The organism is Lentzea sp. NPDC051838 (assembly GCF_040681245.1).
Taxonomy (GTDB): Bacteria; Actinomycetota; Actinomycetes; order Mycobacteriales; family Pseudonocardiaceae; genus Lentzea.
On sequence record NZ_JBFAYI010000042.1, the window covers coordinates 1 to 56,260 of the forward strand.

51 protein-coding genes and 5 tRNA genes are annotated in these 56,260 nt (G+C 68.0%); 35 read left to right on the forward strand and 21 right to left on the reverse strand.

All coding sequences use genetic code 11. The annotated features are described in order from the left end of the window. The first annotated feature begins 383 nt into the window (after nt 1–383). Nucleotides 384–923 (forward strand): FKBP-type peptidyl-prolyl cis-trans isomerase, encoded by a 540-nt coding sequence (locus tag AB0M24_RS43610; RefSeq protein ID WP_363780320.1) that lies wholly within the window; start codon nt 384–386, stop codon nt 921–923. 66 nt (nt 924–989) lie between these two features. Here AB0M24_RS43610 and AB0M24_RS43615 read toward each other — a convergent pair whose 3' ends face one another. Continuing rightward, entirely contained in the window at nt 990–1,931 is a 942-nt protein-coding gene (locus AB0M24_RS43615) for a quinone oxidoreductase (RefSeq protein ID WP_363780322.1), read from the reverse strand. Between the two features lie 94 nt (nt 1,932–2,025). Continuing rightward, nucleotides 2,026–3,612 (reverse strand): DUF885 domain-containing protein, encoded by a 1,587-nt coding sequence (locus AB0M24_RS43620; RefSeq protein WP_363780324.1) that lies wholly within the window; start codon nt 3,610–3,612, stop codon nt 2,026–2,028. Between the two features lie 36 nt (nt 3,613–3,648). Between AB0M24_RS43620 and AB0M24_RS43625 the strand changes: the two genes are divergently transcribed. From AB0M24_RS43625 to AB0M24_RS43635, 3 genes are all read left to right on the forward strand, one after another. After that, nucleotides 3,649–3,936: a hypothetical protein gene (locus AB0M24_RS43625; protein WP_363780325.1), complete on the forward strand. Its 288-nt coding sequence runs from the start codon at nt 3,649–3,651 to the stop codon at nt 3,934–3,936. Further along, nucleotides 3,933–4,778, forward strand: a complete 846-nt coding sequence (locus tag AB0M24_RS43630; RefSeq protein ID WP_363780327.1) for a hypothetical protein — start codon at nt 3,933–3,935, stop codon at nt 4,776–4,778. Before AB0M24_RS43625 ends, AB0M24_RS43630 begins: the two co-directional genes overlap by 4 nt. A 76-nt stretch (nt 4,779–4,854) precedes the next feature. Continuing rightward, nucleotides 4,855–5,262, forward strand: coding sequence for a hypothetical protein (locus AB0M24_RS43635; protein WP_363780329.1), 408 nt, complete (start codon nt 4,855–4,857; stop codon nt 5,260–5,262). Here AB0M24_RS43635 and AB0M24_RS43640 read toward each other — a convergent pair. Beyond that, on the reverse strand, nt 5,259–6,671 hold the full coding sequence (locus tag AB0M24_RS43640; protein WP_363780331.1) for a PLP-dependent aminotransferase family protein: 1,413 nt from the start codon (nt 6,669–6,671) through the stop codon (nt 5,259–5,261). The two genes, AB0M24_RS43635 and AB0M24_RS43640, sit on opposite strands and share 4 nt — an antisense overlap. A gap of 58 nt (nt 6,672–6,729) precedes the next feature. Here AB0M24_RS43640 and AB0M24_RS43645 point away from each other — a divergent pair, with 58 nt between their 5' ends. After that, nucleotides 6,730–7,515 carry an alpha/beta hydrolase gene (locus AB0M24_RS43645; protein WP_363780333.1) on the forward strand — a complete coding sequence of 262 codons (786 nt, stop codon included), beginning with the start codon at nt 6,730–6,732 and terminating at the stop codon, nt 7,513–7,515. Here AB0M24_RS43645 and AB0M24_RS43650 read toward each other — a convergent pair. After that, nucleotides 7,501–9,078: a cation acetate symporter gene (locus AB0M24_RS43650; protein ID WP_363780335.1), complete on the reverse strand. Its 1,578-nt coding sequence runs from the start codon at nt 9,076–9,078 to the stop codon at nt 7,501–7,503. The two genes, AB0M24_RS43645 and AB0M24_RS43650, sit on opposite strands and share 15 nt — an antisense overlap. Further along, nucleotides 9,075–9,485: a DUF485 domain-containing protein gene (locus tag AB0M24_RS43655; protein WP_363780337.1), complete on the reverse strand. Its 411-nt coding sequence runs from the start codon at nt 9,483–9,485 to the stop codon at nt 9,075–9,077. The genes AB0M24_RS43650 and AB0M24_RS43655 overlap by 4 nt, the downstream gene beginning before the upstream one ends. Before the next feature lie 333 nt (nt 9,486–9,818). On the opposite strand from AB0M24_RS43655, the gene AB0M24_RS43660 reads away from it, so the two are divergent. From AB0M24_RS43660 to AB0M24_RS43685, 6 genes are all read left to right on the forward strand, one after another. Continuing rightward, a complete protein-coding gene (locus AB0M24_RS43660; RefSeq protein WP_363780339.1) occupies nt 9,819–12,428 on the forward strand; it encodes a nitrate- and nitrite sensing domain-containing protein in 2,610 nt (869 codons plus the stop codon). Then, nucleotides 12,425–12,844 (forward strand): roadblock/LC7 domain-containing protein, encoded by a 420-nt coding sequence (locus tag AB0M24_RS43665; protein ID WP_045313784.1) that lies wholly within the window; start codon nt 12,425–12,427, stop codon nt 12,842–12,844. The genes AB0M24_RS43660 and AB0M24_RS43665 overlap by 4 nt, the downstream gene beginning before the upstream one ends. Nucleotides 12,845–12,846: 2 nt before the next feature. After that, on the forward strand, nt 12,847–13,395 hold the full coding sequence (locus tag AB0M24_RS43670; protein ID WP_363780341.1) for a DUF742 domain-containing protein: 549 nt from the start codon (nt 12,847–12,849) through the stop codon (nt 13,393–13,395). Continuing rightward, nucleotides 13,376–13,993, forward strand: coding sequence for an ATP-binding protein (locus AB0M24_RS43675; RefSeq protein ID WP_363780343.1), 618 nt, complete (start codon nt 13,376–13,378; stop codon nt 13,991–13,993). The genes AB0M24_RS43670 and AB0M24_RS43675 overlap by 20 nt, the downstream gene beginning before the upstream one ends. An 88-nt stretch (nt 13,994–14,081) precedes the next feature. Then, nucleotides 14,082–14,918 (forward strand): helix-turn-helix transcriptional regulator, encoded by an 837-nt coding sequence (locus AB0M24_RS43680; RefSeq protein WP_363780345.1) that lies wholly within the window; start codon nt 14,082–14,084, stop codon nt 14,916–14,918. Beyond that, entirely contained in the window at nt 14,915–15,073 is a 159-nt protein-coding gene (locus AB0M24_RS43685; protein ID WP_363780347.1) for a DUF397 domain-containing protein, read from the forward strand. Before AB0M24_RS43680 ends, AB0M24_RS43685 begins: the two co-directional genes overlap by 4 nt. Nucleotides 15,074–15,247: 174 nt before the next feature. Here AB0M24_RS43685 and AB0M24_RS43690 read toward each other — a convergent pair whose 3' ends face one another. From AB0M24_RS43690 to AB0M24_RS43700, 3 genes are read right to left on the reverse strand one after another with little or no spacing between them, the layout of a single operon-like run. After that, complete coding sequence (locus AB0M24_RS43690) at nt 15,248–15,787, reverse strand: hypothetical protein (RefSeq protein ID WP_363780349.1); 540 nt, start codon at nt 15,785–15,787, stop codon at nt 15,248–15,250. 53 nt (nt 15,788–15,840) lie between these two features. Then, nucleotides 15,841–17,397: a CBM35 domain-containing protein gene (locus AB0M24_RS43695; RefSeq protein WP_363780351.1), complete on the reverse strand. Its 1,557-nt coding sequence runs from the start codon at nt 17,395–17,397 to the stop codon at nt 15,841–15,843. 4 nt (nt 17,398–17,401) lie between these two features. Beyond that, the gene (locus AB0M24_RS43700; protein ID WP_363780353.1) at nt 17,402–18,901 is read right to left on the reverse strand and encodes a glycoside hydrolase family 88 protein; all 1,500 of its coding nucleotides are present in this window, start codon (nt 18,899–18,901) and stop codon (nt 17,402–17,404) included. Nucleotides 18,902–19,028: 127 nt separating this feature from the next. On the opposite strand from AB0M24_RS43700, the gene AB0M24_RS43705 reads away from it, so the two are divergent. Then, nucleotides 19,029–19,493 carry a transcriptional regulator gene (locus AB0M24_RS43705; RefSeq protein WP_363780355.1) on the forward strand — a complete coding sequence of 155 codons (465 nt, stop codon included), beginning with the start codon at nt 19,029–19,031 and terminating at the stop codon, nt 19,491–19,493. Between the two features lie 9 nt (nt 19,494–19,502). Continuing rightward, nucleotides 19,503–20,606: an ankyrin repeat domain-containing protein gene (locus tag AB0M24_RS43710; RefSeq protein ID WP_363780357.1), complete on the forward strand. Its 1,104-nt coding sequence runs from the start codon at nt 19,503–19,505 to the stop codon at nt 20,604–20,606. Here AB0M24_RS43710 and AB0M24_RS43715 read toward each other — a convergent pair. Genes AB0M24_RS43715 through AB0M24_RS43725 form a run of 3 tightly spaced genes read right to left on the reverse strand, consistent with a single transcriptional unit; the run spans nt 20,585 to nt 23,203 of the window. Then, nucleotides 20,585–21,499: a COX15/CtaA family protein gene (locus AB0M24_RS43715; RefSeq protein ID WP_363780359.1), complete on the reverse strand. Its 915-nt coding sequence runs from the start codon at nt 21,497–21,499 to the stop codon at nt 20,585–20,587. The genes AB0M24_RS43710 and AB0M24_RS43715 overlap by 22 nt on opposite strands. A 19-nt stretch (nt 21,500–21,518) precedes the next feature. Beyond that, nucleotides 21,519–22,277, reverse strand: a complete 759-nt coding sequence (locus AB0M24_RS43720) for an ABC transporter permease (protein WP_363780361.1) — start codon at nt 22,275–22,277, stop codon at nt 21,519–21,521. Continuing rightward, nucleotides 22,274–23,203, reverse strand: a complete 930-nt coding sequence (locus AB0M24_RS43725; protein WP_363780363.1) for an ABC transporter ATP-binding protein — start codon at nt 23,201–23,203, stop codon at nt 22,274–22,276. The genes AB0M24_RS43720 and AB0M24_RS43725 overlap by 4 nt, the downstream gene beginning before the upstream one ends. Before the next feature lie 210 nt (nt 23,204–23,413). On the opposite strand from AB0M24_RS43725, the gene AB0M24_RS43730 reads away from it, so the two are divergent. Beyond that, complete coding sequence (locus tag AB0M24_RS43730; protein WP_363780415.1) at nt 23,414–23,956, forward strand: DUF998 domain-containing protein; 543 nt, start codon at nt 23,414–23,416, stop codon at nt 23,954–23,956. Continuing rightward, nucleotides 23,953–25,938, forward strand: a complete 1,986-nt coding sequence (locus AB0M24_RS43735; protein ID WP_363780365.1) for a glycosyltransferase — start codon at nt 23,953–23,955, stop codon at nt 25,936–25,938. Before AB0M24_RS43730 ends, AB0M24_RS43735 begins: the two co-directional genes overlap by 4 nt. Here the strand turns inward: AB0M24_RS43735 and AB0M24_RS43740 are convergent. The 3 genes from AB0M24_RS43740 to mptB all read right to left on the reverse strand — a co-directional run bounded on the left by AB0M24_RS43740 (nt 25,919) and on the right by mptB (nt 33,211). Continuing rightward, complete coding sequence (locus AB0M24_RS43740; protein ID WP_363780367.1) at nt 25,919–29,599, reverse strand: patatin-like protein; 3,681 nt, start codon at nt 29,597–29,599, stop codon at nt 25,919–25,921. The genes AB0M24_RS43735 and AB0M24_RS43740 overlap by 20 nt on opposite strands. Nucleotides 29,600–30,111: 512 nt before the next feature. Further along, the gene (locus AB0M24_RS43745) at nt 30,112–31,341 is read right to left on the reverse strand and encodes a DUF222 domain-containing protein (RefSeq protein WP_363780369.1); all 1,230 of its coding nucleotides are present in this window, start codon (nt 31,339–31,341) and stop codon (nt 30,112–30,114) included. A 334-nt stretch (nt 31,342–31,675) separates the two neighbouring features. Then, complete coding sequence (gene mptB / locus AB0M24_RS43750) at nt 31,676–33,211, reverse strand: polyprenol phosphomannose-dependent alpha 1,6 mannosyltransferase MptB (RefSeq protein WP_363780371.1); 1,536 nt, start codon at nt 33,209–33,211, stop codon at nt 31,676–31,678. A gap of 94 nt (nt 33,212–33,305) precedes the next feature. On the opposite strand from mptB, the gene AB0M24_RS43755 reads away from it, so the two are divergent. From AB0M24_RS43755 to AB0M24_RS43820, 14 genes are all read left to right on the forward strand, one after another. After that, nucleotides 33,306–34,007, forward strand: coding sequence for a metalloregulator ArsR/SmtB family transcription factor (locus tag AB0M24_RS43755; protein WP_363780373.1), 702 nt, complete (start codon nt 33,306–33,308; stop codon nt 34,005–34,007). After that, nucleotides 34,004–35,458 (forward strand): Fe-S cluster assembly protein SufB, encoded by a 1,455-nt coding sequence (gene sufB, locus AB0M24_RS43760; RefSeq protein ID WP_363780375.1) that lies wholly within the window; start codon nt 34,004–34,006, stop codon nt 35,456–35,458. The genes AB0M24_RS43755 and sufB overlap by 4 nt, the downstream gene beginning before the upstream one ends. 1 nt (nt 35,459) lies before the next feature. Then, entirely contained in the window at nt 35,460–36,617 is a 1,158-nt protein-coding gene (gene sufD, locus AB0M24_RS43765) for a Fe-S cluster assembly protein SufD (protein ID WP_363780377.1), read from the forward strand. 5 nt (nt 36,618–36,622) lie between these two features. Next, nucleotides 36,623–36,928 carry a non-heme iron oxygenase ferredoxin subunit gene (locus AB0M24_RS43770; protein WP_363780379.1) on the forward strand — a complete coding sequence of 102 codons (306 nt, stop codon included), beginning with the start codon at nt 36,623–36,625 and terminating at the stop codon, nt 36,926–36,928. Nucleotides 36,929–36,975: 47 nt separating this feature from the next. Then, a complete protein-coding gene (sufC, locus tag AB0M24_RS43775; protein WP_363780381.1) occupies nt 36,976–37,749 on the forward strand; it encodes a Fe-S cluster assembly ATPase SufC in 774 nt (257 codons plus the stop codon). Between the two features lie 26 nt (nt 37,750–37,775). Then, nucleotides 37,776–39,053: a cysteine desulfurase gene (locus AB0M24_RS43780; protein ID WP_363780383.1), complete on the forward strand. Its 1,278-nt coding sequence runs from the start codon at nt 37,776–37,778 to the stop codon at nt 39,051–39,053. After that, nucleotides 39,053–39,493: a Fe-S cluster assembly sulfur transfer protein SufU gene (gene sufU / locus AB0M24_RS43785; RefSeq protein ID WP_363780385.1), complete on the forward strand. Its 441-nt coding sequence runs from the start codon at nt 39,053–39,055 to the stop codon at nt 39,491–39,493. Before AB0M24_RS43780 ends, sufU begins: the two co-directional genes overlap by 1 nt. Continuing rightward, nucleotides 39,490–39,876, forward strand: a complete 387-nt coding sequence (locus tag AB0M24_RS43790; RefSeq protein ID WP_363780387.1) for a metal-sulfur cluster assembly factor — start codon at nt 39,490–39,492, stop codon at nt 39,874–39,876. Before sufU ends, AB0M24_RS43790 begins: the two co-directional genes overlap by 4 nt. 69 nt (nt 39,877–39,945) lie before the next feature. Continuing rightward, nucleotides 39,946–40,536: a hypothetical protein gene (locus AB0M24_RS43795; protein ID WP_363780389.1), complete on the forward strand. Its 591-nt coding sequence runs from the start codon at nt 39,946–39,948 to the stop codon at nt 40,534–40,536. Between the two features lie 347 nt (nt 40,537–40,883). Continuing rightward, nucleotides 40,884–40,956, forward strand: a tRNA-Gly gene (locus tag AB0M24_RS43800). Nucleotides 40,957–40,965: 9 nt separating this feature from the next. Further along, nucleotides 40,966–41,039, forward strand: a tRNA-Leu gene (locus tag AB0M24_RS43805). Between the two features lies 1 nt (nt 41,040). Further along, nucleotides 41,041–41,113, forward strand: a tRNA-Leu gene (locus tag AB0M24_RS43810). A gap of 94 nt (nt 41,114–41,207) precedes the next feature. Continuing rightward, nucleotides 41,208–41,285: transfer RNA gene (locus tag AB0M24_RS43815), tRNA-Ile, on the forward strand. 3 nt (nt 41,286–41,288) lie between these two features. Beyond that, nucleotides 41,289–41,363: transfer RNA gene (locus AB0M24_RS43820), tRNA-Val, on the forward strand. Here the strand turns inward: AB0M24_RS43820 and AB0M24_RS43825 are convergent. Continuing rightward, nucleotides 41,320–44,343 (reverse strand): BTAD domain-containing putative transcriptional regulator, encoded by a 3,024-nt coding sequence (locus AB0M24_RS43825; RefSeq protein ID WP_363780417.1) that lies wholly within the window; start codon nt 44,341–44,343, stop codon nt 41,320–41,322. The genes AB0M24_RS43820 and AB0M24_RS43825 overlap by 44 nt on opposite strands. 187 nt (nt 44,344–44,530) lie before the next feature. Here AB0M24_RS43825 and AB0M24_RS43830 point away from each other — a divergent pair, with 187 nt between their 5' ends. Further along, on the forward strand, nt 44,531–45,715 hold the full coding sequence (locus tag AB0M24_RS43830) for a helix-turn-helix domain-containing protein (protein WP_363780391.1): 1,185 nt from the start codon (nt 44,531–44,533) through the stop codon (nt 45,713–45,715). 36 nt (nt 45,716–45,751) lie between these two features. Here AB0M24_RS43830 and AB0M24_RS43835 read toward each other — a convergent pair whose 3' ends face one another. Continuing rightward, the gene (locus AB0M24_RS43835; protein WP_363780393.1) at nt 45,752–46,393 is read right to left on the reverse strand and encodes a hypothetical protein; all 642 of its coding nucleotides are present in this window, start codon (nt 46,391–46,393) and stop codon (nt 45,752–45,754) included. A gap of 133 nt (nt 46,394–46,526) precedes the next feature. Here AB0M24_RS43835 and AB0M24_RS43840 point away from each other — a divergent pair, with 133 nt between their 5' ends. Next, the gene (locus AB0M24_RS43840; RefSeq protein ID WP_363780395.1) at nt 46,527–46,970 is read left to right on the forward strand and encodes an NUDIX hydrolase; all 444 of its coding nucleotides are present in this window, start codon (nt 46,527–46,529) and stop codon (nt 46,968–46,970) included. Here the strand turns inward: AB0M24_RS43840 and AB0M24_RS43845 are convergent. Next, entirely contained in the window at nt 46,961–47,371 is a 411-nt protein-coding gene (locus AB0M24_RS43845; RefSeq protein ID WP_363780397.1) for a CBS domain-containing protein, read from the reverse strand. The two genes, AB0M24_RS43840 and AB0M24_RS43845, sit on opposite strands and share 10 nt — an antisense overlap. 136 nt (nt 47,372–47,507) lie before the next feature. On the opposite strand from AB0M24_RS43845, the gene AB0M24_RS43850 reads away from it, so the two are divergent. Genes AB0M24_RS43850 through AB0M24_RS43860 form a run of 3 tightly spaced genes read left to right on the forward strand, consistent with a single transcriptional unit; the run spans nt 47,508 to nt 50,673 of the window. Next, nucleotides 47,508–48,779 carry a prenyltransferase/squalene oxidase repeat-containing protein gene (locus AB0M24_RS43850; protein ID WP_363780399.1) on the forward strand — a complete coding sequence of 424 codons (1,272 nt, stop codon included), beginning with the start codon at nt 47,508–47,510 and terminating at the stop codon, nt 48,777–48,779. After that, nucleotides 48,776–49,855: a cytochrome P450 gene (locus AB0M24_RS43855; RefSeq protein WP_363780401.1), complete on the forward strand. Its 1,080-nt coding sequence runs from the start codon at nt 48,776–48,778 to the stop codon at nt 49,853–49,855. Before AB0M24_RS43850 ends, AB0M24_RS43855 begins: the two co-directional genes overlap by 4 nt. Further along, nucleotides 49,843–50,673 carry a UbiA family prenyltransferase gene (locus tag AB0M24_RS43860; protein ID WP_363780403.1) on the forward strand — a complete coding sequence of 277 codons (831 nt, stop codon included), beginning with the start codon at nt 49,843–49,845 and terminating at the stop codon, nt 50,671–50,673. The genes AB0M24_RS43855 and AB0M24_RS43860 overlap by 13 nt, the downstream gene beginning before the upstream one ends. Here AB0M24_RS43860 and AB0M24_RS43865 read toward each other — a convergent pair. The 4 genes from AB0M24_RS43865 to AB0M24_RS43880 all read right to left on the reverse strand — a co-directional run bounded on the left by AB0M24_RS43865 (nt 50,670) and on the right by AB0M24_RS43880 (nt 55,554). After that, entirely contained in the window at nt 50,670–51,470 is an 801-nt protein-coding gene (locus AB0M24_RS43865; RefSeq protein WP_363780405.1) for an SAM-dependent methyltransferase, read from the reverse strand. The two genes, AB0M24_RS43860 and AB0M24_RS43865, sit on opposite strands and share 4 nt — an antisense overlap. An 86-nt stretch (nt 51,471–51,556) precedes the next feature. Continuing rightward, on the reverse strand, nt 51,557–52,645 hold the full coding sequence (locus tag AB0M24_RS43870; RefSeq protein ID WP_363780407.1) for a glutamate--cysteine ligase: 1,089 nt from the start codon (nt 52,643–52,645) through the stop codon (nt 51,557–51,559). 131 nt (nt 52,646–52,776) lie between these two features. Then, nucleotides 52,777–54,453, reverse strand: a complete 1,677-nt coding sequence (locus tag AB0M24_RS43875; RefSeq protein WP_363780409.1) for a GGDEF domain-containing protein — start codon at nt 54,451–54,453, stop codon at nt 52,777–52,779. A 108-nt stretch (nt 54,454–54,561) separates the two neighbouring features. Then, nucleotides 54,562–55,554, reverse strand: a complete 993-nt coding sequence (locus AB0M24_RS43880; protein WP_363780411.1) for a lycopene cyclase family protein — start codon at nt 55,552–55,554, stop codon at nt 54,562–54,564. A 6-nt stretch (nt 55,555–55,560) separates the two neighbouring features. Here AB0M24_RS43880 and AB0M24_RS43885 point away from each other — a divergent pair, with 6 nt between their 5' ends. After that, nucleotides 55,561–56,004 carry a nitroreductase/quinone reductase family protein gene (locus AB0M24_RS43885; protein WP_363780413.1) on the forward strand — a complete coding sequence of 148 codons (444 nt, stop codon included), beginning with the start codon at nt 55,561–55,563 and terminating at the stop codon, nt 56,002–56,004. The last annotated feature ends 256 nt before the right edge of the window (nt 56,005–56,260 follow it).

A 56,260-nucleotide genomic window follows, 5' to 3' on the forward strand; every position in this document is an offset into this window, starting at 1 on the left:
ACCCTTTTCGGATCGGGCGGGTGCGGAGCATCCGACCTTTTCCGCCCGACACAGCGCCTCGCAAGGGACCCGAAGTCAAGCCCCAATCGCAATCGTCGCGAAGCGGCGATGACGAAACCAAAGCCCGTAAGGCTGCCCGCGCGCCCACGCTGGAATCGCAACCAAACCACAAAACGCGACCAACCCCGCTGGAACCGCAGCCAACCACAAACAGCACCACAGCCCGCCCGAAACCGGCCACCCGCCGACGCAAGCTAACCCCGCCCGAAACCGGCCAGCCCAAGCAAGCCAACCTCGCCCGGAACCAGCCACCCGCCCCCAGAACCGCCCAGCGACCAACCTGCTACACCCTGCTCACACGCCCCCGAATACCCTCACCCACCATGCGCAACGTCCTGCTCATCGCGTCCCTGGCGCTCGCAGCGGCCACCGGCCTCGCGGGCTGCGGCAGCTCGGCCCAGCCCTCGACCGGTTCGACCGGCACGAACAACGCCGCTGCCCCGACCACCCCCTGCAAGGCCGACGACTTCAAGGTCACGGGTGAGTTCGGCAAGGCTCCCAAGGTCGAGATTCCCGCCTGCAAGCCCACCGGCGAGCTCATCATCAAGGACCTGGTGCAGGGCACCGGCGCCGAGGTGAAGACGGGCACGACGGCCACGGTCAACTACCAGCTCACGACGTTCTCCAACAAGAAGGTGCTCGACAGCTCCTTCGAGCGCGGTGAGCCGTTCGACGTCGAGAACGTCGGCAAGGCGCGGGTCATCGACGGCTGGAACGAAGGGATCGTCGGGCTCAAGGAGAAGGGGCGGCGGCTGCTGGTCGTTCCGCCGGCCAAGGGCTACGGCGAGGGTGGCAACGGCATCGCGCCGAACGAGACCCTCGTGTTCGTGATCGACGGCGTGAAGGTCACTCCCGCCGCCTGACCCAAAGCAAACAACGGCCCCCGACCAGCACGACAGGTCGGGGGCCGTCCTAATACGTCAGGGCACTCAGGGCAGGAGCAGCAGCTTGCCGGTGGTCCGGCGCGACTGCAGGTCCGTGTGCGCCTGGGCCGCCTCCTCCAGCTTGTAGCGCCCGCCGATCCGCACGTTCAGCGTCCCGTCCACGATCGCGCCGAACAGGTCCGCGGCCCGCCACTCGTACTCGGCGCGGTCCAGCAGGTAGGCACCGGTCGACGGCCTCGTCAGGAACACCGAGCCTGCGGCGTTCAGGCGCTGCGGGTCCACCGGCGGCACCGGACCGGACGACGCGCCGAAAAGTGCCAGCAGACCGCGCGGCTTCAAAGACGCCAGCGACTGGTCGAACGTGTCGCGGCCCACGCCGTCGTACACGACGTCGACCTTCTCGATCTGCGACGCGAAGTCGCCGTACCGCAGCACCTCGTCCGCACCGGCCTCGCGGGCCAGCGCCTCCTTCTCGTCGGTCGACACCGTCGCCACCACGTACGCGCCGCGCGCCTTGGACCACTGCGTCAGCAGCAACCCGACGCCACCGGCAGCGGCGTGCACCAGCACCCGGTCGCCCTCGGAAACCACGTGCGTCGAATGCGTCAGGTAGTGCGCGGTGATCCCCTGCAACAGAGCCGCCGCCGCGAGCTCCACGTCCAACCCGTCCGGCACCCGCACGGCAGACGCGGCCGGCACCACGACCTCGGACGCGTAGCTGCCCAGCACGGTCATCCACGCCACGCGGTCACCCACGGCAAAACCAGAGGAGTTCGAGGCGATGACCTCGCCCGCACCCTCGAGCCCCAGAGCGGTGGGCAACGGCACCGGGTACTGGCCGCTGCGCTGGTACGTGTCGATGTAGTTGACGCCCGCGGCGCCCACGCGCACCAGCAGCTCGCCGTCACCGGGCACGGGCGACGGCACGTCGGTGTACTCCAGCACCTCCGGGCCACCGGCCGAACGCACCACCACTGCCTTGGGCATCTGTCCTCCTTGATCGACTCAACCCGGTCAACCCGCGTCGCGACGACGTTGTTCCCGCTCCCACGACCTGGGAACCGTCAGGCTGATCCTGCGGTCAGTCCTCGCCGAGCGCCACGCGCCGCGCGAGCCCCAACGGCAAAGCGCCTGATCCCGCGATCCGGTCGTGGAACGAGCGCAACGAACCCAGACCAGCAGCCAGGTACTCCTCGCGGATCAGGTCGATCTCCAGCGCGCCGGTCAGGTACGACGGCGCCTGCGTCGGCCACGCGCAGTACCGCTTCACCTCACCCGCCGCGGTTCCCGGGGTCAGCGCCGTGCGCTCCACCATGAACGACTCGGCCTCGGCCGGTGTCATGTCACCGCAGTGCAGCGCGGTGTCGACGACCATCCGTGCCGCGCGGAACAAACGAGCCTCGACGTGGCCCATCAGCGATGCGCGAGTCGTGTAGTAGCCGACCGAGCGCAGCAGCTTCTCCGAGTACAGCGCCCAGCCCTCGGAGAAGTACGAGGTGCGGAACACCTTTCGCAGCGGGTGCGTGGAACCCTGCGCAGCCACCCACGCCGAGTGCCAGTGGTGGCCGGGGTAGGCCTCGTGCACGGAGATCGTCGGCAGCTGCGGGCGCGCGTTGGTGCGCAGCCGGTGCGTGACCTGTTCCGAAGTGGCGCCATCGGGCGTGAACGGCACGAAGAAGTAGCCGGCCCGGCGCGACGTCAGCGGGGGCGGGCCCAGGTAGCTCGCCACGGACATGATCGCGCGGTGGAACGGCGGTGACGGCACCACGCGGCACTCCTCGCCTTCGGGCATCGTCACGAGAGAGTGCTCGATCAACGCGGCGCGCGCCCGAGACGTCTCCGCCTCGTATTCGAGACGCATCGCCTCCAACGTCGGCGGGTGGTCGTCCTGCAGCGAGCTCATGACCGTGCGCCAGTCCGACGAACCGGCGAGCTCGATCAGTTCGGCTTCCAAAGAGGCATAAGCGTCCTGGCCGCGCTGGTGCAGCTCCGGAGCGCCGTAACCGAGCAACTCCTTGTCCTGCAACATCGTCGAGTAGAGCTTCTCGCCCATTCGCCAGTCGCCGCTCGCCCGCACGGCGAAGTCCTCCAGGAACGCCGCGTGCCGGTCGAACGCCTCGGCCGCGGGACCGGCGGCCTCCACCAACTGTGCGCGCAGGTCGAGCGAGGACACCTCCAGCGGCAGTGAGTCCAGCACGAACGAACGACCCGTCCGCACCTGCTCCATCGCCCGCCGCACCACGAGCGGCGACGCCAGGGACGCGTCGAGGTTCGCTTCCGCGGCGGCGAACACCGACGGCACCTCGCGCAGCTTCGCGACGGCGGACGCGACCAGTTCGGCCTCGGGCAGCAGCTTGTGCAGGAACGGCGAGAGCAGTCCGAAGAAGACCATCCCCGAGTACTCGTGCGGGTCGCGCCGCCACGATGGCCACGTTTCCATGGCGGACGAGCCGCGCAGCACCGACAGCGCCAGATCACGGTCCACCGAGCGGGGCAACGGCTCCAGCCGCGCCAGCCACTCGTCGGATTCCCGGGCGCGCTGCTCGAAAGCCGAAGCCGTGAAGTCCCCGAACGTCGAGTAGTGCGGAAGCGAGCCGACCTGTGCTGCGTGCGCGGGATGGTGGTCGAAGTACCACGAGAGGAACGACGTGAGCGTGTCGGTGGTCACCCGACCGAACCTACTCGCTGGTTTTACAGTGTGGGGGTGTCTGATCAAACCAAGAAGCGCATCGCCGAGTTCGTGAAGGCCCACGGCAAGCCGGGCACCGCGGTCAGGGCCGTCGTGGAGCCGATCGGCCGCTCCGGCGCGCGGATCGTGCTGGTCGGCGCCGATGGTGCCATGGGCGACGTGATGGCCAAGGACGTCGAGGCCGCGACCAAGGCAGTCGAGGCCGTCGAAGGCGTCGAACAGGCCGAATGGGACCGCGAGACCACCGCGGCCACCAAGATCGGTCCCGCGCACCGCCGCAAGATGGCCACGATGTCCTCATGAAGGTCGTGCTCGCGTCCTGCGCCGCGTTGCCCGAGGGCGACGGCGACGAGGACGCGCTGATCGACGTGCTCAAGCGCGACGGCGTCGACGTGCGGTGGCAGCCCTGGGGCTCGCCGGTCGAGGCCGATCTCGTCGTGTTGCGCGCCACCTGGGACTACACCGAGCGCCTCGACGACTTCCTGGCGTGGTGCGACACCGTGCCCGCGCTGGCGAACCCGGTGTCGGTCGTGCGCTGGAACACCGACAAGTCCTACCTGGTCGAACTGGCCGCGCGCGGACTGGCCGTCGTGCCCACCGCGGTCGTCGAACCGGGGGAGGAGCCGGAGCTCCCTGTCGGCGAGTTCGTCGTGAAGCCGGCGATCGGAGCGGGTTCCCGTGGAGCAGCGCGGTTCACCGACCACGCTGCCGCTCGTGCGCACTTCGAGGCTCTCGGCGTGAAGACGCTGATCCAGCCGTATCAGTCCAGTGTGGACGCTCATGGCGAGACCGCGCTGGTGTTCTTCGCGGGTGAGTACTCCCACTCGTTCCACAAAGGACCGATGCTGGCGCAGGGTCTGGCCGAGTCGGAGTCCGGCCTGTACGTCGAGGAGAAGCTGCGCGGCATCGAGCCGGCTCAAGAGCAGCGTGACCTCGCCGACCAGGTGCTCGACGTGGCGGCCGAGCTGCTTTCGTTGGACCGCAAGGACTTCCTCTACGCCCGCGTGGACGTCGTCTCCGGTACCGATGGCGAACCGCTGCTGCTGGAGCTGGAACTGACGGAGCCCACGCTCGGCTTCAAGTTCACCAGCGAAGACGCCGCATCTCGTATGAGTACGGCGATCCGGCGAACCGCGTCTCGATAACGCCGTCGTCCTGGATTCGGGGCTAGCTTCGGGAAAGCGTTTTCCCGCAAGCTTCCCCCGAGTTCCAGGAGGACCAGTGCTGTCAGCGCTCACCGGCGTCGCCCTCGCGATGGCGAGCCTCGCCGCGCCCCCGTACGCGGGCAACCTCGGCACCGCCACCTACCAGGGCTTCGCCACGTTCACCGACGACTACAAGCCGGATTTCAACGTCGTCGCGTGCCCGAAGAGCGAGCACCTGCCGAAATTGCCCAAGCAGTTCGTCACCGGCCTCAACCGCCCGCAGTTCGGCAAGGGCGACAAGAGCCCGAACTGCGGCGTCACCGTCGAGGTCACCGGCCCCAGGGGCAAGGTCAAGGTGCTGATCGTCGACGTCGCAGAAGGCCCGAAGTCCGGTGATCTCAACCTCGACCGCGCCGGGTTCGCCAAGATCGCGAACGTCGACGACGGCCGCGTGAAGATCAGCTGGAAGGTCGCCGCCCCTTAGAGATCCGGGCTGTCGCGGGCGATGCGGGCCAGCACGTCGAGCGCCGCACGCAGGCGTTCGGGCGGGGGAGAGGCCAGCGCGAGCCGCACCGCGTTCGGCGCCGCCCCGACCGCGAACGCCGCCGCCGGAGTCACCGCGATGCCCTCGCGCGCCGCCGCCGCGACGAACGTGTCGGCGCGCCACGGCGGCGGCAGCTCCCACCAGCAGTGGTAGGAGCGTGGATCGGCGTGGACGGCGAACCCGGCCAGCCGCTGCGCCGCGATCTCCTGCCGTGCCGCCGCATCCGCCCGCTTGGCCAGCTGAACGGCCGCCGCGGTGCCGTCGGCGATGTGGTGCGCGGCCACGTCGACGGCGAACCGCGGCGCCGTCCAGCCACCACCCCTGATGGCTGCGGCGATCCGGTCGGTCAACGGGGCGGGCGGCACGACGAAACCCAGCGTCAGGCCCGGCGCGATCCGCTTGGACAGGCTGTCGGCGACCACCACCCGTTCCGGCGCGAGGGCGGCCAGCGGTGGGTCGTCGCACAGGAACGTGTAGACGCAGTCCTCGATCACCGGGAGGTCCAGTTCGTCCAGCACGGCAACGAGTTCCGCACGGCGCGTGGCCGGCATCGTGACGCCGAGCGGGTTGTGCAGGTTCGGCTGGAGGTAGACCGCGCGCACCGCCGTCGCGCGCAAGGCGTCCGGAACGACGCCGTGGTCGTCCATCTCCAGCGGTACCAGCGTGATCCCGAGCCGGGCGGCGATCGTCCGCACCACCGGGTAGGTGAGCGCCTCGACCCCGAGCCGCCCGCCGACCGGAACCAGCGCGGCGATGGTCGCCGCCAGCGACTGCTTCCCGTTACCGGTGAACAGAATCTGGTCCGGTTCGGGTCGCCAGCCGTTGCGCGCCAACAGATCCGCCGCTGCAGTTCGGGCTTGAAAGGTGCCGGTGACGCCGCCCGCCCGCAACGCGTCCGCGAGCACGTCCGGGCGCAGCATCCTGGCCAGGCTGGTCGCGAGGAGCGCGGACTGCTCCGGCAGCACAGGGAAGTTCAGCTGCAGGTCCACGAGGGTCTCGACCGGGTCGGAGAGCGCGGGTTCGGCTGCTCCGGCGCGGACGAACGTGCCGCGGCCGACCTCCCCGGTGACGAGGCCGCGCCGGGTCAGCTCGGTGTAGACCCGTGCCGCGGTGGAGTTCGCGATGCGGTGGCGCCGGGCGAACTGCCGCTGGGGAGGGAGTTGCTCGCCGGGGCGGAGGCGGCCGGACGCGATGTCGGAAGCAACGGCGTCCGCGATCTCGGCGAAGGTGCGTTGCGGCGCGGCGGTTCGGCGTGGCCGACGCGTGGTCTCGGCGGTGCTGAGCGGTGGGTCGTCAGGGCGTGGTCGTCGGGCTGCGGGCTGGCGGCGGTTCTCCACATCGTCCCCCATTGCACCGAGAGCAATGTTTTCATTGTACCGAGCACGAGCCCTGGCTAGCGTCGAACCCATGAGCACCGCGCAGGTCAACGGCATCACCATCGGATACGACGACGAAGGCACCGGCGACGACGTCCTGGTCCTCGTGCACGGCCACCCGTTCGACCGCTCGATGTGGCGGCCGCAGGTCGAGCACTTCAGCGCAAGAGGATGGCGGGTGATCGCCGCCGATCTGCGCGGCTACGGCGAGAGCACCGTCGTGCCCGGTGTCACGCCGCTACCGGTGTTCGCCGCGGACATCGCCGCGTTGCTCACCCACCTCGGCGTCGAGAGGTTCGTGCTCGGCGGGCTGTCGATGGGCGGGCAGATCGTCCTGGAGTTCGCCCGTGAGTTCCCCGATCGGCTCAGGGGGCTGATCCTCGCCGACACGTTCGCGCAGGGGGAGGCCGAGGACGGACGGCGCAAGCGGCACGAGATGGCGGACCGGCTGCTGCGCGAGGGCATGGCCGGGTACGCCGACGAGGTGCTCTGGAAGATGGTGGCGCCGCACAACACCGAGGCCGCCGCACACGTCGCGAAGATGATGCACAACGCACCGCCACAGGGAGCCGCGGCGGCGTTGCGCGGGCGGGCGAACCGCAGGGACCACACCGAGACGCTCGGCATGATCACCGTGCCGACGCTCGTGGTGGTCGGCAGCGACGACGAGTACACGCCCGTCGAGGACGCCGAATACATGCACGAACGCGTTCCGGGTTCGACGCTCAAAGTGGTCGACGGTGCCGCCCACATGCCGAACCTGGAACGCGTCGAGGTCTTCAACAAAGCGGTCGAGGAGCTCCTAGCGCAGGCCTGACCCGATGCCGGTGAGCCCGCGGACCTCCATCTCGCTCTGCTTGGCGGGATCCGCGGGTTCCTTGCTCAGGATCGTGCCCAGGAACCCGGCCAGGAACGACAGCGGGATCGACACGATGCCGGGGTTCGACAACGGGAAGAACGAGAAGTCGGCGTCCGGGAACACGGACGACTTCGAACCCGAGATCGCGGGCGAGAACACGATGAGCAGCACGCACGACGTGAGACCGCCGTAGATGCTCCACAACGTGCCGCGCGTGTTGAACCGCTTCCAGAACATGGAGTAGAGCAACGTCGGCAGGTTCGCGGACGCGGCCAGAGCGAAGGCCAAAGCGACCAAGAAGGCAACGTTCTGCCCGTTCGCCGCGATACCGCCGACAATCGCGAGCACACCCACGCACACAGCGGTGAGACGAGCGACCCGGACCTCGTCGCGCGGGTCGGCCTCGCCGTGCTTGATGACGTTCGCGTAGACGTCGTGGGCGAACGAAGCGGACGCCGTCAGCGTCAGTCCGGCGACGACCGCGAGGATCGTGGCGAACGCCACCGCGCAGACGATGCCGAGCAGCACTGTGCCGCCGACCTGGAACGCGAGCAGCGGGGCCGCGGAGTTCTCACCGCCGGGAGCGCCCGTGATCTTGTCGGTGCCGACCAGTGCCATCGCGCCGAAGCCGATGACCAGCGTGCACGAGTAGAAGATCGCCATCATCCAGGTGGCCCAGACGACGGACTTCCTGGCTTCCTGGGCGTTCGGCACGGTGTAGAAGCGCATCAGCACGTGCGGCAGCGACGCGGTGCCGAGCACCAACGCCAACGCCAAAGACAAGAAGTCGAGCTTCGTCAGTTCAGAGGCGCCGTACTTCACGCCGGGGGAGAGGACGGCCTCGCCCAGCGGGGACTTCTGCGTCGCGCGGTCGAGCATCGCGGAGAAGTCGAAGCCGAACTTGCCGATCAGGAAGATCGTCAGCAACGACACCGAGAGCAGCAGCAGAACGGCCTTGATGATCTGCACCCACGTGGTGCCCTTCATGCCGCCGACCAGCACGTACAGCACCATGACGATGCCGACGACGGCGATGATGATGGCCTGGCCGATGGAGCTGTGCACGTCCAGCAGCAGCGCCATCAGGCCGCCGGCGCCCGCCATCTGCGCGATCATGTAGAAGAGCGAGATGACCAGCGTCGCGTTCGCCGCGGCCGCGCGCACAGGGCGCTGGCGCATGCGGAACGCCATGACGTCGCCCATCGTGAAGCGGCCGGTGTTGCGCAGCCGTTCCGAGATGAGCATCAGGCCGATCAGCCAGGCGACGACCCACCCGATCGAGTACATGAAGCCGTCGTAGCCGTTCACCGCGATCGCGCCGGAGATACCGAGGAACGAGGCCGCGGAGAGGAAGTCACCCGAGAGTGCGATGCCGTTCTGGGTGCCGGTGAAGCTGCTGCCCGCCGCGTAGTAGTCGGAGGCACTCACGTTCCGCGTCGACGCGCGGTACACGATGTACAGCGTCAGCAGGACGAAGATGCCGAAAACGGACAGGTTGATCGCAGTGTTCGCCCCGGTCACGCCAGCTCCTCATCGGTTTCCGCGAGTGCGCGCACCTTTTCGACCTGCGGGTCGAGCCTCTTCTTGGAGTAACGGGCGTAGGCCATCGTGATGATGATGGTCGTGACGATCTGGAGGAATCCCATCGTCAGCCCGACGTTCACCGTTCCGAACAGGGGCGTGCTCATGAAGTCCGCCGCGTAAGCGGAAAGCAATACGAACGTGACGTACCAAGCGAGGAACAGCACCGTTGCGGGGAGAATAAATCGCGTCACCCGCCGCTTCAGCGCAAGAAAATCCTCACTCGTTTGGATGGCACCGAAATCAGGCTCACCGTCACCATCGATCAGCAATGAGTGATGATGCTCTTCAAAGGTCGCGAAACCGGGCTGCGCCGGGCGTGACACGGAGGGCAGCGCCTTCGTCATCAACCGCTCGCATTCGTTACGGGGAGTACCCGGTGAGCGCCTGAACACAGGCTGCAACCGGACCGGGGGTGGAGGGCGCAAGCGTAACCACGCGTGGCGGGGAGTCAATCCCCTGAACCTGCAGGACCACCCCATGAGGTGGGCTGTCACACTGGGTGACGGATCGTACACGCCCCAGGTCGTTGTCGCGTCACGCTCTCTGGCCTAGTATCCGCTCACACCCGATTGAGCCGATCTCGAAATCGAGCTCCGGGTGTCTCAAGTCGCGGGGATTCACCAGGCCAGGAGGTAGCCGATAGTGGGGCACTTCGAGCGCGCCTTGGGGATCATTTCGTGAATGTCGAGTGGAGAAAGATCAGCGACTGGCGCAACTGGCGCCTGCCGGTCAAGCTCGGCGTCGTGCTGCTGGTGCCGGTCGCCGTGGCGATCGGTGCGGGCGCACTGCAGATCTCCGGTTACGTCGACCGGTCGAACAACTACGTGCAGATGCAGGGCCTGGTTCGTCTACGGGCAGATCTCGCGCCATTGATCTCCAGCGTCCAGCAGGAACGCACGCTCGCCGCGCAGAGCTCGACGAGCGGCTCCGGTGTCGGCGCCTACCAGAACCAGATCAGCGCGACTGACAACTCTGCCGCGACCGTCCGCCGCCGCGTCGACCGCACCACGGGCCTGAGCGAGGTCGCCCGCAACCGCTTCACCGAGCTCGGCGGTCAGCTGGAGACGCTCAAGAACCTGCGGGAGAAGGTGACGCAGGGCGGCGACGGCGGCGACCCGAACGGCGGCACCATCGGCTACACCACCGTCGTGAAGTCGTTGCTGGACTTCGAGCAGGCGCTCGTCAGCCAGTTCGGCGACGAGGCCATCTCCGGCACCGCGGCGGCGCTGCACCACCTCGTGATCGCGCAGGAGCAGATCTCCCAGCAGCACGCGATCGTGTTAGCCGGGATCGGCCGCGGCAAGCTCCTCGGAGCCGAGACCCGCGCGCTGGAGCAGTCCGACATCCGCCTGCAGGACCGCATCAACGACTTCCAGGCCATCGGCACGACCGAGCAGCGCCGCAACTACGAGCAGACCGTGACCGGTGTCGCCGTCGCGAGCCGGACCGTCCTCGTTGAGCGCGCGCTCACCCAGCCCGACGGCGTCCAGGTGACGACGCGCCCCGGCCAGCCGAAGCCGCCGCCCTCGTTCGGCATCGCCGTCGACGAGTGGAACAAGGCGTCCGGTACCACCGCGCGACTCATGGACCAGGTCACCCGCCAGCTGCAGGACGACCTCGCGAACTCGGCCGCCGCGCTGCAGGACGACACGTCCAACAAGGCCGGCGCCGCCGCGGTGATCCTGCTCGCGATGCTCCTCGTCGCCGGCACGCTCGGCTTCGTCATCGGCCGCTACCTGCTGCGCTCGCTGTCCGAGCTGCGCCGGTCCGCGCTCGACGTGGCGCACCACCACCTCCCCGAGGTCGTCGCGGCCATCCGCGCCGACCGCAAGCCGGACACCGAGATCGAACCGGTGCCCGTGCACACCATCGAGGAGTTCGGCCAGCTGGCGCGCGCGTTCGACGCCGTGCACGAGCAGGCCATCCGGTCCGCGGTCGAGCAGTCGTCGCTGCGGTCGGGCATGAAGAACATCTTCGTCAACCTGTCGCGCCGCTCGCAGGGCCTCGTCGAGCGCCAGCTCAAGCTCATGGAGGAGCTGGAGCGCCACGAGGAGAACCCCGAGCAGCTCGCCAACCTCTTCAAGCTCGACCATCTCGCGACGCGCATGCGCCGCAACAACGAGAACCTGATGGTGCTGTCCGGCACCGACGTCGCCCGCCGCTTCCACCAGCCCGTGCCGCTGGCGGACGTGCTGCGCGCCGCCGCGTCGGAGATCGAGCACTACCAGCGCGTCGTGGTGAAGTCGACACCGTCGGTGGAGATCGTCGGCTACGCGGCCAGCGACCTCGTGCGCCTCGTCGCGGAGCTGCTGGACAACGCCACCGCGTTCTCCGCGCCCACCACGCAGGTCATGATCGGCTCGCGGATCGACCAGCAGGGCTCGGTGCTCGTCGAGGTCGCGGACCAGGGCATCGGGATGGGCCCCGCCGAGCTCACCGAGGCGAACGAGCGGCTGTCGTCCGGTACGGAAGACGACGTGCCGGTGTCGCGCCAGATGGGTCTGTTCGTCGTCGGCCGTCTCGCGGCACGGCACGGCATCACCGTCCGGCTGCGTGGAGCGGGCGAGGGTCGTGAGGGCCTGCGCGCGTTCGTCCTCGTGCCGTCGGAGCTCGTGCGTGCCCAGGCCGAGCCGGAGGCGCCCGCAGCGCCCCGCCACGCCGCGCTGCCCCAGCCGAAGCCGGCGCTGACGGCCAAGCAGCCGCACGTCGTCGTGAAGACCCCGAACCTGGCGCCGCCGCCCGCGCCCGCTCCGGCGATCGAGCACCCGCGCGAGTCGGCCGAGTGGACGTCGTTCCGCGGTGCCGCGATCGACGAACCGCCACTGCCCCAGCGGCAGCCGCGGACCAACGGGTCGCCAACTGAGACGCGACCCACTCCAATTGAGACGACGTCTTCCTGGTTCGCCGGCAGCGGTGTATCGGACGAAGCGGTCAACGGTGATCATTCGCCGGCAACGCCAGGACCTGGGCCGTCACCCTCGGTAGCGGCTACCTGGTTCGGCAAGAAGTCCACGGGCGGTGTGTGGGAACAGTCGGGAGATCCCGCCACGGACGCCGGTGAGACCGATGCCGGGTTGCCGAAACGGGCTCCGCGTAAGAATCTGCTCCCCGACCTCGCGGAACGTCCCGAGAACGGCGCGCGCCCGGCGGCGAAGCCGAAGCGCGATCCGGAGCGAGCACGAGGCTTCCTCGCCAGCTACCAGACAGGCATCCGCCAGATGCCGCTGGGCAGCAACGGGAACGGAAACGGCCAGGCGAACGGCCAGGGGAACGGGGAAAAGGCATGAGCACGCCTCAGTCGCGCCAGGTGGACCAGTTCGGCTGGCTCATCACCAACTTCGTCGATCGCGTGGCCGGGGTCGCCCACGCGATCGTGATCTCGGTCGACGGTCTTCTGCTCACCAAGTCGACAGGTCTTCCGCCGGACCGCGCCGAACAGCTGGCCGCCATCGCCTCGGGCGTCACGGCGCTCACGCTGAGTGCGTCACGTTGCTTCGAAGGTGGCGGAGTGTTGCGCACCGTGATCGAGATGGACTACGGGATCATGCTCCTCATGTCCATTCGAGACGGGTCTTGTTTGGCGGTTCTCGCCGCGCCCGACAGCGACGTCGGCCAGGTGGCCTACGAGATGACCGTGGTCGTCGACCAGGTAGGCCAGATCCTCACTCCCGAACTGCGAGCGCAGCTGCACAGCGTGAGGTGATCATGAGTTCGGCCGCTGACGCGCACCGACGACGCAGGCGGGTGGAGTCACCCGCCGAGCAGACGTTCGCCGACCTGATGAACGGGTTTTCCCTGGACTCGGGCCGCAAGCGATCGCGCACGTCGGATCCGGTGCCCGCGCGGGATGCAGCAACTCCCGTTGCACCGCAAGAAGAAGCACCGGCTCTGGACTTCTCCGCCCCGGAGCCGCCGGATGCCTCGATCGTGCGTGCGTATGCCTGGACGGGTGGGCGCACACGGTCCAACATCCACCTCGAGATCGAGACACTTGTCTCCGCCAATGATCAGAGTCGGCAGTCTGCGGGTATCTTGCAGGCTGAGCACCAACGCGTTGTCGAGCTGTGCCACTCACCGCGATCCGTCGCGGAGGTGGCCGCACTGATGCGCCTCCCCCTCGGAGTCGTGAAGGTGTTGCTCGGCGACATGGCGGAACGAGGTCTGGTGGACGTGCACCAGACCGCTTCCGCGGGCGGTGACACGCCGGACCTCGGGTTGATGGAGAGAGTGCTTAGTGGACTACGTCGGCTCTAGATTTCCCGACTTCGGGCCCCCCGGGCCGCCTGGACGGGAGCTGACTTCGGCCAAAGTCGTCGTCGCCGGTGGCTTCGGTGTCGGCAAGAGCACCTTCATCAGGTCGATCGTGGAGAACGACCTGCTGACCATGACAGCGCTCCCACCGGAGCGCGCGGGTCTGGTCACGGAACTCGTGCGCATACAGTTCGGCCGCGTGTGGCTCGACCCGGGCCTCGCTCTGCACCTGTTCGTGGCCCCGCAGTGGCAGGACCCGCGCGCGGGCTGGAACGACGTGGTGCGCGGCGCCGTGGGTGCCGTGGTGCTGTTCGACGTGATGCGCCCCGCGGACTCCGTGGACGCGATGCGGTACTTCGAGGACCACCACATCCCGTACGTGCTGGCGTTGAACAACGTGCACGCCTCGGTGCGGTCGGACGTGAAGGCGATCATCCACGGGATGGGCATCTCGCCCGAGGTGCCCGTGGTGAACTGCGACCCTCGGGTGCGCCTGTCGGTGCGCGAGACGCTGATCTCGCTGGCCGAGCACGCGAAGCTGGACCGGTGGCGTCGTCGCCCGGGGCCTGACGAAACGACCCCGCTCGCGCCTGTCTGCTGACTTGGAGTTTTTCCAAGCAGCCCTCTTTCAGGGCTTTTTGAGCTGAAACGATGGAGCTGGGAGGCTGCCGCCTCCTAGCTTTTTCGTCATGCCCAAAAGAGAGTCGAACGTCGTGGGCCGCGAGTTCGGCAACGCCCTGCGCGCCGCGATCGCCCAGACCGGCCTGACGCAACGCAAGCTCGCCGACGAGCTGGACTGGGACGAGGCGAAGATCTCGGAAGCGGTCAACGGCAAACCCGGCCTCAGCGAGCACGAGGTCGACGTGCTGCTCGCCTACTGCCGGGTTCCGCTGGACGAGCGGCGCCGCTTGAAGAACCGGTACCTGGAAGCGGGGGACAAAGGCTTCATCCTCTTTCCCGAGGACGGTGTGCCGGACCAGTTGCGGACGCTCATCAGCCACGAGAAGGAAGCCACGGAGATCGTCGCGTGGTCGATGATCCTCGTGCCAGGTCTGCTTCAGACGCCTGACTACGCGCGCTCTGTCGCCGAGGAAGGGCCTCACGAGGCGGAGGACGTGCCGAAGGTCGTCGCCGCCAGGGTCGCGCGAGCGGAGATCCTGCGGCCAGGCCGGACGTTCACCTTCTACGTGCACGAGCAGGCCCTCTGGCTGCCGGTCGGCGGCGAGGAGGTCTGGCGTGAGCAGCTGGCCCAGCTGATGCGGATGTCGGTGCGCCAGTACATCAACCTCCACGTCGTCCCCAGGTCGATCGGCGCGCACGCTGGTGTGTCCGGCGACTTCCGCGTGATGAGGTTCCCGAAGTACGTGCCACTCGTCTTTCTGGACACGCTGAACTGCGGGTTGTTCTTCGACGACAAAGAGACCGTCGCGCTCTACGAGGAGAGGGTGAAGCGTCTCGCCGCTGTCGCACTGGGTCGTGAACAATCGAGGGCGGTGATCGACAACATCTTGGAGGGCCTCCAATGACCGCGTGGCGCAAGAGCAGCTACAGCAGCACCGCCGACAACTGTGTCGAGGTGGGCCGAGGCGTCGGCGTCCGCGACAGCAAGGCGCCGTCTACGCATGTGCCAGTGTCGGCGGACTCGTGGTCAGCATTCCTCGCGACCGTGAAGTGTCGCTGACCTGGAATTTCTAAAGCTGCCTCAAGCCTTGGTTAAAAGAAGTGTGCTGCAGGTCACACGCAACTTACCTTGGGTACATGAGGCTTTTGGTGTGGTTCGGACTGGTGTGCATGTGCGCGCTCAGCGGTGACCACCTGCTCGCCGTCACGACGGGCATGGTGCTCGTCGGGTGCGCTACCGATCGCGTTCGCCGCTGACCGCGCCGAACAAGGCCCACAGCACGCCGACTCCGGCGTAGGCGATGAGGCCGAAGATCCGGTAGCCCCCGAAACCGTCGGACGTCTCCAGGGGGATCAGCGTGAGTGCGGTCGCGCAGCAGTAAGCGGCGGCGAGGGCGATCAGCACTGTTCTCGCCGCGCCGCGCAGGGGAGTCGTGGCCGCCACGATGACGCTGGCCGGCGCGAGCAGGAAGAGGTCGAACGGCGGGCCGATCGCGCGGAAGGGGACGTTCATGGCCGCGAAGAGCACCATCACGACGCACATGACGACGAGTCCCGGCCGCGCACCGGCGATGAGGCCGCGCAGACGCCACAGGCCCGCGCTGATGAGCAGGTAGGGGACCGTGCCCATCAGGAAGCCCCAGTCGTGCATGTCCCAGCCAAGGATCTCGTGCTCGATGTTGATCGACGTCGGGCCGTGCGTGAGCGTGAACGGCACGTAGGTGCCGGCCATGACGACCCCGCCGACGATCAGAGCGGCGCGAGACAGCTCCATGCCCGGATGTCGCCGCGGGGCGGGCGCGAGTTACCGCGCCCGCCCCCCAGGGCTTACCCGACGTCCAGGTAGTCGAGGTTCGGCGCGCCGTTCGCGGTCGTCGCCGTCACCCGGATCTTGTTCTCGCCGGCCTGCAACGTCACCGGGATCTGGACCGCCAGGTAGTTGGTCCAGGCACCGGTTCCGGCGAACGCCAGCTCATCGCGTGCCAGCGTCCCGTTCACCGACACGTCCAGCGGCCGCGAGACCGTGGTCCCGTTGGCATAGCCGAACGACAACGTCGCCGCGCCACCGGAAGCCGAGTTGATCGTCCACTCCACGTACGGGCCGACGGCGTTGTCCGTGTTGACGAACCCGGTCCCGGAGAACCCGACGTGGTTCGACTCCACGACACCGGCGGAGATCAGCGCGGACTCTGCCTCGTAGCGAGTCATCGATCCGTTGCGCGTCACCCGGTACAGCACCGTCCCGTGCGCCGGAACCGAAGCGCTGATCGTGCTCGCCACCGTACGCACCTGCTTCGACCACAGGTCCTTCAACGTGTACGACGACCCGCCGCCGAGTCCGATCGCCGACGCCGTCGTCGAGATGGTCTGAGTCGACGTGGTCTCGTTGGACAACGCGACAGCCCGGTCACCGTTGGCCAGCACCTTCGAGTAGACGACGCGACCTGAAGACGACGACACCACGGTTCCCTGACGCCCCAACGGGTCCTGGTCCACAGCGATCACGTCCCGGTTCTCCAGGATCGTGAACGTGTCCTCGTTGACCTTGCGCAGGTCCGAGCCGATCAGCAGCGGCGCGGCCATGATCGCCCACAACGAGAAGTGCGTGCGGTACTCCGTCGCCGTCATGCCGCCGTTGCCGACCTCCAGCATGTCCGGGTCGTTCCAGTGCCCAGGCCCGGCGTACTGGGCCAGCACCCGGTTCGCCTGTGCCTTGCCGATCATCGATCCCCAGTTGTCGGAGATGTCACCGGTGGTGCGCCACAGGTTTCCTACAGGCGCGCCCCACGTCCACACCTTCGGATCGGTGCGGCCCCACTCGCAGATCGAGTACACGATCGGACGGCCGGTGCGCGCCAACGCGTCGCGCATCGCCTTGTACCGCTGCTGCGCGTCGACGCCCTGGTTGTTGCAGTTGTCGTACTTCAGGTAGTCGATTCCCCACGACGCGAACAGGTTCGCGTCCTGCTGCTCGTGGCCGAGACCGCCGGGGAAGCCCGCCGTGTTGCACGTCTTGGTGCCGGCGGAGGTGTAGATGCCGATCTTCAGGCCTTTGGAGTGGATGTAGTCCGCGAGTGCCTTGATGCCGTTGGGGAAGCGCACCGGGTCGGGCACGAGGTTGCCGGACGAGTCGCGGGACGTCTTGGCCCAGCAGTCGTCCAGGTTCACGTACTGGTAGCCCGCGTCCTTGAGGCCGCGCGAGACGAAGATGTCCGCGATGCCCTTCACCATGGCCTCGTTGAAGTCGGCGCGGCAGCCGGTGGAGTTCCAGTTGTTGAAGCCCATCGGGGGAGTGCGCGCCAGGCCGTTCTCCAACGCCAGCGCGGGAGTGGCGGGTGTCAGGGCGACGACGAGTGCTGCTGCTAACAACGCTGTACGCAACATTGGATCAGCCAACCTTCTGCAGCTGTTCGTTCATGATCAGGAACGCACCGAGGCCGTGGAAGTCGTTGGTGGCTCGGTCACGTGCGATGTAGTAGGCGTAGTCGCCCACGTTCGTGCCGATGGAGATGTCCCGGATCTCCGTGCGGCCACTGGAGTTCACGGACGTCTTCGCCAGCACGCCCGCGTAGCCCTTGGCTGCCGCGTCCCGGAACGACGGGTCGAGGTAACCCCGCTCGACGCCCTTCGAGAAGACGTAGGTGAACATCATCGAGCAGGACGTCTCGGTCCAGTTGTCGGAGCGGGATCCCTTGTCCACCACCTGGAACCAGCGTCCGCTCGAATCCTGGAACGACCGCACTCCCGCCGCGTACTCGCGCAGATCGGTGATCATCTGAGCGCGTCGCGGGTGGTTCAAGGGCAGCTTCTCCAGCACGTCGATCGACGCCATGCCCCACCAGCCCATGGCGCGGCACCAGTACTCCGGTGCGAGCCCCGTGGTCTTGTTCGCCCACGGCTGGGACTTCGACTCGTCCCAGGCGTGCTTGAGAATTCCGTTGGGCTGCTGGAGATGCGACGCGTAGACGTTGATCTGCTTCGCCGCTTCCTCGTTGGCGTAGGAGGAATCGCCGAACTCCGCGCCGAACTCGACGAGGAACGGGTTCAGCATGAACACCCCGTCCGCCCACAGCTGGTTGTGCCGCGACTCGGACGTCGAATGCCAGAACCCGCCGTCGGACGTGCGCGGATACGTGTTCAACCGCGTCCGGATCTTGCGCGCGGCCTTCTCGTACTTCGCCTGCCCCGTCTCGTGGTGCAGGATCACCAGCAACCGCCCCGAAAGCATGCTGTCGAGGTTGTTGAAGCTCTGCGCGATGTTGCCGGACGAGTCGACGAACCGGTCGACCCACGCCTTGATGTATGCGAGGTACCGGGGATCGTGCGTGCGCTGGTAGACGAGGTACTGCCCGTACAGGTAGAGCCCGGTCTGATAACCCCAGCCACCTAGCTGTGCGGGCGTTTTGGCGGCCACCGTCGACTCGACCACGGCCACCGACCAGTCGAACCCGCTCGATCCGACGGTCAGCGAGTCGAGGTTGGGCCCGCCGTTCGCAGTGGTGGCAGTGGCCTTGACCTTCGCGCCAGCGGCCACGGTGACCGAAACCTGCTGCGTGCGCCACGAAGTCCACGCGCCGGTGCCGGGGAACGACACCGTGACGGGAGCGCCGCCGTCGACCGAGATGGCCAGCGGGCGGTCTGCCGACGTGCCGTTGGCGTAGCGGAAGGACAGCGGCCCGTCCGCGCTGACCGTGAACTCGACGGAGGAACCAGCGACGTTGTCATAGTTGACAAACCCGGACCCGGTGAACCCGGCGTGGTTCGACTCGACCACGCCGCGGGAGATCACCGCCGACTCTGCTTCGTACTGCGAGACGGCCGCCTGCGCGGTCGCCGGCACCAGGCCTGCGACCAACACCAGGGCGACCACGGATCTGAGAACGCGCACGCGCACACCAGCCCTTCAGTCCGGGCGGCGGCGCACCAAGTGTCAACTCGTTGACTCCCAATGACAAGGAAATCGTTGACAAGATCGCTACGATAGTTTCAGTGTTGACCGAAAGGAATCGCGAGACATGAGCGTTGGCAGGGAAACTCGCCTCTCGGCCTGGATCGAGCGGTTCGCGGCCCACTTCGCGGAGGAGGGCATTCCGCTGATCGGCGGCCGCATCCTCGGCTATCTGCTGGTCTGCCAGCCGGTCGAGCGCACCGCCGCCGAACTGTCGCAGGAGCTCGAAGCCAGCAGCGGCTCGATCAGCACGAACCTGAAGTACCTGGTCAACGTCGGCCTGGTGACCAAGAGGACGCGTCGTGGCCGCCAGGCGGCCGAGTACCGGATCAACGAGAAGGCCTGGACGGACTTCATCCAGCGCAAGTTCGCCGCGATCGCGAGCGTCCAGACGTTGACCGACGACGGCATGCGGCTGCTCAGCGGCGATCCGGAGCGCGCGATGCGGCTCAAGGCCGTCGACCACCTCTACGGTTGGCTCTCAGCGGAACTGCCCGCTTTGTGGGAGCGCAGGCCTGCCGCACCCAAGTAGCGTGGTGCCATGTGGCACCCGTTTCGCGATGACATCGAGTACTACGAGGAGCGAGCCCGCGGTCTGCTCGCCTCCGCGTGGGACGGGACACCCGGCGCCCTCGAGGTTTTCGACGGCGACCCGCTGACGGACGAGAGCGCCCACAACGTCCTCGCTCGCGCGCACGGCTGCGAGGACTGGAAGGCGCTGCAGGCCAACATCCGCAGGCCCAGGCCGTTCGCCCGCGCGTTCCAGGCGATCGAGACGCGCAACCTTGGCGAGCTCAAGGCGATCCTGATGCGGGATCCGTGGCTCGTGAAAGCCAGCGGTACCAACGGGAACGACCTGCTCGGCCTGGCGTCGGCCACCTGTGACGAGCGGTTCGTGCAGGTGCTGCTGGAGGACGGCGCGGACGTGAACCACCAGAACGTCCACGGCTGGACCGCCCTGCACCAGGCCGGTTACTCGAACCTCCCGCAGATGGCGCGGATCCTGCTCGCCGCCGGTGCCCGCACCGACCTGGAAGGCCGCGGCGAGGGCGGCACTCCGCTGACCGTCGCATTGTTCTGGGGCAATCGGACGGTCGCGGAAGTCCTGGCACAGCACGGAGTCCACCCGCCGAACCTGCGCGTCGCGGCCGGTCTGGGCAACCTGGACCTCGCCACCTCACCGGAGGCCGGGCGCGGTTACTACCGTCCGCACAGCGGTTTCCCGCGCTGGTGGCCGACGGACGACCCGCAGGAAGTGCTCGACGAGGCGCTGTCGTGGGCCGCCCGCAACGACCGGGTCGAGGTCTTCGGTGACCTGCTGAAGCGCGGTGCCCGGATCGACGCGGACGTCTACCGCGGCACGGCGCTGGCGTGGGCGGCGTGGTGCGGCCTGGAGAACGCGACCCGCACGTTGCTCGACCTGGGCGCGAATCCCAACCAGCGCACGGGTTTCGGTGGTCCGATGCACGGCGAGGGCGTCACGGCGCTGCACCTGGCGGCCGAACGCGGCCACCTGGGGATCATCCGCATCCTGCTGGACGCCGGTGCCGATCGGACGATCAAGGACGCGAACTTCGAGGCCACGCCGGAGAACTGGGCAGGGCACAACTCGCAAGGGGATGCTCAGGCCTTGCTGAGTGCTTGATCCTCTGCAGGAACCTCGACCTCGTGCGTGCGTTCCCTCGACGAGGTCCACAACGTCGCCGTCGCGATCACCACCGCACCGGCACCCAGCACGTGCAGCGACACGAGCACCTCGGGCACCCCGGTCCAGTACTGGACCATGCCCAGCGCGCCCTGGGCCACGACCACACCGACCAACGTCCAGTAGGCGCGGTTGCGGACGAAGAAGCCCATCGCGATCAGCATACCCAGGAACAGGAACAGCAGATCCGCGTGGATCTGCGCGAGCGTGGCGACCTTGACCGCCAGGCGCGGCGTCTTCGAGTCACCGGCGTGCGGGCCGGCCGCAGTCACGAACGTGCCCGCGATCAGCAGCAGGTACATCACGACCGCCATGACGACCTGAAGTCCGCGTGCCCCAGCCGGAACGAGCCAACGCGCCGGCCCGTCGCCCTCGCTCAACGACCGCAGGAGCAGCACGGCGAACCACACCAGCACCATCGAGACCATGAAGTGGACGGACACGCTCCACCACACCAGGCCGAGGCGGACGGTCGCGCCACCGATCACGGCCTGCGCGAGCACGCCACCGACCTGAACGGCGGCCAGCACGACTACGCGGCGGCGGCGCGGCCTGTTCAGCCACGCGGCGATGAGGCACAGGCCGGTGATGATGCCGATGACGCCGAACAGCGTCCGGTTGCCGAACTCGACCCACTGGTGGATGGCGGCGACTTCGGGGTGCTCGACGGGGACGATGCTGCCCTCGACGCACTCCGGCCACGTCGGGCAGCCGAGCCCGGAGCCGGTGACGCGCACGATCGACCCGGTGACCGCGATACCGCCCTGCGCGATGATGGCGGCGATCGCAAGGGCGCGTTGCAGTGGAACGAGGAATGCGGTCAATCGGGACACGGAACGATGGTAGGCCGGGTCAGGTGAGCTTCGTCGTCCGGGTCGCCAGTGCCCCAGCGACAACACCCCAGGCCACGAGCACTGCGACCGGGCCCACACCAGGAGCAGTGCCCTGCACCACAGCGGTTTCCAGCGCCTGGGCCAGCGCGGCGGACGGCAGCAGGTGCACGAACCCGACCGGCACCGACAAAGCCACGCCGCCGACCATCAGCAGTACGAACCAGATGATGTTCGCCAGCGCCAGCACGATCTCCGCGCGCAACGCCCCACCCAGCAGCACGCCCAAAGCGCCGAACGTCAACGTGCCCAGAACGATCAGCAACACGACCCACGGGAGCCCGGCCAGCGGGAACTTCCAGCCCAGGATCAACGCCGTGACCGCCAGCAACACGATCTGGATCGCGACGACGACCAGCGCGCCGCAGACCCGTCCGGCGACGAGCAGCCACCGGGGGAGCGCGGACGCCGCAAGCCGCTTCAGCACGCCATAGCGCCGGTCGAACCCAAGAGCGATCGCCTGACCGGTGAAAGCGCTGGAGATGATCGCCAGCGCGAAGATCCGCGCGGTCGCCGAACCCACCCGCGGCTCCGGCATCGGGATCACCGACATCAACGACAACGCGACGAGAAGCGCCAGCGGAATGATGACCGTCAGCAGGATCTGCTCGCCGTTGCGCAACGTCAGCATCGCCTCGGTGCGGGCGTGCACGAACAGCATGCGAGCGAGCGACCCGCGGCCGGGCGCGGGCTTGAACGTGCCGGGAGCGAAGGTGGTCACGAACGCAGCTCCCTGCCGGTCAGCTCCAGAAAGACGTCTTCGAGGCTGCGCTTGGCCACGGTCAGCTCCTCGGCCAGCACCCCTTGCTGGGCGCACCACGACGTGACGGTCGACACGACCTGCGGGTCGATCAGTCCCTCCACGACGTACTGCCCCCGCGTCGCCTCGCGCACCTTCAGCCCCTCGGGCAGTGCCGCGGACAGCAACGACGTGTCGAGCCCCGGCCGCGCGCGGAACCGCAGCTGCTGGTCGTCGGGACGGTTCGCGGTCAGTTCGGCCGGCGTGCCCTGCGCGACCACACGACCCTGGTCGATGATCACGACGTTGTCCGCGAGTGCTTCGGCCTCGTCCATGAGGTGCGTCGTCAGCAGCACGGACACGCCATCGTCCTTGAGAGCACCCACGAGGTCCCACACCAGACGGCGTGCCTGCGGGTCCATGCCCGCGGTCGGCTCGTCCAGGAACACCAGCTCGGGGCGGCCGATCAACGCGCACGCGAGCGACAACCGTTGCTGCTGCCCGCCGGACAACCTCTTGTACGGAGTCCGCACGACACCGGAGAGCCCGAGCACCTCGATCAGCCACTGGGGATCCAACGGCTGAGCCGCGCACGCCGCCACGAGGTTCAGCATCTCCAGCGCGCGGATGCCGGGATACCCGCCACCGCCCTGGGGCATCACGCCGATGCGGGGCCGCAACGCGTCGTCGCCCGGCGCGAGGCCGAGCACGCGCACGGTGCCGTCGTCGGCCGCGCGGAAGCCCTCGCAGATCTCGACCGTTGTCGTCTTGCCCGCGCCGTTGGGCCCGAGCAGGGCGAGAACGGTGCCGGGTTCCTGAACGAGGTCGAGGCCGTCAACGGCGGTCTTCGAGCCGTACCTCTTGACCAGCCCCGACACTTCCACCGCAGGCTGGGGATTCGGGCTCACGAACGGTCAGCCTAGGCGGTCTGGCCACCGCACCCGCAGCTGGGTCATTCGGCCCATTCCTGAAGCACAGCTGAAAAAGGTGGGGCTAGCCCTACCCCGGCGACTCAGGGACACCTCAGGGTCACGTCGGGGGAGTTCCCCATTGGTTGATCAACCGGATCACAAGAGACTTTTGACGTGTTCGAGTCGGGGGCTAACAGGCGGGGATTGGTGGTCGGGGGACTGGTGTTCTCACTGGTCCCGATTTTCTACCTGCATGTCGTGTCGGCAGGGCAGCTCAACCCGGTCACGGACGTGATCAGCGACTACGTGTTCGTGCGCAACGGCACGGGGTGGTTGGCCGCGACGTCTCTTAGCCTCGCGGCCGTCTCCGCGTTACTTGCTGTCAACCTGAGGGGAGTTGGCAGGTCAGCGCGGTGGCTGATCGGATTGTGGTCGGCGGGGCTGACGGTCTCGACGATCTTCCCGACCGACCCGACGGGAGCACCGACGTCGGTGTCGGGCTACATCCACCGGTACGCGGGCGCGGTCATGTTCGTGGCGCTGCCGGCGGCGGGCGTGCTCCTCGCGCGCAAATTTCCGGCCCTTCTCGGTATCGCAATAACGGCCAGCGTGTCGAGTGCGGCATTTCTGGTCAGTCACGTTTCGTTCGCCGGATTCGAGGCGCGCGGACTGACCGAACGCGTTTTGTTCGCATCCCTTTACGGACTTCTCTTCGCCATCGCGGCCCTACAGGTGAGGCGCACGACATGACCATGCTGGCTATCACGCTCGCCGTGTTCGGCGCCGTGTGCTTCGCGCTCGCGGCCCGCCTGCAGCACGACGCGGTCACCGAGACCGGGGCACGGGTCAGCGTTCTCAAGCAGCCGCGCTGGCTCGCCGGCCTCGCGCTGCTCATCGCCGGTGCCGGGGTGCACGCGGCCGCGCTCGGCATGGCGCCGCTCACGGTCGTCCAGCCGATCGGCGTGATCGCGATCGGGATGACGGCGTTGCTGGACCGCCGTTTCCGCGAACTTCCCGCGATCTTGATCACCACCGTGGGCGTCGGCGCGTTCGTGTTCCTCGCTTCCGGCAGTGCGACTGCGACCCAGATCGCACCCGATGCCGAGCTCACGGCCGGTTTCGTCGTCCTCGGCGCGATCGCCGTACCTGGGGTGGTCGCCGCTCTCACTACGAACGCGCGCGTTCGTGCCGTGGCGTTCGCATCGGCCGGTGGTGTCGCGTACGGGTACGTGTCCGTCCTCATGCGCGCCGTCTCGCAGGCGGTGCAGCAGGGCGGGTTCGGGTTCGCCCAGTTCGTGACCGTGCTCGGCATCGCTTTGTCGCTCGCCGTGGGTGGCTGGCTCGTCCAGCACGCCTACGCCGGCGGGCCTCCTCATCTCGCCGTCGCCTGCCTGACCGTGGTGGATCCGCTGGTCGCGGTCGGCATCGGCGCCTTCCTGCTCGGCGAGGCCGCGCACCTGTCCGTGTGGACCGGCGCCGCGCTGATCGCCTGCGCGCTCGCCGCAGCCAGCGGTGTGTTCGCCCTCGCTCGTCAACCTCGTGTCTCTACTCGAACGGAGCTTCCCGTGAACACCTCCAGCGCGCTGCGCGTCGTCATCGCCGCCGACACGTTCCCGCCGGACGTCAACGGAGCCGCGCGTTTCGCACAGCGTCTGGCGGTTGGTCTCGCGTCTCGCGGCCACGACGTCCACGTCATCGCCCCGGACTCGCCGAGGGCCACCGAGATCGACGGGGTGACCGTGCACCGGCTGCGATCGCACCGGCTGCCGTTCTACCCGGACTTCCGGTTCTGCCTGCCGTGGCAGGCTTCCCGCGAGGCCGACGAACTGATCAAGTCGTTGAAGCCGGACGTCGTGCACGTCCAAGCGCACTTCGTGGTGGGCCGGTTCGTCCTGAACTCCGCCGTCGCTCAGGGCATTCCGACTTTGGCCACGAACCACTTCATGCCGGAGAACCTGTTCAGCCACGCGCACGTGCCGGCGTTCCTGCAGGGCCTGTCCCGCAAGTTCGCCTACCGCGACCTGGCGCGCGTGTTCGGACGGGCCGACGTCGTCACCGCGCCGACGCCGCGTGCCGTGCAGCTGTTGCACGAGAGCGGATTCCCCGAACGCGCGGTGCCGGTGTCGTGCGGCATCGACATCGCCCGCTACCAGCGTTCCGTCGTCCACAACGACCGCCCCACGGCGTTGTTCGTCGGCCGGCTGGACGAGGAGAAGCGCGTCGACGAGTTCCTGCGGGCGCTGGCTCGGGTGCCCGGCGCGTTCGGGGAGATCGTCGGGGACGGCACGTGCAAGGCGGAGTGGGAGCTGCTGGCCCGCGACCTCGGGGTGATGGATCGCGTGCGGTTCCACGGCTTCGTGTCCGAGGACGACCTGCTCGACGCCTACGCCCGCTGCGACCTGTTCGTCATGCCCGGTGTGGCCGAGCTGCAGAGCCTCGCGACGATGGAGGCGATGGCCGCGGGCAAGCCGGTGATCGCCGCGAACGCCATGGCGCTGCCGCACCTCGTGCACCCCGGCCGCAACGGCTGGCTGTTCGAGCCCGGTGACGTGAACCAGCTGGCCCAGCGCCTGCACACGCTGGTGCACGACGCGCCGATGCGGGCGCGGATGGGCGCCGCCAGCAGCGAGATCATCTCGCACCACGCGCTGGCGGCGACCCTGGAGCGCTTCGAGGCGCTCTACGCACGGGCGATGGGCCGCACGGTGCCCGTCATCGCACTGGCGGCCTGAGCTCCTGTTGCCGGAGCTTTGCCTCGATCCGTTGCGCGACAACGAGTCCCGTTTGGGAGAGGGTGAGCCTCGTGGGGTGCTCGCCCTCTCCCTCTCCGTTGATCAGGAACCGGTAGAGCGACGCGTGGCCCTCCAGCCGTTCGCGCAACAGCTCCGCGATGTCGGAGCCGTCCGGGTAGATCGCCGGAATCGCCTCGTTCACGAGCTGGAGGCGGATCCTGCGGCGCTCGACCCGGGGCACGTACCAGGACGTGATCAGCAGCAGCGTCAGCCCGAACGCCAGCGCCGTGCCGATCACCGCCTGCCAGCCCCAGCCGCTAGGCCTGATGACCAGCAGGACGTCGGCCGCCGCGAGGTAGCCGATGCCGTAGACCACGGCCCAACCCGCCGTGGCCGCGGCGGGTGGTTCGGCCCGCTCGGTGCCCCACTCGCCTTCGACGCGGCGCCAACGTTGCAGCGACTTGCCTCCCGTGAGCGCCATGTAGACGCCGAACACTCCACAGAGGACCGAAGTCGGGATCACCAGCCATGGCTTGGTGTGCAGCTCGAACTGCCAGATCGCCCACACGAGAGCCGCGGCGGCCAGTGCCGTCGCTGCCTGCTTCCAGCGGCGCTTGATGATCTCGATCGGCCTGAAGTCGGCCAGCACCGCGAGCGGGGTGCGGATCGGTGCCGGGAGCGAGCCCAGGACCAGCAGTGCCGTGACGACCAGCGCCACCCCGGCCACCGTGACCGTGCCCGTGGTGATCTGCGAGCGGTCGTCCGGCAACCGGTCGATCGCGATGGCTGTCAACGGGATCACCGGGGAGAGCAGCACCAGGCCGTGCAGCATCGTGCCGCTTCTCAGTGCCGCGTAACCGAAAGCGCCGAGCAGACACGCCGCGCCGATCGCCGCGCCCGGACCCGCCGCCCACGTCGGGAGCATGCCGAACAACGCCATCACGACCAGCGCGCCGCCGACCGCCAGCCCCAGAAGTCCCAGGAACTGGGCCAGGTTCCCGCCTCTGGTGAGGCCGGTGATCGTCCAGTAGGGGAGCAGCGCGGCACCTCTGACCGCGCGCGTGACCGGCCTGACCGCGGCGAGGCCCGCGCGTTCGGAGTCGGCGACCGTGACCGCGACGGCCGCTGCTGTCGCTGCCGTGCGGATCATCTGGTCCGACGCGGCTTCCTGGGTGAGCGGCTCGCGGCCGATTCCGGCGCGGTCGAACGCGTTCAGCGCGGCCATGCCCATCGTGACCGTATGTTCCTGCGGGAACTCCAGCCGTCGCAGCAGGTCCGCGTGTTCTTCGAGGAACAGCTCGCCTCGTGAGCGCTTGTCCGCGCCGTCGCCCCGGTCGGCGATGATGGCGGCGCGGAGGCGGGGGAGCTCCTCGCAGATGATGCGCCAGTGCAGGCCCCACGCGGCCAGTTCGGCGAGCTTCATCGAGGACGGCGACAGCTCGTGGTCCGCCTCGTAGATGCCCTGCAACTCCTTCTTGGCCTCTTCCGCGCAGTTCGCGACCTGGATCGGCAGCTCAGGACCGAACATGTGCTCGATGACGGTGTTGACGACCGCTTCAGCGCGTTGTTCTGGCGTGCGCTCGTCGTTTTCCGGCCGTCCGAGAAGGTCCATCCTGCGCAGCCGCCGCGGATCGAACAGCACGCGGCACAGCATCGTGGCGCCGTCGAGCCGGCCCCAGATCCAGTCGTTGACCCGCCACGACCGCTTGAGGAACCCGGAGAACCGGCTGAGCGAGGCACCGCCCGCCTTGTCGTCCGCCGTGATCGACTGCTGGGCGAACGCGTTGCGGGTCTGCAGCGACACCTGGACCAGCTCGACCGGCGTGTCCAGCCCTGTCGACGCGTCGTCGGACAGGCACGTGCCCGCGATCTCCAGCGCGAGCAACCTGCTCAGCCACCGTTCCGGTGCGCTGAGCCCTGCTTCTTGTTCCGTTTGCCGCTGGTCCAGCAGCGCGTGCCAGCAGACGAGCCCACCGAGCTTCAGCCGGTGCTCGTCGAGACTCGTGATCACCTGCTGCGCCTCGCCGACGATCCGGCCGATCTCCGCGATCTGCGCCTTCACCTCCAGGCCGAGGTGCCCGTCGATCATGTTCTCGTGGTAGCTCGCGAGCCTGCCGGTCCAGTACTCCTGGCCGAGCGAGTCGGACGGCTTCCACGCGAACAACTCCGTGCGCAGCCGTCGCAGTTCCGCGCGCACCTTGTGCAGCTCGCGTCGTGCTTTGGTGGTCTGCTCTGCCTTGTCCTCAGGCACCACCCAGACGATCCGCTTGAGCAGGTCGAGTGCCGACGCGCCCAGACGCTCGGCCATCGTGATGCCCCACTCCCAGCCGACACCCTCGCGGCAGACAGGGCTGGGCAGCTTGACGCCCGGCACGTACGGCAGCACGCCCTGCGTCTTCTTCCACTTGCGCTGCGCGGACTCAGCGGCCCTGCGCGCCCGTTCGAACGACCAGTTCGCCGGATTCCCCTTGGGCAGCGCGAACTGCTGCGCGGTGAGCTGACGCGCGGCCAGCCGGATCTCGACGTCCTCGTAGTGGCCGAAGAGCTTGTCCGCCAACGAGTAGACCTCGTCCACCACGTTGTCGTCGTTGGCGTGCAACCGTTCCAGCAACGCCATCCGGCCGCCCCTGGAGCTCGCGGCCCTGCGGTTGTGGTCTTCGATCTTCTCGACGTAGGTGCGGTTGGCCTGGCTCGACATGGCGCTCAGGAGCTTGGCCCCGGAGGCGACGGTCGTCGGACCCTTGTCGAGGCTGTCTGCTTGCGGCTCGGAGCCCAGCGGTTCGGCGTGCGGGAAGACCAGGAGCATGACCCTGCGGACCGGCCCGTCCGCCGGCATGCGGTCGATGGCCTCCAGGGCTTCCTTGGTCGGGGTGTTGACGAGCACGCCGCCGTCGACGGCGAACCTTGAGCGGTCGCCGCCGTTGGACCAGCTCGCCACATCCGCCATGTCCGGGCGGTCACTCGTCTTCTGTCCCACGGGGATGAAGCTCGGTTCGAAGGCGAACGGGAAGCTCGCACTGCTCCTGGCCGCGAGCGCCAGCTGCAGGACCCGGTCGTTGAGGGCTTCCTGAGTGAAATCGTCCCTGGTCTCGTCGCTCACCCAGGAGTAGGGATCTCTCCGGAAGTTGAAGCTGCCCTGGTGAACCGACTGGGTCAGCGGCTGGCCCAGGTCGTCGTAGGTGATGGTCGGGACGCCGCCCAGCAGCGTCGTCGTGATGCGCAGGTCGATCGGGCGCTGGTCGGGCTCGGTCGGCTGGAAGTCTGTGGTGAGTCTTGCGAGCGCCTCCTGGAGTCTCGGGAGGAAGAACTCGTCTCCCTTGAGAAGGCTCGCCGGTTCGCCGCGGAACGGTGTCCTCAGGAGCTGTTCCATCCGGCCCTGCTCGGCCCAGAGATCCCGCAGCCTGCTCAGGTCTGCCTGTTTGTTGACCTGGGACAGCGCCAGCGCGGCGCCGTTGATGCCGCCCGCGGACGTTCCCGCGATCACGTCCGCTCTGGCCGTGCAGCCGACCAGATCCAGTAGTGGCTGGTACGTGGTGTTCGGCCTGGTCAGACGGTCCAGTTCGAGTACGACGCCGCCCATCCAGACAGCGAGACTCACCCCGCCGTTGAGCACGACGGCGAACCGGACCTCTTCGCGCGACATGGGCTGTTGCTCGGTCATGCCGCATCACCCCCTCCGGCTTCGATCTTCCCCTGAGTACAAGGTCGTCCGCCGAACGGGTGTGGTTACTGATCCGGTTGCGGTTCCAGCGGGGTTGGCCGCGTGCCGTGCGTTCTGTCGCCTTGCGTGGGTGGGCGCGCGGGTCAAAGACCGGACGGGCTTTGGTTTCGTCATCGCCGCTGGCGCGTCGATTGCGATTGGGGCTTGACTTCGGGGCCCTTGCGAGGCGCTTGTTCGGGCGGAAAAGGTCGGATGCTCCGCACCCGCCCGATCCGAAAAGGGTAGCACCTCGCACCCAAAGTCAAGCCCCAATCGCTTCGCGTGCGTGGTTGCGTTGGGTTGTTCGGGCGGCGGTTATTACCGGTGTTTCGCGTTGTTGTGCTCTCGTTCGGCTCGGCTTCGCCATCGCCGCTTGCCTTCGGCTTTGCGAGATAGCCGCGCGTGCCGCGCGGGGCGTTGTCCGCTCATGGCTCGGCGCACAATGATTCCGCTCACGACGTCCCGGCTTGCGGTTAGGCGGCGGCGTGAATCAGGTTGCGTCTTGGTTTTCGTTCCGGGTCCAGCCATGGCGGCGGATAGAACGTCGGGATGCCGTGGACGAGCTTCACTTCCCACTCGCTTTGGTGGATCAGCGTGTGGTGATGGCGGCAGAGTAGGACGGCGTTGTCGACCGAGGTGTCGCCGTTGTTGGCCCAGTGCTGGATGTGGTGGGCGTCGCAGTGCCGGGGCGGTCTCGTGCAGCCGGGGAAGGCGCAGCCTCGGTCTCGGGCTACCAGGATTCGGCGGATTCCGGCGGGGAAGGTGCGGGTCTTGCGGCCGATGTCCATCGGCTGCGATGCCCCGCCCAGCACCAGGGGGATCACTCCGGCGTTGCAGGCGAGCTGACGGATCTGGTCGGCCGGGATGCGCTCACCGTTGTCCAGCAGGGCCTGGCCGGTCTGGTCGGCGAGGTCGTCGTAGTTCACCGTCACGGTGAGGGTGACTGGCTCGCCGCCGTGTGCAGGGAGCTGGTCGGCACGCAGCATCAGGTCGACCAGCTCGGCCAGGGCATCGCCTTCGCGTTCGGAGCGAGGGCGCGGGTCGGCGCCGGGTTCGGCAGTGTTCGGGTCTGCGCTGGTGCTGGCGGGGCGGGGTTTGGCCAGCGGGTCGATCAGCGCCTCGTACTTCGCACCGGTCACCGCGTCCAGCAACGCCCGGATCTCCAACATGCCGTCCTTGCGCCAGCGACGGTAGTGCTGGTTGACCAGCCGCTCCTGCTTGGGAGCGGCTGGCTCGGGATCGTCCTGATACAGGCCGTAGGCCAGGCCCTTGCCGAAATCGCGCACGGCGAGAGGCTCGTTCTCGCGCGCGACGTCCACCACGAGGTTCTCGACCTCGGCGGGCAGGTGCTTCATCGCCTTGGCGATCTCCGCGACATGCGCGATCGACAACGCCCCCTCGGCCGCCGCCTCGGCGGTCAACGGAAGTTCGGGGGCGAGTTCGCTGCCGGTTGGCGTGATCGTGCTGCTCAACAACGCCGAATTAGCGACCATTTGCCTGGCGGTGTTGCGGTCGCAGCGAATCGCGTGCTGCAACACATACGCCACGTCCTTGTAGCCAAGCTCAGGCCCGGCTCCGCGCCGCTCCAACTCGGCGATTTCCTGCATCTGCTCGAAAAGCTCAACCCGCATCCTCTTCTCCCGGCTGACGACACTGGCCAGCAGCGCGTCAGTCGAGAGGAGTTGGACGGGGGTTTCGCTCACGTGTTCGACTCTACTGCAAGATCACGACCAGATCACACGAAAAAGAAAACACCATCGTGTGAACCGGCCCAGGACACTCCCGTGAAGCCGAATGAACCATGCGATCTGGGTAGCGGTAATGACCGCCGCCCAACCGCAAAACACAACCACGCACGCAAAGCGATTGGCGCTTGACCTTTTCCGCCCGAACAAGCGCCTCGCAAGGGACTCGAAGTCAAGTCCCAATCGCTATCGACGCGCCAGCGGCGATGGCGCAACCAAAGCCCGTCATGCTTTTCAGTCCAAACGCGCAAGGAAGCCAGCGAAGAGTCGGACTGAACAGAAAACCAGTCCCTCACGCCGCCGGATCGGACTTGAGGAACGGACCGACCCGCTTGCGAGCGATCAGGACGCAGATCGCGAACGTGATCACAGCCCCGGCAACAGCCTGCGGGATCGTGTAGGCGCGGCCGTCGAACGCCGACCCCGTAGGCGGCAGCACGACCGCGATGATCGCCGAGGTGACCATGGCGAAGGTGCGGAACTTCGGGCCCACCACCGCAACTGCCAGGGGGAGTGCCGCCCACAGCACGTACCAGGGTTGCAGGACCGGGCCCAGCACCAGGATCGCGCCCAGTGCGGCGCCCAGGCCGTTCATCGACTTGATCCGGCCCTTGAAGCTCCACCAGAGCAGCATCACGGTGATCACGACCGAGATGCCCTGGCCGAGGATGCGGGCCACGGCGACCATCGCGTCGGTGTGGTTGCCCAGGCCGAGCGTGATGCCGATGCCCGCGCCCATGATGCCCAGGGCCGTCGGCGGTGACATCCAGGACTTCACGGTCGAGGCGACGTCCAGGGTCGAGATCCAGCCGAAGCCGAAGCCGGTGGCGAGGCAGATCACCACCACGCCGACAGCGGCGATCACGGTCATCACGCCGGCCACCAGGGCCAGGTCCTTGAACCGGCCGCCGAGTTTGCGGGCCACCATCACGCCGAGGAAGCCCAGCGCGGCCATCGCCGGGATCTTCACCATCGCGCCGCACACGATGATCGCGGCGCCGCCGGTGATCCACGTCCATTTCAACGGTTCGAGGCCGCGCATCGCCAGTTCGAGGCCGACGAGCATCAGGCCCAACGCCAGGCCGTCGTTGTGGACGCCGATGACGATGTGGAAGAGCACCAACGGGTTCAGGGCGCCCAGCCACAACGCGCCGACGGGCGGCACCCCGAAGCGCGCGGCCAGCCGGGGCAGCGCCCACACGATCATCGCCAGGCCGCACAGCACCAGCAGCCGGTGCACGAACACACCGGACACGACGTGGTCGCCGGTGATCATCGCGGTGATCCGGCCGAACGCCAGGAACAGCGGCCCGTACGGGGCCGGCGTCTCACGCCAGATGTTCGGCACACCGCGCGTGAGGATGTGGTCGACGCCCAACGCGTTGGCCGGACCCAGCACATAAGGGTCGAGCCCGCGCGCGGCGATCTCGCTCTGCGCCAAGTACGAATAAACGTCGCGGGAGAACATCGGCACGCAGAAGACCAGCGGCACGGTCCACATCAGCAGCGTGCGGTCCAGCTGGCTGCGCGACGCCAGCCGCGCCCGCCCCGGCCGCACGAACCGGCCCAGCGCGATCCACGCCGAGACGATCATGAAGATGCCGGTCCAGACGACTCCCATCGCGACCGAAGGCATCCGCGAGAAGAGCCCGAGAACAGGCACGCCGTACAGCGGCGAGTAGATCGGGGCGGCACCGCCACCCAGGGATCCGACGGTCAGCAGCAGCGCGCCGATCGTGCCCCAGCGACGGACGATGTCCAGCTGACGACGCTCTCGACCGTTCAAGAGGTCGCTCTCCGGAGTCACGGCTCCGCCGGAAGTGGGCATGGCGGCAGCGTATCCAGCCACGTTCAGCCGTGAGTCAGGTCACCCTGTAGCCGCGATCTTTGCGACCTCCGGCTAAATACGCAACACTGGTGTTGTGAAAAACGCCGAGACCCATCTTGACGCCGTGCCGCAGCACGACGGCAAGACTCGGCGCGCCGTCGCCAGGCTCCTGCTGGAGCAGGGTCCGGTCACCGCGGCGGCTGTCGCCGAGGAACTGGGCATCAGCCCCACGGCCGTGCGCCGTCACATCGACGCACTGCTCGCGGACGGCGAGGCACTCACGAGGGACGCACCCCGTCAGACCCAGCGCGGTCGTGGTCGTCCCGCGAAGCTCTTCCTGCTCACTGACGCCGGACGCGCCCGGTTCGGCCACGCTTACGACGACCTTGCGGTCGCCGCGATCCGGTTCCTCGCCCAGACGGGTGGGGAAGAAGCGGTCAAGGCGTTCGCTCAGAGTCGTGTCGACGCTCTCGTCGAGGGTCACCGAGCGGCGATCGTGGCGCAGGCCACACCCGCCGAACGGGTCAAGGCCCTTGCGACCGCGCTGACCAGGGAGGGCTACGCTGCGTCGGCACGTCACGTCGGCGTGGGCGAGCAGTTGTGCCAGCACCACTGCCCGGTAGCCCACGTGGCGTCTGAATTTCCCCAGCTGTGCGAGACCGAGACGGAAGCTTTCGCGAACCTCCTCGGTTCTCACGTACAGCGCCTCGCGACGATCGCAAACGGCCATGCCGTGTGCACGACGCACATCCCGAACGTTCAACGGATCCCAGATGATGGAGGGGAGCCCGCATGACTGCCGCTGCCGAGCAGCGCACGCCCACCACGGTGCAGTCTCCGCTCACGCAGGAAGAGACCATCGCGTCTCTCGGCAACTACGAGTTCGGCTGGGCCGACTCGGACACTGCCGGCGCGAGCGCCCGCCGAGGCCTCAACGAGGACGTCGTTCGCGACATCTCGGCGAAGAAGGACGAGCCGCAGTGGATGCTCGACTACCGGTTGAAGGCGCTCAAGCTCTTCGACCTCAAGCCGATGCCGAACTGGGGCGCCGACCTCTCTGGGATCGACTTCGACTCGATCAAGTACTTCGTGCGGTCCACGGAGAAGCAGGCCCAGAGCTGGGAAGACCTGCCCGAGGACATCAAGAACACCTACGACCGGCTGGGCATCCCCGAGGCTGAGAAGCAGCGCCTCGTCGCCGGTGTCGCGGCTCAGTACGAGTCCGAGGTCGTCTACCACAAGATCCGCGAGGACCTCGAGGAGCAGGGCGTCATCTTCCTCGACACGGACTCGGGTCTGCGGGAGCACCCGGAGCTGTTCAAGGAGTACTTCGGCTCGGTCATCCCCGCTGGTGACAACAAGTTCTCCGCGCTGAACTCCGCGGTGTGGTCCGGTGGCTCGTTCATCTACGTGCCGAAGGGCGTGCACGTGGAGATCCCGCTGCAGGCCTACTTCCGGATCAACACCGAGAACATGGGCCAGTTCGAGCGCACGCTGATCATCGTCGACGAGGGTGCGTACGTGCACTACGTCGAGGGCTGCACCGCGCCGATCTACAGCTCCGACTCGCTGCACTCGGCCGTCGTCGAGATCATCGTGAAGAAGGGCGGCCGCTGCCGCTACACGACGATCCAGAACTGGTCGAACAACGTCTACAACCTGGTCACCAAGCGCGCCAAGGCCGAAGAGGGCGCGACCATGGAGTGGATCGACGGCAACATCGGTTCCAAGGTCACCATGAAGTACCCGGCCGTCTTCCTGATGGGCGAGCACGCCAAGGGCGAGGTCCTCTCGATCGCGTTCGCGGGCGAGGGCCAGCACCAGGACGCCGGCGCGAAGATGGTCCACCTCGCTCCGCACACCTCCTCGACGATCGTGTCGAAGTCGGTGGCGCGTGGCGGTGGCCGCACGTCGTACCGCGGCCTGGTCCAGGTCAACAAGCGGGCGCACCACTCGAAGTCCACGGTGAAGTGCGACGCGCTGCTGGTCGACACCATCAGCCGCTCGGACACCTACCCGTACGTCGACGTCCGCGAGGACGACATCGCGATGGGCCACGAGGCCACGGTCTCGAAGGTCTCCGAGGACCAGCTGTTCTACCTGATGTCTCGCGGCCTCAACGAGGACGAGGCCATGGCCATGATCGTGCGCGGGTTCGTCGAGCCCATCGCGCGCGAGCTGCCCATGGAGTACGCCCTCGAGCTGAACCGCCTGATCGAACTGCAGATGGAAGGGGCCGTCGGCTGACATGGCCGCCCTGTCGACTCAACCTCACTCCCACGGTCCTGTCGTCCCGGTGACCTCGCGCGCGGAGCACTTCACGTCGTACGACGTGGACGCGTTCGAGGTGCCGGGCGGTCGTGAGGAGATCTGGCGCTTCACGCCTCTCAAGCGTCTTGCCGGTCTGCACGCAGGCGCTGCGGCAACGGGTTCCGCTGCCGTCGAGGTGAACGCATCCGAAGGTGTCACCGTCGAGACGGTCGGTCGTGACGACGACCGCCTCGGCAAGGCCGGTGTTCCCGGTGACCGCGTCGCGGCCCAGGCGTACACGTCCTTCGAGAACGCCACCGTCGTGACGCTGCCCGGCGACGCGAAGTCCGAGCCCACGACCGTCACGGTCACCGGCGCCGGTGCTGAGCAGGTCGCCTACGGCCACATCGTGGTCAAGGCCTCGCAGTTCGCCGAGGGCACGGTGGTCCTGGACTACCGCGGTTCCGGCGCGTACGCGGAGAACGTCGAGTTCGTCGTCGCGGACGGCGCGCACCTCCAGGTGATCGCGATCCACGACTGGGCCGACGACGCCGTGCACGTCTCGCAGCACCACGTGAAGCTCGGTCGCGACGCGTCCGTCAAGCACACCGTGGTCACGCTCGGCGGCGACGTCGTGCGCGTCACGCCGGTCGTGCAGTACGCGGGCAAGGGCGGCGACGCGGAGCTTCAGGGTCTGTACTTCGCGGACGCGGGTCAGCACCAGGAGCACCGCCCGTTCATCGACCACTCGCAGCCCAACTGCCGCAGCAACGTGGTCTACAAGGGCGCGCTGCAGGGCGAGGGCGCGCACACCGTGTGGATCGGCGACGTGCTGATCCGCGTGGCGGCCGAGGGCACCGAGACGTTCGAGCTCAACCGCAACCTGGTGCTCACCGACGGCGCGCGCGCCGACTCGGTGCCGAACCTGGAGATCGAGACCGGCGAGATCGAGGGTGCGGGCCACGCCAGCGCCACCGGCCGGTTCGACGACGAGCAGCTGTTCTACCTGCAGGCGCGCGGCATCCCGGAGGAGCAGGCACGTCGTCTCGTCGTGCGCGGCTTCTTCCAGGAGCTGATCGCGAAGATCGCCGTCCCCGAGGTGCGCGAGCGCCTCGAGGCCGCCATCGAGGCTGAGCTCGAGGCGGTCGGGGCGTGATTCGCGTGTGTGCACTGTCTGATTTGGACGAACGCAAGCCCTTCGCAGCCAACGTCGACGACGTCGATGTGGTGTTGGTGCGCAGCGGCGAGCGGGTGCACGCGCTCGCGGACGTTTGCTCACACGCGGCGGTGTCGTTGAGCGAGGGCGACGTTTCCCGGAAGGGAATCGAGTGCTGGTTGCACGGGTCGTGCTTCGACCTGGAGACCGGCAAGCCCTCCTCGCTGCCCGCCACCGAACCGGTCGACGTCTACGCCGTCGACATCCGTGACGGCGATGTCTTCGTCGACGTCACCGTCACCACGAACTGACTTCTAGCCCAGCGCTAGTTTTATTGGCACCAGGAGAACGGCAAGTCATGGCCACCCTTGAGATCAAGGACCTGCACGTCTCGGTCGTCAGCGAGGACGCTCCCAAGGAGATCCTCAAGGGCGTCGACCTGACGATCAAGGCCGGCGAGACCCACGCCATCATGGGCCCCAACGGCTCCGGCAAGTCCACGCTGTCCTACGCGATCGCGGGTCACCCGAAGTACACGATCACCTCGGGCACCGTCACCCTCGACGGCGAGGACGTCCTCGAGATGTCCGTCGACGAGCGCGCCCGCGCGGGCCTGTTCCTCGCCATGCAGTACCCGGTCGAGGTTCCCGGCGTCTCGATGTCGAACTTCCTGCGCACCGCCGCCACCGCCGTCCGCGGCGAGGCCCCGAACCTCCGCCACTGGGTGAAGGAGGTCAAGGGTGCGATGGCCGACCTCGACATCGACCCGGCGTTCGCCGAGCGTTCGGTGAACGAGGGCTTCTCCGGCGGTGAGAAGAAGCGCCACGAGATCCTGCAGCTGGGCCTGCTCCAGCCGAAGGTCGCGATCCTCGACGAGACCGACTCCGGTCTGGACGTCGACGCGCTGCGCGTCGTGTCCGAGGGCGTCAACCGCTACAAGGCGAACGGTGAGGTCGGCGTCATGCTGATCACGCACTACACCCGGATCCTCAAGTACATCGAGCCGGACTTCGTGCACGTGTTCGCGAACGGCCGGATCGTCGAGTCCGGTGGCCGTGAGCTCGCCGACCAGCTCGAGGCCGAGGGTTACGTGAAGTACACCGGAAAGTCGGAAGCTGCAGCCCTTTCCTGACGTTGCAGGTGTTGAGAGGAGGCGCTGTGACCACCACCGCAGCACCACTGGACGTAACCGCTCTGAGGGCGGACTTCCCGATCCTGTCTCGCACCGTTCGTGACGGGAAGCGCCTGGTCTACCTGGACTCCGGCGCCACCTCGCAACGCCCGACGCAGGTTCTGGACGCGGAGAAGGCGTTCCTGCAGCAGCACAACGCGGCTGTGCACAGGGGCGCCCACCAGCTGGCGGAGGAAGCGACCGACGCGTACGAGGGTGCGCGTCAGCGCATCGCGGACTTCGTCGGCGCTTCGTTCGGCGAGCTGGTCTTCACCAAGAACGCCACCGAGGGCTTCAACCTCGTGGCGTACGCGATGGGCAACGCCGCGACCTCGGGTCCCGAGGCCGCGCGGTTCGTCGTGGGTCCCGGCGACGAGATCGTCGTGACCGAGATGGAGCACCACGCGAACCTCGTTCCGTGGCAGCAGCTCGCGCAACGCACGGGCGCCACGCTGAAGTGGTTCGAGCTCACGCCGGACGGTCGTCTCGACCTGTCCGATGTGGACAGCGTGATCACCCCGCGGGCGAAGGTCGTGGCGTTCACGCACCAGTCGAACGTGACCGGCGTGATCAACCCGGTCGACGTGCTCGTCGCGGCGGCGCAGAAGGTCGGCGCCCTCACGGTGCTGGACGCGTGCCAGTCCGTGCCGCACAGCCCGGTCGACTTCCACAAGCTCGGTGTCGACTTCGCGTCGTTCTCCGGCCACAAGATGCTCGGCCCGTCCGGCATCGGTGTCCTTTATGGACGACGTGAGCTGCTGGAAGCGTTGCCTCCCTTCATCACCGGCGGTTCGATGATCGAGCTGGTCAAGATGGAGGGTTCGACGTTCGCCCCGCCGCCGCAGCGGTTCGAGGCCGGTTCGCCGATGACGTCCCAGGCCGTGGGTCTGGGTGCCGCGGTGGACTACCTCAGCGTTGTTGGCATGGAACGGATCCACGCGCACGAGCACGCGCTGACCGTTGCCGCGCTGGAAGGTCTGAGCGCGATCAAGGGTGTCCGGCTGCTCGGCCCGTCCGACGCGGTGAACCGCGGCGGCGCGGTGCCGTTCGAGATCGAGGGCGTCCACCCGCACGACGCCGGCCAGGTGCTGGACAGCCTGGGCATCGCCGTGCGCGTCGGCCACCACTGCGCGTGGCCGCTGCACCGCTGCCTCAACGCCCAGTCGTCGGTGCGCGCGTCGTTCTACCTGTACAACACGCTGGACGAGGTCGACGCGCTGGTCGACGGCGTCCGCGAGGCGCAGAAGTTCTTCGGGGTGGCCTGATGCAGCTCCAGCAGATGTACCAGGAGATCATCCTGGACCACTACAAGAACCCGCACGGCCGTGGCCTGCGCGACCCGTTCGACGCGGAGTCGTTCCAGGTCAACCCGACCTGCGGTGACGAGGTGACGTTGCGGGTGCACGTCGTCGGCGACGTGGTGCAGGACGTCTCGTACGACGGCCAGGGCTGCTCGATCAGCCAGGCCTCCACCTCGGTGTTGACCGACCTCGTCGTTGGTAAGCCGGTGGGCGAGGCTTTCAAGAAGATGGACGCGTTCGTCGAGCTGATGCAGGGCCGCGGCCAGGTCGAGCCCGACGAGGACGTCCTGGAGGACGGCATCGCCTTCGCCGGCGTCGCGAAGTACCCGGCACGCGTGAAGTGCGCGCTGCTGGGCTGGATGGCCTTCAAAGACGCAGTAGCACGAAGCCAGGGAGCAGCATGAGCACCGAAGAGGTAGTCCGGGGAGCGGAAGGCATGCCGGTCTTCGAGCCCAAGGCTGACGTCGCCGCACTGGACGACGTGGAAGAGGCGATGCGCGACGTCGTCGACCCCGAGCTCGGCATCAACGTCGTCGACCTGGGTCTCGTCTACGACATCCACATCGACACCGACAACGTGGCCACCATCGACATGACGCTGACGTCCGCGGCCTGCCCGCTGACCGACGTCATCGAGGACCAGACCCGAGCGGCCCTGACCGGCGGCGCGGGCGGCGGCCTCGTGAGCGACTTCCGCATCAACTGGGTGTGGATGCCGCCGTGGGGCCCCGAGAAGATCACCGACGACGGCCGCGAGCAGCTGCGCGCGTTGGGCTTCACCGTCTGACCGTTTCGCTTTCAACGGCGCGCACCTCGTTGGGGTGCGCGCCGTTGTCGTCTCTGCGACAGTGCGGTGATGGACGAAGCCCTGCCAGTGTTGGCCACCGCCGCGGGTCTGGCGGGTGGGCTGTACGAGCGGGCGCTGGTCGCGCTCGTCGAAGCCCTGGGCCAGGCCGGCGACGCGCACTGGCAGGCGTGGATGCGCGAGGACCTCGAGATCTGGCGGACCGAGCGGCGCACCGACCACCACCGCGGCGCGTTCGGTGGGATGGGCTCGTTCAACGACCGTCCTCTCGTCCCCGATCCGTGGACGGCCGCGTCGATCGAGCAGCTGAGCCACATCACCGCGGCGACCGCCTCGCACGGTCCCGACCGCTTCGTGCAGGTGCCCGCCACCTGGCCTCACCCGCAGCTGAGCCAGCGCTGGTGCGACACGTGCGGGCGGAAGTCCGTCGAGGACTCCGAGCTCACGCGCGTGGCCGCCGACGCGTGGTCCAGCTGGGCGATCCCGCGCATGGTCACCGATGGCACTCTCGTCGCCCGCGACCCGTACGTGCGCCACGTGACGGCTCGAGCGAGCGAACTGACGGTGTGCGCAAAGTTCGGTTCCGAGTGTCCACTGTGTCGTAGCCCGCACTGGAAACACGTATCCACGGCCGTCTTCTGACCACTATCTGAGAGCGCGATTAAATGCGTTGCGACCGCTCGCGCCGGTCGCCTAACTTGTTCTCAGCAACACCGACAGAGATCAACACGGAGGAAGACATGGTCACCAAGGCTCAGCTCGCAGGTTGGCGAATTCTCGCCTTCCTCGCCGGTTGCCTTCTGGTGCTGGCGTGGGGTTCCAGGCCATGACCTCGTAGCAGGTCACGACCTCGGAGCCGCCAGGGAGAATCCCAGGCGGCTTTTGTTTTGCCTACCCACAATGCCGACGAGCTTCGGAAGCGGAACCGCCTCCAAAACGGTTTACCGAGGGTTCGACTCCTTCCGTCGGTGCGACACAACTAAATCAATGCGGTCGTGGTGAACTCGGCGGACACGTCGGTCTTCCAAACCGAAGCAGAGGGTTCGATGCCCTCCGGCCGCTCGCTCGAAAGTGGATCTAGCCCAACTGGCAGAGGCACATGGTTGAGGGCCATGACAGTCGGGGTTCGACTCCCCGGATCCGCACGCCCTCGTAGCCCAACGGCAGAGGCAACGCGCTCAGAACGCGTCCAGTCCAGGTTCGAATCCTGGTGAGGGCACTGCACGACCACAACTACATCGGGGGACGCGCCGGCGCGCAGGTGATCCTTGCAAGATCGCCCTGGAGGGTTCGACACCCTCGTCTTCCACTGTCGTCCCGTAGCTCAGTCCGGTGAGAGCGTCCGTCTGATACGCGGTAGGTCCCAGGTTCAAATCCTGGCGGGACGACCACAACGTCCGGTAGCTCAGGGGGAGAGCATCTGTCTTACAAACAGAGGGTCCCAGGTTCGAAACCTGGCCGGACGACCAGCAGAGTCCTGAGCTCGGAGCCTTCCGGCACACCGATCTCGTCGTAGAGAACGGCTGCCTCACTCCACAACGCGGCTGCCGCGGCCGGATCACCGCCGGCCTCCCGCACGTGCCCGAAGCCGGCCAGCGCGCGAGCCCGCCCGTACGCGTCGCCGATGGCGGTGGTGACGGCGAGGGCCTCGTCGAGGTGTTCCTCGGCCTCGTCGAACCGGCTCATCGCCAGCGCGGCGGCGGCGATCCCGTTGAGAGCGTGGCCTTCGTGGGAGCGTTCGCCGAGCCGGCGGGACAGTGTCAGGGCTCGTCGGAACGAACGCAGGGCTTGCACCGGTTCGTTCATCCGCAGCAGCAGGTCGCCCTCGAAACCGAGCACCGCCGCTTCGCTCGCGCGGTCACCGGACTTCTTGTGCGCGGCGAGCGAGCGTTCGACGTGGCGTTGGGCGACCCAGTGGTTGCCGAGCCGGGTGTGCAGCACCGCGAGGTTGCCGGACACGAAACCCTCGCCCTCGCGATCGCCCAGTTCCCGGCAGATCGCGGACGCCCGCCACAGCGACACCGCGGAGTCGCGGTACCGGCCCAGCAAGGCGTACGCGAGGCCGACGTTGATCAGTTCGGCTTCCTCGAGCATCCTGTCGCCCAGCGCGGCCGCCAGCGCGAGCGAGCGCTGATGGCAGGCCACCGCGTCCCGGTAACGGCCGAGTCTGGAGTGGACGAACGCGAGGCAGCTGAGCGCGACCGTCTCGCCCGCCTGGTCGCCGGCCTCGCGCGAGATGAGCAGGGCTCGCCAGTAGTGCTCTCTCGCCTCGTCGTGGCGGCCGAGCCGGGTGTACACCCAGCCGAGGCTCGTGATGGTTCTCGCTTCCGCGATGCGGTCGTCGAGCTGCGTGCGGATGTCCAGCGCCGCATCGAGGTGGTCGATCGCCTCGGCGTAGCGGCCGAGGTGGAAGAACACCCCGCCGAGGTTGTTCAGCGCGGCGCCGATCGCGGAGGGCTCGCCCAGCTGCCGGGCGGAGTGCAGCGCGTGCCGGCAGATCGTCAGGGACTCCGCCAGGTGGCGGCCGAGGTTGAGGTAGGGCCGCAATGCCTCGGACAGCTCGCAGGCCTGGGCGTGGAGTCCGTGCGTCGCGCAGTAGGTCACCACGGCGACCAGGTTGGCCCGCTCGGCGTTGAGCCAGCGCGCTGCCTGCACCGGATCGTCCAGCGGTGGAGCCGTGATCGACGACGGTTGTGGTGCGCGCCCCCTGCCGAGTGACGCCCTCGTCTCGGTGATGGTCGCCGCGTGCACGTAGTAGTCGACCAGCCCTGCCAGCGAGGAGTCGACGGCGCCTGCCCGCTGCCTTCCGTAGGCGCGCAACAGGTCGTGGATCTGGAACCGGCCGGATCCGTTGCGTTGCACCAGATGCGCACGGCAGAGCTGCCCGACGACCCGCCCTGCGTCCGCTGGGGTGACCTGGAGCAGCGCGGCGGCCGCGTAGGCGTCGAAGTCGGTGCCCGGATGCCAGGTGAGCAGCTCGAAAGCCTTGGCAGCGGCTGGTGGCAGCACCTGGTGGGACCAGTCGAACACCGCTGTCACGGCGGTGCGCGGGTCTCCGCCGGCGTCCAGCTCGTCCAGTCCGCGTTGCCGGTCGGCGAGTGCGTCGGCGAGGTCGGCGAGCGTCGTGCCGGACTGCGCGGCGAGCTCGGCGACGATCCGCAACGCGAGAGGCAGCCCGGCGCAGCGTTCTGCCAGCGCGGCAACGCCTTCCCGGTCACCCACGAGCTTGCCGAGCAACGCCTGTGCCTCGTGCGGTGGCATCGGGTTCAGCGCCACGCGGTGCGCGCCGTCCCGCACGACGAGCCCGGCGAGGTCGTCGCGGCTCGTCACGAGCACCAGGCAGCCCGCGGTGCCCGGCAGCAGCGGCCGCACCTGGTCGGCAGCACGGGCGTTGTCGAGCACGACCAGCATGCGCCGGTCCGCGATCGCCGTGCGGTACCGGCCGGACAGCTCCGCGGTGTCGAGTCCGCTGCCGGTGGCGCCTTCTCCCAGCACCCGCAGGAAACTGGCGAGCACCTGCTCGGACGGCACGGGTGGTTCCGGTCCGTAGCCACGAAGATCCACGTAGAGGCAGCCGTCGGGGAATCTCTCGCGCGCACCGTGCGCCCAGCGAACCGCCAGCGCGGTCTTGCCCACCGCGGCCGTGCCGACCACAGCCACCACAGCTGCTGCCCCGGCGAGCTGGTCGAGTGCGCGGAGTTGATCGTCCCTGCCGATGAACGGGTCGGTGCCGGGCGGGAGTTGCCAGGGCACCGGCTTGGTGTCTGGAGGTGTGAGCAGGGGATCGTCGCGCAGGATCTGGTGGTGCAGGGCTTTGATCTCCGGGCTGGGGTCGGTGCCGAGCTCCGTCGCGAGCACCTGCCGCAGCTTCTCGTACGCCCGCACCGCCTCGCCCGGCCGCCCGCCGCGGTAGAGCGCGAGCATCAGCTGACCCCACAACCGTTCCCGCAACTCGTACTGGCCGACGAGCTGACGCAGTTCGGCCGCGATCCCCGTGTGCTCGCCGAGCTCCAGGCGCGCCTGGAAGCAGTCCTCGAGGGCGTCGACCCGCCGGTCCTCCAGCATCCGGACGGCGGGCTGGATCGCTTCCGGCACAGGCGTTCCGTCGAGCACCGGACCACGCCACAGCCCGGTCGCCCTGGTCAGCAGCTCGGCCGCCTGCTCGTGATCGCCCCGAGCCAGGCAGTCGTGACCCTGCTGGGCGAGCTCGGTGAACGCGAGGACGTCGAGGTCGTCCGGCCCGGCGGTGAGGAGGTAGCCGCCGTTGACCGTGTCGATGCGCGGCCCTTTCGCGGACCGCAGCAACCGGCGCAGATCACTGACGTACGAGCGGAGGTTGACCGGCGCGGACGGCGGAGGGCAGTCGCCCCACAACGCGTCGACGATCCGGTCCGCGGGCACGAAAGCGTTGGCGTGCAAGGCGAGCACGCCGAGCAGCACCCTGGCCATGCGCCGCGTGGGCACCGCGGATCCGTGGTCGGCCAGGATCTCGACCGGCCCGAGAATGCGAAGCCTCACGGGCCGAGCCTACGGACGCGAACGACTTTCGTACGCACCCAATCGGAGTGAAGTATTTGAGACGTACATCGGTACGTATACGTGCCCGTGTACGCGAACGGTCGATCCTCCGGTGCTCATGAGGGAATTCGGTCCGAACCCCGGTCGCGTGCACGAACTTGCCGGGCTGGCAAGGGAACTGGACCTGCTGCGGGCCCGCGCCGCCGCCGGGACGTTGAAGCCCAAGGTCAGTCTGGAGGACCTGACGCGGCTAGTGCGCATGCCGCGTTCGACCCTGCACCGCTACGTCACGGGGCAGACGCTGGTCCCGTCGGAGGTGCTCGATCGGATAGTCATCGCACTCGGCGCCAGCCCGGCGGAGCAACGGGACTGGAACGAGGCCTGGTACCGCGTGCACGCCACGCCTGTTCAGGTGCCGAACGCCTTACCTGCCACCATTCGCGGGTTCGTCGGGCGCACCGCCGAACTGGCCGGGCTGGACCGCTCGCTCGCGTCCGCCGAACCTGGGCTGCCGATCCTGGCGGTGTCCGGTCCGCCGGGGGTGGGCAAGACCGCGCTGGCGGTCCACTGGGCACACCGGGCGCGGTCTCGGTTCCCGGACGGCTGCCTGTACGTGGATCTGCGCGGCTACTCCCCGGACCCGCCGCTGGAGCCCTCGGAAGCGCTCGGCACGGTGCTCGGCTGCCTCGGCGACGACGGCCCGGCCGACGCCGCCCACTACCGGTCGCGGCTCGCAGGGCGGCGGATGCTCGTGGTGCTGGACAACGCTTTGTGCGCCGAGCAGGTCAGGCCGTTGCTGCCGGGAAGCGGGTCGAGCGCGGTGATCGTGACCAGCCGCGACGACCTGGCGGGCCTCGTGGCGAGAGAAGGCGCCCACCGGATCAGCCTCGACCCGCTGCCGCAGCCAGAAGCGTTGGCGTTGCTGGGAAACCTGCTCGGAGAGAACCTGCCCGCCGCCACGGTCCTCGCTCACCGCTGTGGAGGCCTTCCGCTCGCGCTCCGGGTCGCCGCCGAGGCCTGGGACACCTCGCTCGCGGACGTCTCCGGCCTCGACTGGCTCGACGCGGGCGGAGACCCCAGAACCGGTGTGCGGGCGGTGTTCTCCTGGTCCTACCGCCGTCTCGTGCCCGAGGCCGCGGCCCTGTTCCGGTTGCTGGGCAGGCATTCCGGCGGCGACCTGACCGGTCTGGCCGGACACCGGCTGGTGCGCACCCTGGAGCGAGCCCACCTGGTCAGGACGTCGTCAGGCCGCTACCGGATGCACCGCCTGCTCAGGGCCTACGCGGCCGAGCTCTCCGACTGACGCGGGGTGGGACGCGCGCCCCACCCCGCGGTTCGCTCAGTACTTCGTCAGACGCAACGCCAGACCGCAACCGCCGGCCCGGCCGTCCGTGTCGATGCCGATCGTCAACGGCAGCCCGGCGACCACCGGCTGCCAGCCGCCCGAGGCGCCGACGCACTGGCCGGTGCCGTTCTCGGCCGTGAAGAGCACTTCGAGCACGACGTCGTTGCGCCCGGACACCCGGAACGTCAGGTCGCACCAGCCCGGCCGGCTGTCGGAGTCGATCCGGACCGGGTTGCCGAACGTGAACGACGAACCGATGGGCACGTCGTTCTCGCTCCAGTTGTCGCCACACTGCCCGGAGTGGGCGCCCACGTGAGGCATCAGCTGGTAGGTGACGCGGAGACCGGCCAGGCTGCCGTCGATGTCACCGATGCCGAACGACAGCTGGCAGCCGCCCGCCCTGTTGTCGGAGTCGAGCCGGAGCGCGGTGGTCGCGTTCGGGTTCGTCACCCACGCGCCGTCCCTCGGACCGAGGCACTGCCCGTTGTTGCCCTCGTCGACGAACTTCACTCCCAAGAACGTCGGCAAGCCCTGGACCCCGACGGGCCCGGCACTCGCCGCCCCGGCACCCGACATGGCCATCGCGCCCGCCGCCAGCAGCGCGCACGCCCACGCCGTAAGCCTTCTCCTGCTCATGAACCACTCCCATGGTTGCCGCCTGGTCAGCGGCCTGACCGGCCGCGACGTGCCGAGTTCACCAGCGCGGCAGCCCGGATCCGGCCTGAGCGGGACAGTCCGGGACATTCCGGGACGCGGTACAACGGGAGCCGTGGATCACCGCAGCAGACCGATCTCCGCCGCCGGCGCCCTGTTCTTCGACGAGACGGGTCGCGTCCTGCTCGTCGAGCCCACCTACAAGCCGAACTGGGACATCCCCGGCGGCGTGATCGAGCAGGGTGAAACCCCGACCGAGGCTTGTCGTCGCGAGGTCGAGGAAGAGCTGGGCCTGCGACGAGAACCCGGCAGGTTGCTCGTCGTCGACTGGGCGCCGAACAACGACGACGACCGGATCCTGTTCGTCTTCGAAGGCGGCCTCATCACCGACCCGGACGCGATCCGTCTTCAAGCGGCAGAACTCAAGTCCTACGAGTTCGTCACCCCGGAAGAAGCGCAAAACCGCCTGATCCCCAGGCTCGCGCGCCGCATCCACCAAGCGCTGCGAGCCCGGGAGTCAGGCGTGACCCGCTACCTCGAACACGGCAGTCAGGCGTAAACCCGTTCCACGAACGAAGCCAGCTGATCCTCCGGCAGGTGCCGAGCGAGATCAGCCTCCGACACCATCCCGACCAGGCGGTGGTCCTCGATCACCGGCAACCGCCGGATCTGGTTGTCTCCCATGGTCTCCAGCACGTGCGCCAGAGAGTCGGAAGCATCGACCCAGTGGACGTGACCGCCGAACTCGCCGGCCCGAGTGGTCGACAGATCCATCCCGGCGGCAACAGCGCGAATCACGATGTCGCGGTCGGTGATGATCCCGTGCAGCCGGTCGTCCTTGCCGCAGATCGGCAGGGATCCGACGTCGAGGTCCCTCATCATCCGAGCAGCCTCGACCAGGCTCGCGTCCTCGGAGACGCACTGCACTCCAGGGTGCATGATTTCGCGCGCTGTGGTCATGCAGACCAGGATCCGCCCGGCTAAACCACTCTGCAGAGTGGTCCTCTGAACGGCCTAAACGCTTGCGGGCTCAACGGTCCAAAGTGCTACTCTCTGTGGTCCTACGGTTACGCAGTTGCTATCTCCGGGGGCCGCGATGAACCTGTTAGCGGAACTGACCGCCGATCCCTGGAGCGGTGTTACACCGTCCGTGTACGAGACCGGCAGACTCGTCGCCCTCGCGCCCTGGCTGGCAGGCCACGAAGCCAGAATCCGCTACCTGACCAAGACGCAGAACCCGGACGGCACGTGGGGCGGACCAGGCGAGTACGCGCTGGTCCCGACGCTCAGCGCGGTGGACGCACTCCACCACCACCCGGCGGCGAGACGAGGACTCGAGGCACTGCGCAAACTGCTGACCCGTCCCCTGAAGCTGCCGGACACGGTCGCCGTCGAGCTCATCGTGCCCGCGCTCGCCGAACGCCTCGGCCTGCGCACCCCGCTCGACCCGCGCCCGCTGCACGCCCTCCGGCACCGCCCGCTGCCCGAAAAGCTCTGGCACACCCTCGAAATCTTCGGTCCACGTCCTGAAGTCACCACGGTCGACGGCATCGTCGCCGCCAGCCCGGCCGCCACCGCGACCCAGCTCCAGCGACCAACGCCAGGCCCGAGCCTCGACTACCTCGAAACCGTCCAAAAGCGACACAAAGGCCCTGTCCCGGCCGGCGTCCCGGTCCCGCTCTTCGAACGTTCCTGGATCATCGTCGCCCTCAGGTCGGCGGGCCTCGACGTCCCCGACCCCCTGATCGAGCGGATCAAGCTCACCGACGAAGGCGCGGCCGGCGGCCCGGGACTCCCCGCCGACGCCGACGACACCGCGACCGCACTGCACGCGCTCGCGTTGTGCGGCAGCCCGCGATCCACCGAAGCGCTCCACCGCTACCGGGAAGCCCGTCACTTCGCCTGTTTCCCCAACGAGCGCACCCCGTCCACCAGCACGAACGCCCACGCACTCCAAGCGCTCGGCGAGGACCGGCGGTTGGAGGAGTGGCTCAGGGACATGCAGGAACCGGAAGGCTTCTGGCGCGACAAGTGGCACGCCTCGCCGTACTACGCGACCGCGTGCGTGACGAACGCCCTGCAAGGCAACGAAAAGGCGGTCGACTGGGTGCTGCGCACACAACGAGATGACGGCTCGTGGGGCAGATGGGAAGGCACCTACGAGGAAACCGCCTACGCCATCAGAATCCTGTCGCACTCCCGGCGAGACACCGCGAAAGCCATCACCCGCGGCGCCAGGTTCCTGCACGACTGGGGCGAGCGCGACCACCCACCGCTGTGGCACGACAAAGACCTCTACACCCCGACGAGAATCGTGCGAGCAGAAGGCGCGGCGGCGCTCCACCTCGCGTGCGCGGTGTGCCGATGAACCGAACTGAGCTGCGGTTCGCGCTGCACCTGATCCCGTTCCTGGACTCGGTCGAGGGTTTCGAGGACGGCCTGGTCAAACTGAGGCACAAGCGCTGGCTCGTCTGGCACCCGGACGTCATGGCCGCGTTGTTCAGACACGACCGCGACCTCAGGCACCCACCGAGCCGCACGCTGAGCCCGTTGCTGGGCACCAGATCCGTGCTCTGGCTCGACGGCGAGGAGCACACGAGATACCGCCGCGCGATAGCCCCCATGTTGCGCGCCAACAGATACCAGGACCTGATCGACGAGATCGTCGACCGCTCGATCGCGGAACTGCCGACAGACCCGGTGAGTCTCCCGAACTGGACCAGAAAACTCACGCTGAGAATCATCGGCCGCATCGTTTTCGGCGTCGACGACGAGGAGTTGCTCCAAGCGTTCACCCGCTGGCTCGACCGCCGTCTGAACAGCAGAGTCCGCACCCTCGCCCACAGATATCTCACCCCGGGCACCACGAGGTTCGACCCGCACCTCGACCGAATGCTCCTGCACAGAGCCAAAACCGCCGAACCACCGGCGCTGGCCGCGTATCTCCCGCGGGAAGATCTCCGAGACCAGGTCGTGTCACTTCTCTTCGCCGGCCACGAGACCACCGCGAGCGCCACCGCCTGGACCCTCTACTGGATCGACCGTAACCCAGGCCTCACGGAGGACCTGCTCGAAGCCACGATCATGGAGTCGCTGCGGCTCTCCCCACCGGCCACGCTCGCCGGAAACCGGATGAGCCGCGACGGCATGGTGATCACCCCGAGCATCTACCTGGCCCACAGAAGAGCCGCGACCTACGAGAACCCCCACGAGTTCGACCTGACGAGAAGACCACCGCCACCGGGCGCGTTCTTCCCGTTCGGCGGGGGAGTCCGGCACTGCCCCGGCAAGGACCTGGCACTGGCGGAGATCCGCACGATCGTGCGAGCCCTGCTGCGGCACCGCAGAATCCGGCTCGACAGCACCCACTGCACACCCCAGCTGCGGGGTGCCGCGATGGCACCTCCGCCGAGCCTCGCGATGGTGGCCACTTGCCGGCGCTGACCTACCTCCACCGCCTGGAACACCCCTTCGGCGTGCACTACGCGTGCTGCGCCGCCTGGGGTGCCTGCTACGCGACGAGATTCGACCTCGCCGTCGTCATCGCGGTGCTCGCCAACTTCGTCGCGATCATCTCGGGTAATCCGTTGAACGCCTACGCCGACATCCGCAATGACATCCACACCACCGAGAAACGCCATCTGGCCCAGGCGGTGCAGGAGATCGGCGCGCGGAAGGTCCTCGCGCTGGCGATCTTCGAGATGATCTTCGCGGAAGCGCTGGCGATCGCCGTGTCGTGGCGGGTCGCGGTCGGCGTCGGGCTGATCCTGGTGCTGTACCTGGCGTACAACCTCGAACCGATCAGGTTGAAACGGCGTGGTTACTCCGGACCGGTCGTGCTGGCGATCGCGGCCGGGTTGTTGCCGAGCGTGACCGCGTATGCGGCAGCCGGGGGAGAGGCAGACCCCGCGGTGTGGCTGGTGTTCTCGGGTGTCGCCGCACTGGCGACCGGCCGTGCGTTGTGGTGGGCGGTGCCGGATCGGGTTGGTGATGCCCGTGTCGGCTCTCAAACTCCTGCGGTCGTCTACGGCACGAGACACGCGATCAACGCGACGACCCAGCTCACCGTCGGCGGGTTGCTGCTGGTCGGCGGTGGGTTGTGGTTCCGGTTCGGCGTGACCTGGGCGGCGGTGGGCGTGGCGGCGTGCTCGGCGTTCCTGCTCGCGCGCGACCTGCCGACGGCGAAGCAGCAACTCCGTTACGGCATGTCGATGGCAGTGGTGTCGACGATCGTGCTGGCGGCGATTCCGCTCCTCGCCTAGAGCTTGCGCGCCAGCCCTCCACATCCCTGGAAGTTCTCCGGGTTCCGGTCCGCGATCTCGTCGGGATCCGGTTCCCACAACGGAATCGGCACCACGCCCGGCTCCAGGATCTCCATGCCGTCGAAGAACTGCACGACCTGCTCCGGATACCGGAACGTGAACGACGGCAGCGGCTGATCCTCGTACATGGCCCCGAAAAGTCCCACCGCGGCCAGCATGAACGGGTCGCGGCACGTGTGCGACAGCCCGAGATAGCTGCCGGGCGCCAACGCGTCCATGTACTTCGCGAGCACCTTGTGCGGTTCGGCCTCGTCCGGCACGAAATGCAGCACGTCCAAGACCAACACCGCGACCGGTTGCGTGAGATCCAGCGTCGTGCGGACCTCCTCCGACTCCAGCACCTTCTCCGGGTAGCAGAGATCCGCGCACAGATACGACACCCGCGGGTCGTCCGCGACGACCTCACGTCCCTCGCTCGCCACCGCCGGGTCGATCTCCACGTAGACGACGCGCGCGTCGGGCGCGACGAGGTGCACGTTGTCCGCGGTGGGCAGGCCGGAGCCGAGGTCGAGGAACTGCCGGATCCCGAGCACGGACAGTCTGCTGACGATCCTGCCCAGGAACGACCGGTGCGTGCGGCACAGGTACGGCAGGTGCGGTGCCGCGGACACGAGGTGAGCCGCCAGTTCCTGGTCGGCCTCCGTGTTGTGGGTGCCGCCGAGCCAGTAGTCCCTGACGCGTGCGGTGTTGGGTTTCTCCGGACCGTTCACTCCCGGTGCCCAGATGGGGGTGGCCACGGGGACTAACTACCGGATCCAGGCTTGGAGGCACACCAAGCTGACGGCAGATGTACCCGATCGGATTAATAGCACTCGAATGGTTCTCAGGCCGGCGCGGTCTGTGCGACCAGGAACCCCACCACGTCGTCCAGCCTGCCGCGCCGCGCGAAAGCCCTCCGCTGGCGAGCCGCACCGGTGCCGTCGAGCAGCAACCTGTCGACGCCGTCGCTCACCATCTCGTAGTCGCCGGAGAACTCCAGCGCCGGCCGCACCCAGCGCAGCAACGACGCCGCGATCGACGACGCGGGTGTCGGCGAACCGGTCACCGGGTCGATCCCGAAGCCCTCCAGGCCGTCGCGCGCGGCACGCCACATCGCGACCTTCAGCAGGTGCGGGGGGATCGGCGTGGGCGCGGCACCCGAACTCAGCGCGGTGGCGGCGATTCCGCGCACCAGAGCGGCCAGCAGGACGGCTTCCTCGACGGTCGGCGCGACGTCGCTGACCCTCAGCTCCAGCGTGGGGTGGCGAGCGGACAACCGTGCGTCCCAGTAGAGCATCCCGGCGTCCATCGCCGCGCCGCTCGCGACGATCTCCTCCCGTGCCGCGTAGTACTCGGCGGCGGACTCGAAGTGCGGCGGCGCACCCGAAGTGGGCCAACGGTTCCAGACGACGTAGCGCCAGCTCGCATAGCCCGTGTCGGCGTCGAGCCAGTACGGCGAGTTGGCGCCGAGCGCGAGCAGCGTCGGCAGCCAAGGCCTCAAGTGGTTGCTCACGAAGATCTTCGACTCGTCGTCCGGCAGCCCGATGTGCACGTGGCAGCCGCAGATCGCGAGGTCGTTGGTGAGCGCTCCCATCTCCTGCGCCATCCGGTGGTAGCGCGGGGAGTTCGTCAACGGCGTGGGCATCGTCAGGCCCAGCACCGGGGTTCCGGTCGCGGCGAGCCTCGCGTCGTGGCGCGCCGCGCGTTCGATCAGAGCTCTTCGCGCCACGGCGAGCTCGTCCCGCAGCTCGCTCATGTCCGTGCAGATGCCGCTGGCCGATTCCACCTGGTACTGAGCGATTTCCTGCTGCAGGTCGACCTGGTAGCGGTCGGATCCGGCGAGAACCTCGTTGGCGCGGTTGGCCAGATGACCGGTGGAGGACTCGACGAGAACGAATTCTTCTTCCACCCCAACGGTGAGGAGGCCGTCCATGCTCGTGCGCTGTGCGGGTACCGATTGAGTTCTGCTGCCGACCTGCACGCCGAACCTCCATTGCGCTGAGTAGCGACCTTGATGCTATGAGTGATCAGGTCGTCGCACAGGAGGCGTTTGGTTGTACTTCGTCAGCTCACCGCGCGTTGCGCGACACCCCTCAGCACATCGCGACGATCGCTGCCCGGCCGGCCCATGACCCAGCTGGACCCGGCGAGCGACTTCGCGTGCTCCTTGACGGGTGCCAGCAACCGCGACACCTCGCGGTACGACCCCACTGACCCCGGTGCACAGATAAGGGTCGCAAGAGAAAGGGTGATGTGTCGTCCTTCTGCCGTGTACGGCTTGTCCAGAAGACGAGCACTCAGCGGCACCGTTTCGTCCAGCCCGGCGAGAATCAGGAAGTCGTCCCCACCGACGTGTCCGACCTGCACGCCGGGGAACGCGTGCGCGAGATCCGCCAGGTCGTGCCCTATCTCGCGGATCAGATCGTCACCCGCGGCGAACCCGACGGTGTCGTTGACCAGCTTGAAGCTGTCGACGTCCAGCCAGGACACCGCGAAGATCTCACCGACCTCGATGCGCCGGTCGACCTCGCTGGAGATCGCGTCGCTGCCGGGAAGCCGCGTCAGCGGGCTGAGTGCCGCCGCCTGCTCGACCTTGAGCTCGGCCACACCCCTGACGACGTCCGCAACGCGCACAACACCCATGCACCGCTCGTTGTGGTCCACGACGATGAGGTCGTCGTTGGTCCGCTCACGGTTCGCGTGCGCCACCAGATCGAGGAGATCGAGCGCTGACGACTCGGTGCCGATGACGTGCGGCTTGTCCGCGAGCCGTGCCGCTTCTCGTTTCGCGTGCAGGGCGTGCCCGTACGGCCCGGTGACCGCGAGCAGGAACCGGTTGCGGTCGACCGACCACTTAGGGCGGCCCTCCTCGTCGGTGAGCACCACGCCGGTGACCGACGGCTGGCTCGAGAAGACCTCGCGCACGTCCTCGCTCGTGGCGTGCTCGGGCAACGTCGTCGCCGGGTGCAGGAACGCGGTGATCCGCGGACCCGTGTTGTTGCGGCGGATCTCGCCGGTCTCCGTGACGGCCTCGGGCGCGATGCGGGCGTTCACCGCCGGTCGTCGCTGCGGGGGCGCCAGATACTTGCCCTGCGCGAACCCCACCCCGAGCTTGCGCAGGTAGGTCAGCTCCGCCTCGGTCTCGACACCTTCGGCCACGAGCTGACCGCCCGTGTACTCGCCGAGGTGCACCAACGACTTGACGAGCGCACCCCGTGCCGCGTCGCCGGGCAACGTGCGGACGATCTCCCGGTCGAGCTTCACGTAGTCGGGCGCCGCGCTGGTCAGCAGGCCGAGCGGCACGTCACCCTCGCCCACGCAGTCGAGCGCGATGCGGAAACCGTTGTTGCGCAGCGTCTGCATCCCGCGCGCCAGACGCGCGCGGTTGGCTCGTGAGTACGGCTCGCCGATCTCGATCACGATGCTGTCGGGGGAGCGGCCGGAGTCCCTGAGCGCGCCGTAGAGGGGGCTCATGATCTCGGGCTTGTCCGCGACGGTGATCGCGAGCATGTTCACGTGCAACGGCAGTACGAGGTCGAAGTCCGCCGCGGAACGGATGGCGCGGCAAGCGAGTCCTACATCGGCGTTCGCCAGCAGGCCGGCCTGGAAAGCCGCCTGGAGGAGATCCTGCACGCTGCCGTCGTGCGGCCGGGCCAGAGCCTCCACCGCGACGACGCCCCCGGTGTTCAGGTTGAACAGCGGCTGGAAGGCGAACCTGACGTCATCCAGCAATGCGGGCACGTCTCAAATCGTGCCGGTGCTCGTGACGGGCCCGAAAGAGGGTTAACCAGGTGTTCACGATGTTGGCGACGATCCGCCATGGCACCGCTGCGCACGGTGATCCGCTGGTCACGTTGGGCGCATCAGTTTCAGTCTCAGCCGCCACGGAGCTCTTTTGAAGAGCACTGCCATCGCTCGCGCGGTGCCCGCCACGTCCTCGCGGCCGGAGAGGTAGGCGCGCTGCAGGTGCTCGTCGAGCTGGAAGAAGAGCTCGAAGAAGTCCCTGGTCTCGTCGGCGTCCATGCGCAGCAACGCTTCTAGCCCGAATCGCCTCATCGCGTGCACTGTCCGGGCTTTGCGCGACCAGATGACGGCTTCGGGGTTCTCCCCGGCTTTGACGGCTCTCGCGACTTCCGGGGCGAGTGCGAGCGAGGTGGCGACGCTGTAGCCGGTGGCGGGGTGGATGAAGCCGGCGGCGGCGCCGAACGCTCGTCTCGCTCTGGGTGCGTCCAAGGGAAAGCGGACGCGTTCCTCGGCGTCGTCCTGGCGTCGGCCCGTGCGTGGTCCGCCCTGCGGCAGGCCGGGGTGCAGGCGCGCGTGGAGCCGCTTGCGCAGTGCGTCCAACTGCATCCCCGGTCGACGGGCCAGGCAGGTCTCCTCCACGAGGACCTTGCCGCCGCCCAACGGGACTCGGTAGAGGAACGTGTCGCCGCCGCGCCAATCCATCAGCGTTGTATCGGTGTCGTCCGACTCGATGACCAGGCCCACCGCCGTTTGCTCGGCACGGCCCTTGCGCGCACCCGTGGCGTTGAAGGTGTAGCGCGCTTCAGTTGGCTCTCTGAGGACTTGGACTTCTGGTGGTAGTTCGTGGAGCCGTGCGTTGTCGAGGACGACATAGGTGCGTGGGATCAAGTGCTCCTCGCGCGCGTAGGCGCGGACCACTCTGCTCGTAGCGGCTACCGGCGTTCCTTGGGGGAGCTCGTCCTCCCACGCGCCGTAGGTCGCTCTGTAGATGCGATGGGGGTGTCGGTCGACGATCGCCGTGTCGAGCCCTTCGTGTGCACACGCGCGCGCGAGTGCGCGCCCTGCCGGGCCACCACCGATCACGAGCACGTCGTACACGGGTCCATGATTGACCTTGTGGCCAAGACCTACCGCTCGCACCTCATCCGTCGCATCGGCAACGTCGTCATCAGTGGCGCCGTCAAACTCGGCATCGGACCCTCCTACTACGTACTGCTGTCCATCCGCGGGCGACGCAGTGGTGTTCTGCGCACGATCCCCATCCGTCTGATGCGTTTCGACGACCAGGAGTGGTTCGTCGCGCCGTACGGGGTTCGTGACTGGGTGCGCAACGCACGGGCCGCTGGCGTCGCGGTCGTGCGAAGGGGACGTAGGTCACGTTCGGTTCGTTTGACGGAGGTTTCCGCGGCCGTTGCGGCGCCGGTTCTGGCGGCTTACGTCGCGAAGGAGCCCGTGACTAGGCCTTTCTTCGACGCACGCGTCGGCGACCCGGTCTCGGCGTTCGAGGCGGAGGCTTCCGCGCATCCGGTCTTCAGGGTGGAGAACTAGCAGGTCAGGGGCGGTTTTCGGCGTTAGGTGACCCCCCGATTTGGAGATCGAAAGTGCCCCGTGTAATCTTCTCCAAGTCAGAGCGACACGGGCCGGAAAACAAGCCGGAACGAGCCTGACAACACAAGCCCCGGAAGTAAACCAGCGAAAAGCTGGCGTGACTGCGGTGAGCGCGTGTTCTTTGAGAACTCAACAGCGTGCCGAAACACAGCCAGTAATATGAAAACTCCTCGTCAGGAGTTTTCCTTTGAGTAGA

Excerpts from the sequence above, each read along its gene's own strand:
- AB0M24_RS43610 (WP_363780320.1), top strand. The coding sequence starts at position 384 with ATGCGCAACGTCCTGCTCATCGCGTCCCTGGCGCTCGCAGCGGCCACC.
- AB0M24_RS43615 (WP_363780322.1), bottom strand. The coding sequence starts at position 1,931 with ATGCCCAAGGCAGTGGTGGTGCGTTCGGCCGGTGGCCCGGAGGTGCTG.
- AB0M24_RS43630 (WP_363780327.1), top strand. The coding sequence starts at position 3,933 with ATGAAGGTCGTGCTCGCGTCCTGCGCCGCGTTGCCCGAGGGCGACGGC.
- AB0M24_RS43640 (WP_363780331.1), bottom strand. The coding sequence starts at position 6,671 with ATGGGGGACGATGTGGAGAACCGCCGCCAGCCCGCAGCCCGACGACCA.
- AB0M24_RS43645 (WP_363780333.1), top strand. The coding sequence starts at position 6,730 with ATGAGCACCGCGCAGGTCAACGGCATCACCATCGGATACGACGACGAA.
- AB0M24_RS43655 (WP_363780337.1), bottom strand. The coding sequence starts at position 9,485 with ATGACGAAGGCGCTGCCCTCCGTGTCACGCCCGGCGCAGCCCGGTTTC.
- AB0M24_RS43665 (WP_045313784.1), top strand. The coding sequence starts at position 12,425 with ATGAGCACGCCTCAGTCGCGCCAGGTGGACCAGTTCGGCTGGCTCATC.
- AB0M24_RS43670 (WP_363780341.1), top strand. The coding sequence starts at position 12,847 with ATGAGTTCGGCCGCTGACGCGCACCGACGACGCAGGCGGGTGGAGTCA.
- AB0M24_RS43680 (WP_363780345.1), top strand. The coding sequence starts at position 14,082 with ATGCCCAAAAGAGAGTCGAACGTCGTGGGCCGCGAGTTCGGCAACGCC.
- AB0M24_RS43685 (WP_363780347.1), top strand. The coding sequence starts at position 14,915 with ATGACCGCGTGGCGCAAGAGCAGCTACAGCAGCACCGCCGACAACTGT.
- AB0M24_RS43690 (WP_363780349.1), bottom strand. The coding sequence starts at position 15,787 with ATGGAGCTGTCTCGCGCCGCTCTGATCGTCGGCGGGGTCGTCATGGCC.
- AB0M24_RS43695 (WP_363780351.1), bottom strand. The coding sequence starts at position 17,397 with ATGTTGCGTACAGCGTTGTTAGCAGCAGCACTCGTCGTCGCCCTGACA.
- AB0M24_RS43705 (WP_363780355.1), top strand. The coding sequence starts at position 19,029 with ATGAGCGTTGGCAGGGAAACTCGCCTCTCGGCCTGGATCGAGCGGTTC.
- AB0M24_RS43710 (WP_363780357.1), top strand. The coding sequence starts at position 19,503 with ATGTGGCACCCGTTTCGCGATGACATCGAGTACTACGAGGAGCGAGCC.
- AB0M24_RS43735 (WP_363780365.1), top strand. The coding sequence starts at position 23,953 with ATGACCATGCTGGCTATCACGCTCGCCGTGTTCGGCGCCGTGTGCTTC.
- AB0M24_RS43740 (WP_363780367.1), bottom strand. The coding sequence starts at position 29,599 with ATGACCGAGCAACAGCCCATGTCGCGCGAAGAGGTCCGGTTCGCCGTC.
- mptB (WP_363780371.1), bottom strand. The coding sequence starts at position 33,211 with ATGCCCACTTCCGGCGGAGCCGTGACTCCGGAGAGCGACCTCTTGAAC.
- sufB (WP_363780375.1), top strand. The coding sequence starts at position 34,004 with ATGACTGCCGCTGCCGAGCAGCGCACGCCCACCACGGTGCAGTCTCCG.
- sufD (WP_363780377.1), top strand. The coding sequence starts at position 35,460 with ATGGCCGCCCTGTCGACTCAACCTCACTCCCACGGTCCTGTCGTCCCG.
- sufC (WP_363780381.1), top strand. The coding sequence starts at position 36,976 with ATGGCCACCCTTGAGATCAAGGACCTGCACGTCTCGGTCGTCAGCGAG.
- sufU (WP_363780385.1), top strand. The coding sequence starts at position 39,053 with ATGCAGCTCCAGCAGATGTACCAGGAGATCATCCTGGACCACTACAAG.
- AB0M24_RS43790 (WP_363780387.1), top strand. The coding sequence starts at position 39,490 with ATGAGCACCGAAGAGGTAGTCCGGGGAGCGGAAGGCATGCCGGTCTTC.
- AB0M24_RS43795 (WP_363780389.1), top strand. The coding sequence starts at position 39,946 with ATGGACGAAGCCCTGCCAGTGTTGGCCACCGCCGCGGGTCTGGCGGGT.
- AB0M24_RS43825 (WP_363780417.1), bottom strand. The coding sequence starts at position 44,343 with ATGGCCAGGGTGCTGCTCGGCGTGCTCGCCTTGCACGCCAACGCTTTC.
- AB0M24_RS43830 (WP_363780391.1), top strand. The coding sequence starts at position 44,531 with ATGAGGGAATTCGGTCCGAACCCCGGTCGCGTGCACGAACTTGCCGGG.
- AB0M24_RS43835 (WP_363780393.1), bottom strand. The coding sequence starts at position 46,393 with ATGAGCAGGAGAAGGCTTACGGCGTGGGCGTGCGCGCTGCTGGCGGCG.
- AB0M24_RS43845 (WP_363780397.1), bottom strand. The coding sequence starts at position 47,371 with ATGACCACAGCGCGCGAAATCATGCACCCTGGAGTGCAGTGCGTCTCC.
- AB0M24_RS43850 (WP_363780399.1), top strand. The coding sequence starts at position 47,508 with ATGAACCTGTTAGCGGAACTGACCGCCGATCCCTGGAGCGGTGTTACA.
- AB0M24_RS43855 (WP_363780401.1), top strand. The coding sequence starts at position 48,776 with ATGAACCGAACTGAGCTGCGGTTCGCGCTGCACCTGATCCCGTTCCTG.
- AB0M24_RS43870 (WP_363780407.1), bottom strand. The coding sequence starts at position 52,645 with ATGGACGGCCTCCTCACCGTTGGGGTGGAAGAAGAATTCGTTCTCGTC.
- AB0M24_RS43885 (WP_363780413.1), top strand. The coding sequence starts at position 55,561 with ATGATTGACCTTGTGGCCAAGACCTACCGCTCGCACCTCATCCGTCGC.